The 56681-nt window shown below is 60.6% G+C and carries 56 protein-coding genes (1 of these 56 cut by a window edge); 27 read left to right on the top strand and 29 right to left on the bottom strand.

All coding sequences use genetic code 11. The annotated features are described in order from the left end of the window. On the bottom strand, positions 1-684 hold the 5' end (the start) of the coding sequence (locus AB7M23_RS03210) for a site-specific integrase (protein ID WP_454240200.1). It extends 789 nt beyond the left edge of the window; the window shows 684 of its 1473 coding nt (coding positions 1-684); its start codon is at positions 682-684; its stop codon lies off the left edge, out of view. Positions 685-738: 54 nt separating this feature from the next. Beyond that, a complete protein-coding gene (gene hrpB / locus AB7M23_RS03215; RefSeq protein ID WP_454240201.1) occupies positions 739-3267 on the bottom strand; it encodes an ATP-dependent helicase HrpB in 2529 nt (842 codons plus the stop codon). Between the two features lie 118 nt (positions 3268-3385). Here hrpB and AB7M23_RS03220 point away from each other — a divergent pair, with 118 nt between their 5' ends. Beyond that, positions 3386-3805: a polyribonucleotide nucleotidyltransferase gene (locus tag AB7M23_RS03220; protein ID WP_065761251.1), complete on the top strand. Its 420-nt coding sequence runs from the start codon at positions 3386-3388 to the stop codon at positions 3803-3805. A gap of 28 nt (positions 3806-3833) precedes the next feature. Further along, positions 3834-4709: a cation diffusion facilitator family transporter gene (locus AB7M23_RS03225; RefSeq protein WP_099775888.1), complete on the top strand. Its 876-nt coding sequence runs from the start codon at positions 3834-3836 to the stop codon at positions 4707-4709. Positions 4710-4718: 9 nt separating this feature from the next. Here AB7M23_RS03225 and AB7M23_RS03230 read toward each other — a convergent pair whose 3' ends face one another. Next, entirely contained in the window at positions 4719-5540 is an 822-nt protein-coding gene (locus AB7M23_RS03230; RefSeq protein WP_454240202.1) for a DUF6515 family protein, read from the bottom strand. 439 nt (positions 5541-5979) lie between these two features. Here AB7M23_RS03230 and AB7M23_RS03235 point away from each other — a divergent pair, with 439 nt between their 5' ends. After that, positions 5980-6456 (top strand): Lrp/AsnC family transcriptional regulator, encoded by a 477-nt coding sequence (locus AB7M23_RS03235; protein WP_454240203.1) that lies wholly within the window; start codon positions 5980-5982, stop codon positions 6454-6456. A gap of 56 nt (positions 6457-6512) precedes the next feature. After that, the gene (locus AB7M23_RS03240; RefSeq protein WP_065761247.1) at positions 6513-6716 is read left to right on the top strand and encodes a DUF2788 domain-containing protein; all 204 of its coding nucleotides are present in this window, start codon (positions 6513-6515) and stop codon (positions 6714-6716) included. Here AB7M23_RS03240 and AB7M23_RS03245 read toward each other — a convergent pair. The 4 genes from AB7M23_RS03245 to AB7M23_RS03260 form a co-directional block, all read right to left on the bottom strand. Then, positions 6713-7342 (bottom strand): pseudouridine synthase, encoded by a 630-nt coding sequence (locus AB7M23_RS03245; RefSeq protein ID WP_099775892.1) that lies wholly within the window; start codon positions 7340-7342, stop codon positions 6713-6715. The genes AB7M23_RS03240 and AB7M23_RS03245 overlap by 4 nt on opposite strands. A 6-nt stretch (positions 7343-7348) precedes the next feature. Beyond that, positions 7349-8821, bottom strand: a complete 1473-nt coding sequence (amn, locus tag AB7M23_RS03250) for an AMP nucleosidase (protein ID WP_371918209.1) — start codon at positions 8819-8821, stop codon at positions 7349-7351. Positions 8822-8887: 66 nt separating this feature from the next. After that, complete coding sequence (locus AB7M23_RS03255; protein WP_454240204.1) at positions 8888-10540, bottom strand: acyl-CoA dehydrogenase family protein; 1653 nt, start codon at positions 10538-10540, stop codon at positions 8888-8890. A gap of 79 nt (positions 10541-10619) precedes the next feature. After that, positions 10620-12614: a sensor histidine kinase gene (locus AB7M23_RS03260; RefSeq protein WP_454240205.1), complete on the bottom strand. Its 1995-nt coding sequence runs from the start codon at positions 12612-12614 to the stop codon at positions 10620-10622. 265 nt (positions 12615-12879) lie between these two features. Between AB7M23_RS03260 and AB7M23_RS03265 the strand changes: the two genes are divergently transcribed. The 4 genes from AB7M23_RS03265 to AB7M23_RS03280 all read left to right on the top strand — a co-directional run bounded on the left by AB7M23_RS03265 (position 12880) and on the right by AB7M23_RS03280 (position 16410). After that, the gene (locus tag AB7M23_RS03265; RefSeq protein ID WP_065761254.1) at positions 12880-13677 is read left to right on the top strand and encodes a hydroxymethylpyrimidine/phosphomethylpyrimidine kinase; all 798 of its coding nucleotides are present in this window, start codon (positions 12880-12882) and stop codon (positions 13675-13677) included. A gap of 36 nt (positions 13678-13713) precedes the next feature. Continuing rightward, positions 13714-14340 (top strand): thiamine phosphate synthase, encoded by a 627-nt coding sequence (gene thiE / locus AB7M23_RS03270; protein ID WP_454240206.1) that lies wholly within the window; start codon positions 13714-13716, stop codon positions 14338-14340. Positions 14341-14355: 15 nt separating this feature from the next. Beyond that, positions 14356-15636, top strand: a complete 1281-nt coding sequence (gene hemL / locus AB7M23_RS03275; protein ID WP_330522772.1) for a glutamate-1-semialdehyde 2,1-aminomutase — start codon at positions 14356-14358, stop codon at positions 15634-15636. A 225-nt stretch (positions 15637-15861) separates the two neighbouring features. Further along, complete coding sequence (locus AB7M23_RS03280; RefSeq protein ID WP_065760372.1) at positions 15862-16410, top strand: tetratricopeptide repeat protein; 549 nt, start codon at positions 15862-15864, stop codon at positions 16408-16410. Between the two features lie 19 nt (positions 16411-16429). Here the strand turns inward: AB7M23_RS03280 and AB7M23_RS03285 are convergent, their stop codons facing one another. Beyond that, positions 16430-16756 carry a DUF1820 family protein gene (locus AB7M23_RS03285; RefSeq protein ID WP_065760371.1) on the bottom strand — a complete coding sequence of 109 codons (327 nt, stop codon included), beginning with the start codon at positions 16754-16756 and terminating at the stop codon, positions 16430-16432. Positions 16757-16886: 130 nt separating this feature from the next. Between AB7M23_RS03285 and miaB the strand changes: the two genes are divergently transcribed. The 5 genes from miaB (at position 16887) to lnt (ending at position 22199) form a co-directional block, all read left to right on the top strand. Next, a complete protein-coding gene (miaB, locus tag AB7M23_RS03290) occupies positions 16887-18215 on the top strand; it encodes a tRNA (N6-isopentenyl adenosine(37)-C2)-methylthiotransferase MiaB (protein WP_065760370.1) in 1329 nt (442 codons plus the stop codon). A gap of 124 nt (positions 18216-18339) precedes the next feature. Beyond that, a complete protein-coding gene (locus tag AB7M23_RS03295; RefSeq protein WP_065760369.1) occupies positions 18340-19341 on the top strand; it encodes a PhoH family protein in 1002 nt (333 codons plus the stop codon). Beyond that, on the top strand, positions 19334-19828 hold the full coding sequence (ybeY, locus tag AB7M23_RS03300) for an rRNA maturation RNase YbeY (protein WP_065760368.1): 495 nt from the start codon (positions 19334-19336) through the stop codon (positions 19826-19828). Before AB7M23_RS03295 ends, ybeY begins: the two co-directional genes overlap by 8 nt. Positions 19829-19833: 5 nt before the next feature. Then, positions 19834-20673: an HlyC/CorC family transporter gene (locus AB7M23_RS03305; RefSeq protein WP_065760367.1), complete on the top strand. Its 840-nt coding sequence runs from the start codon at positions 19834-19836 to the stop codon at positions 20671-20673. A gap of 8 nt (positions 20674-20681) precedes the next feature. Then, positions 20682-22199 carry an apolipoprotein N-acyltransferase gene (lnt, locus tag AB7M23_RS03310; RefSeq protein ID WP_454240207.1) on the top strand — a complete coding sequence of 506 codons (1518 nt, stop codon included), beginning with the start codon at positions 20682-20684 and terminating at the stop codon, positions 22197-22199. Here lnt and AB7M23_RS03315 read toward each other — a convergent pair. Then, positions 22196-22957 carry a YdcF family protein gene (locus AB7M23_RS03315; protein WP_114438331.1) on the bottom strand — a complete coding sequence of 254 codons (762 nt, stop codon included), beginning with the start codon at positions 22955-22957 and terminating at the stop codon, positions 22196-22198. The genes lnt and AB7M23_RS03315 overlap by 4 nt on opposite strands. 114 nt (positions 22958-23071) lie before the next feature. After that, positions 23072-23386, bottom strand: coding sequence for a hypothetical protein (locus AB7M23_RS03320; RefSeq protein WP_330522774.1), 315 nt, complete (start codon positions 23384-23386; stop codon positions 23072-23074). Between the two features lie 233 nt (positions 23387-23619). Here AB7M23_RS03320 and leuS point away from each other — a divergent pair, with 233 nt between their 5' ends. From leuS to AB7M23_RS03345, 5 genes are all read left to right on the top strand, one after another. After that, positions 23620-26226 (top strand): leucine--tRNA ligase, encoded by a 2607-nt coding sequence (leuS, locus tag AB7M23_RS03325; protein WP_454240208.1) that lies wholly within the window; start codon positions 23620-23622, stop codon positions 26224-26226. A 73-nt stretch (positions 26227-26299) separates the two neighbouring features. Further along, entirely contained in the window at positions 26300-26905 is a 606-nt protein-coding gene (locus AB7M23_RS03330) for an LPS-assembly lipoprotein LptE (protein ID WP_454240209.1), read from the top strand. Between the two features lie 36 nt (positions 26906-26941). Beyond that, positions 26942-27979, top strand: coding sequence for a DNA polymerase III subunit delta (holA, locus tag AB7M23_RS03335; protein ID WP_065760361.1), 1038 nt, complete (start codon positions 26942-26944; stop codon positions 27977-27979). Between the two features lie 160 nt (positions 27980-28139). Further along, complete coding sequence (gene arfA, locus AB7M23_RS03340; protein ID WP_065760360.1) at positions 28140-28304, top strand: alternative ribosome rescue factor ArfA; 165 nt, start codon at positions 28140-28142, stop codon at positions 28302-28304. Between the two features lie 60 nt (positions 28305-28364). Further along, complete coding sequence (locus AB7M23_RS03345; protein WP_454240210.1) at positions 28365-29690, top strand: lytic murein transglycosylase; 1326 nt, start codon at positions 28365-28367, stop codon at positions 29688-29690. 110 nt (positions 29691-29800) lie between these two features. On the opposite strand, the gene lipA is transcribed toward AB7M23_RS03345, so the two are convergent. The 12 genes from lipA to AB7M23_RS03405 all read right to left on the bottom strand — a co-directional run bounded on the left by lipA (position 29801) and on the right by AB7M23_RS03405 (position 41137). Further along, the gene (gene lipA, locus AB7M23_RS03350) at positions 29801-30835 is read right to left on the bottom strand and encodes a lipoyl synthase (RefSeq protein WP_099775904.1); all 1035 of its coding nucleotides are present in this window, start codon (positions 30833-30835) and stop codon (positions 29801-29803) included. A gap of 2 nt (positions 30836-30837) precedes the next feature. Beyond that, on the bottom strand, positions 30838-31485 hold the full coding sequence (gene lipB, locus AB7M23_RS03355) for a lipoyl(octanoyl) transferase LipB (protein ID WP_099775905.1): 648 nt from the start codon (positions 31483-31485) through the stop codon (positions 30838-30840). Beyond that, the gene (locus AB7M23_RS03360) at positions 31485-31760 is read right to left on the bottom strand and encodes a DUF493 domain-containing protein (RefSeq protein WP_065760356.1); all 276 of its coding nucleotides are present in this window, start codon (positions 31758-31760) and stop codon (positions 31485-31487) included. The genes lipB and AB7M23_RS03360 overlap by 1 nt, the downstream gene beginning before the upstream one ends. A 76-nt stretch (positions 31761-31836) precedes the next feature. Next, on the bottom strand, positions 31837-32997 hold the full coding sequence (locus AB7M23_RS03365) for a D-alanyl-D-alanine carboxypeptidase family protein (RefSeq protein ID WP_099775906.1): 1161 nt from the start codon (positions 32995-32997) through the stop codon (positions 31837-31839). A gap of 169 nt (positions 32998-33166) precedes the next feature. Continuing rightward, positions 33167-34156 (bottom strand): septal ring lytic transglycosylase RlpA family protein, encoded by a 990-nt coding sequence (locus tag AB7M23_RS03370; RefSeq protein ID WP_102051694.1) that lies wholly within the window; start codon positions 34154-34156, stop codon positions 33167-33169. After that, a complete protein-coding gene (gene mltB / locus AB7M23_RS03375) occupies positions 34157-35167 on the bottom strand; it encodes a lytic murein transglycosylase B (protein WP_330522776.1) in 1011 nt (336 codons plus the stop codon). It abuts the gene before it with no gap. 17 nt (positions 35168-35184) lie between these two features. Next, positions 35185-36288, bottom strand: a complete 1104-nt coding sequence (gene rodA / locus AB7M23_RS03380) for a rod shape-determining protein RodA (protein ID WP_177442453.1) — start codon at positions 36286-36288, stop codon at positions 35185-35187. 38 nt (positions 36289-36326) lie between these two features. Further along, a complete protein-coding gene (mrdA, locus tag AB7M23_RS03385; protein WP_099775910.1) occupies positions 36327-38216 on the bottom strand; it encodes a penicillin-binding protein 2 in 1890 nt (629 codons plus the stop codon). Positions 38217-38232: 16 nt separating this feature from the next. Next, positions 38233-38700, bottom strand: coding sequence for a 23S rRNA (pseudouridine(1915)-N(3))-methyltransferase RlmH (rlmH, locus tag AB7M23_RS03390; RefSeq protein ID WP_065760351.1), 468 nt, complete (start codon positions 38698-38700; stop codon positions 38233-38235). 9 nt (positions 38701-38709) lie between these two features. Next, on the bottom strand, positions 38710-39129 hold the full coding sequence (gene rsfS, locus AB7M23_RS03395; protein WP_065760350.1) for a ribosome silencing factor: 420 nt from the start codon (positions 39127-39129) through the stop codon (positions 38710-38712). A gap of 48 nt (positions 39130-39177) precedes the next feature. After that, the gene (gene nadD, locus AB7M23_RS03400; RefSeq protein WP_065760349.1) at positions 39178-39864 is read right to left on the bottom strand and encodes a nicotinate-nucleotide adenylyltransferase; all 687 of its coding nucleotides are present in this window, start codon (positions 39862-39864) and stop codon (positions 39178-39180) included. Position 39865: 1 nt separating this feature from the next. After that, a complete protein-coding gene (locus AB7M23_RS03405) occupies positions 39866-41137 on the bottom strand; it encodes a glutamate-5-semialdehyde dehydrogenase (RefSeq protein ID WP_065760348.1) in 1272 nt (423 codons plus the stop codon). Between the two features lie 156 nt (positions 41138-41293). Here AB7M23_RS03405 and AB7M23_RS03410 point away from each other — a divergent pair, with 156 nt between their 5' ends. Both AB7M23_RS03410 and AB7M23_RS03415 read left to right on the top strand, forming a co-directional pair. Further along, positions 41294-41980: a DNA-3-methyladenine glycosylase gene (locus AB7M23_RS03410; protein ID WP_099775911.1), complete on the top strand. Its 687-nt coding sequence runs from the start codon at positions 41294-41296 to the stop codon at positions 41978-41980. 4 nt (positions 41981-41984) lie between these two features. After that, entirely contained in the window at positions 41985-43301 is a 1317-nt protein-coding gene (locus tag AB7M23_RS03415; RefSeq protein ID WP_099775913.1) for a bifunctional DedA family/phosphatase PAP2 family protein, read from the top strand. Between the two features lie 4 nt (positions 43302-43305). Here the strand turns inward: AB7M23_RS03415 and AB7M23_RS03420 are convergent, their stop codons facing one another. The 3 genes from AB7M23_RS03420 to AB7M23_RS03430 are packed head-to-tail and all read right to left on the bottom strand — an operon-like array spanning position 43306 to position 44981. After that, positions 43306-43896: an LON peptidase substrate-binding domain-containing protein gene (locus AB7M23_RS03420; protein WP_065760346.1), complete on the bottom strand. Its 591-nt coding sequence runs from the start codon at positions 43894-43896 to the stop codon at positions 43306-43308. Between the two features lie 9 nt (positions 43897-43905). Then, on the bottom strand, positions 43906-44616 hold the full coding sequence (locus tag AB7M23_RS03425; protein WP_176717438.1) for an LrgB family protein: 711 nt from the start codon (positions 44614-44616) through the stop codon (positions 43906-43908). 2 nt (positions 44617-44618) lie between these two features. Further along, complete coding sequence (locus tag AB7M23_RS03430) at positions 44619-44981, bottom strand: CidA/LrgA family protein (RefSeq protein WP_065760344.1); 363 nt, start codon at positions 44979-44981, stop codon at positions 44619-44621. A gap of 169 nt (positions 44982-45150) precedes the next feature. Here AB7M23_RS03430 and AB7M23_RS03435 point away from each other — a divergent pair, with 169 nt between their 5' ends. From AB7M23_RS03435 to AB7M23_RS03445, 3 genes are all read left to right on the top strand, one after another. Then, positions 45151-45606 carry a MaoC family dehydratase gene (locus AB7M23_RS03435; protein WP_065760343.1) on the top strand — a complete coding sequence of 152 codons (456 nt, stop codon included), beginning with the start codon at positions 45151-45153 and terminating at the stop codon, positions 45604-45606. 91 nt (positions 45607-45697) lie between these two features. After that, positions 45698-47425 (top strand): C13 family peptidase, encoded by a 1728-nt coding sequence (locus AB7M23_RS03440; RefSeq protein WP_454240211.1) that lies wholly within the window; start codon positions 45698-45700, stop codon positions 47423-47425. A gap of 26 nt (positions 47426-47451) precedes the next feature. After that, positions 47452-48096 carry an oxidoreductase gene (locus AB7M23_RS03445; protein ID WP_330522780.1) on the top strand — a complete coding sequence of 215 codons (645 nt, stop codon included), beginning with the start codon at positions 47452-47454 and terminating at the stop codon, positions 48094-48096. A 39-nt stretch (positions 48097-48135) separates the two neighbouring features. Here AB7M23_RS03445 and AB7M23_RS03450 read toward each other — a convergent pair whose 3' ends face one another. The 4 genes from AB7M23_RS03450 to AB7M23_RS03465 form a co-directional block, all read right to left on the bottom strand. Then, on the bottom strand, positions 48136-48405 hold the full coding sequence (locus AB7M23_RS03450) for a YceK/YidQ family lipoprotein (protein WP_099775916.1): 270 nt from the start codon (positions 48403-48405) through the stop codon (positions 48136-48138). Positions 48406-48425: 20 nt separating this feature from the next. Further along, positions 48426-49055: a flavin prenyltransferase UbiX gene (ubiX, locus tag AB7M23_RS03455; protein WP_065761866.1), complete on the bottom strand. Its 630-nt coding sequence runs from the start codon at positions 49053-49055 to the stop codon at positions 48426-48428. After that, a complete protein-coding gene (gene mpl / locus AB7M23_RS03460; protein WP_065761865.1) occupies positions 49052-50401 on the bottom strand; it encodes a UDP-N-acetylmuramate:L-alanyl-gamma-D-glutamyl-meso-diaminopimelate ligase in 1350 nt (449 codons plus the stop codon). The genes ubiX and mpl overlap by 4 nt, the downstream gene beginning before the upstream one ends. A 62-nt stretch (positions 50402-50463) precedes the next feature. Beyond that, positions 50464-52389 carry a sigma-54-dependent Fis family transcriptional regulator gene (locus tag AB7M23_RS03465; RefSeq protein ID WP_099775918.1) on the bottom strand — a complete coding sequence of 642 codons (1926 nt, stop codon included), beginning with the start codon at positions 52387-52389 and terminating at the stop codon, positions 50464-50466. A 267-nt stretch (positions 52390-52656) separates the two neighbouring features. On the opposite strand from AB7M23_RS03465, the gene exaC reads away from it, so the two are divergent. The 4 genes from exaC to AB7M23_RS03485 all read left to right on the top strand — a co-directional run bounded on the left by exaC (position 52657) and on the right by AB7M23_RS03485 (position 56600). Continuing rightward, complete coding sequence (gene exaC / locus AB7M23_RS03470) at positions 52657-54177, top strand: acetaldehyde dehydrogenase ExaC (RefSeq protein WP_454240212.1); 1521 nt, start codon at positions 52657-52659, stop codon at positions 54175-54177. 279 nt (positions 54178-54456) lie between these two features. Then, positions 54457-54915: a GNAT family N-acetyltransferase gene (locus tag AB7M23_RS03475; RefSeq protein ID WP_065761984.1), complete on the top strand. Its 459-nt coding sequence runs from the start codon at positions 54457-54459 to the stop codon at positions 54913-54915. Between the two features lie 209 nt (positions 54916-55124). Then, entirely contained in the window at positions 55125-55775 is a 651-nt protein-coding gene (locus AB7M23_RS03480; RefSeq protein WP_454240213.1) for a DedA family protein, read from the top strand. 9 nt (positions 55776-55784) lie between these two features. Continuing rightward, positions 55785-56600, top strand: a complete 816-nt coding sequence (locus AB7M23_RS03485) for a M90 family metallopeptidase (RefSeq protein WP_454240214.1) — start codon at positions 55785-55787, stop codon at positions 56598-56600. Positions 56601-56681 lie beyond the last annotated feature (81 nt).

The following is a 56681-nucleotide window of genomic DNA, read 5'->3' on the forward strand; positions in this document are numbered from 1 at the left end:
AAGAGGCCTGAGATCATCGCCATCTTCCCGCACAAACCCCAGCGGTACAGAACTAACCGGCGCCGTGCGCCGCGTTTGACTGCGCTTTTCTGCTTCTACGACCTTGTAGCCTTTAGAACCTTGCACCATGAACCGTACCTGCTTGATCGTATCGACACGCTTGATGTCAAGATCATGCCAATGCTCGGAAACGTATTTGTAAAAGTGATAAACAGCAGCGGTATATTGATTGATCACCTGATTACTGCGATGACCTTCGTTAATTAGGTGATAAAAGTATTTATAGGTAGGGCGATGCGGAGGTCGAGCACCGGAAAAGTCTTTCCAATCTAGATTTTTACCCTCACAAAACAGGAGGTAATCAAGCAGTTTGCTTGCACGACGCCGGATGTCATCAGTACGCCTATTTAGCGGAGTTTTGTCATGCATGAGGCTGAGCAAATAATCGTTCGCTTCGTGCCAGGGATCGCCGTTCGCGTGAAATAAAAACGGGAAATTGAACAAATCCCGATCATGCGAGCCGCCGACTTCATCGAGCTGGAAAATGATTCTAGAGCCATCCCCTTCGAGCCCCAAGGTGGCCGAATCTGTTGGGGCTTCATGGACATATAGATTGGCGAAGGCATCACGCAGATGCGAGATAAGAATGATTCGGCCTTGGTGAAGCGGATTAACATAGGACATGGGTACCTCCCCTTCTCAGAAGGTAGTCAAGCCTACATGTTACGCAATTTCAAATTACTCCTTATCTGTCAACCTATTTTTGTTAAGCGATTCAACCCAAGGGTCTAACTTATGGAATAGCTTGGGGTAACGGCCCTTCAGGTCTTTTTTGACCTCGCTGTATGTGCTGCGCCAGAAGTTGGCCAGATCTTGAGTGACCTGCACCGGTCGACGCGCAGGCGACAGCAGGTGCAGCTTGACCTGTAGGCGGCCCTGAGCAATACGCGGTGTTTCCGCCAGGCCGAACAACTCCTGCAGGCGCACGGCAAGGATCGGTGGATGCTCGCTGTAATCCAGACGAATGCTGGAACCCGACGGCACACTCAGGTGCATCGGAGCCCACTCGTCCAGGCGTTGTGGCAACGGCCAGGGCAACAGGTTGCGGACAATTGAAGAGAGGTCGAGCTGGGCGAAATGGCTCAAGCGCGTGACCTTGCCCATATAAGGCTGCAACCACTGCTCAAGGCCCGCCAACAACGCCGCATCACTCAGGTCCGGCCATTCACTGTCGCCCCCTGTGGCCAGGTCCAACTGACGCAGCAACGCCACCCGGGCCTGCCATTGGCGCAACTCCGGCGTCCACGGCAGCAACTCCAGCCCCTTGCGCCGAACCAGGTCAAGCAATGCGCGGGCACGGGCGTCATCATCCAGGCCGGTCAGCGGCTCGCGCGCCAAAATCAGTTCCCCGACCTTACGCTGGCGCTCGGCACGCAGCACGCCTTCACGCTCATCCCAGTCGAGCACATCGAGGCACTCGACCTGCTCGGCCAGCACCCCATCGAACAGCGCCGGGTCGAACTCGGCCGCCAGGTAGATACGCTCCTCACGCTGGCCCTGACGACTGCCCAGATCAGCAACCACCAACCACGGCGCCTTCATCAGCGCATCGACCTCACCAAACAGGGCCGCTCGCCCATTGGCCAGCCGGTACTCCGCGCCCCCGGCACGGCGCTGCTGTGCAACACGGTCTGGATACGCCAATGCCAGCAACGCGCCAAGCCAGCGAGGATGCTCAGGGTCTGGCACTGCGCTCGATGCTTTTCCTCGCAAGTAACCACGGTACTGCCGGGCCAATTGCCGCGCGCGCTGAACACCACCCTGCCCACCACGGGAAGCACGGGTTTCACCACTGAGCAGGGTCAAACGGCTGTGCAGGTCGGCGCCCGCACCGCGCAGAATGTCGCGCTCCCCCAGCAGGGCCGCAACATCGCAGGCCATCTCGGCCAACCCAAGCGCCTGGCCACGCAATAGCAAATGCGCAATACGTGGATGCGCCGGCAATTCAGCCATTGCCTGGCCATGGGCAGTCAGGCTGAGCAGTTGCCCGGGCTTGAGCGCGCCGAGCCGCAGTAACAGGTCCTGGGCCTGTGCATAGGCCGCCGCTGGGGGTTGATCGAGCCAGCTCAATTGCCCCGGCGTCACACCCCAGCGGGTCAGTTGCAGCGCCAACCCGGCCAGATCGGCCTGGAGTATTTCCGCACTGGCGTATGCCGCCAACTGATCATGTTGCGCTTCGGACCAAAGCCGGTAGCACACGCCTGGTTCAAGACGCCCGGCCCGGCCCGCCCGCTGGGTAGCACTGGCGCGGGAAATTCGCTGGGTGTCCAGACGCGTCATGCCACTGCCAGGGTCGAACCGAGGCACCCGTGCCAACCCTGCATCAATGACCACCCGAACACCGTCGATGGTCAGACTGGTCTCGGCGATGTTGGTGGCCAACACCACCTTGCGCACGCCCGGCGCGGGCGCATCGATGGCTGCACGCTGGGCACTCAGTTCGAGCTCACCGTGTAGCGGGCAGAGCAGGATGTCCTGTCGTCCACCCAACGACGCCTGCAACGAGTCATGCACTCGGCGAATTTCCGCCTGCCCCGGCAGGAACACCAGCAGGCTGCCCGGCTCGTCGGCCAGTGCCTGATGGACCGTATCGACCACGCGCGGCTCGATGAACTCGCCGGGCTGGAACGGCCTGCCCCAACGCACGTCAACCGGGTACATGCGCCCTTCGCTGCTGACCACCGGCGCGTCACCGAGCAACGCCGACAGCCGCTCGCCCTCCAGCGTCGCCGACATCAGCATGATCTTCAGCGGCGGCTCGTCGCGTAGCAGGTCACGCCCATTGAGACTGAGGGCCAAGGCCAGATCCGCATCCAGACTCCGCTCGTGAAACTCGTCGAAGATCAACAAGCCCACGCCATCGAGTGCAGGGTCTTCCTGAAGGCGCCGCGTCAGGATGCCCTCTGTCACGACTTCGATGCGCGTACGCGGGCCGACTTTACTGTCCAGGCGAATGCGATAGCCCACCGTTTCGCCGACCGATTCCCCCAACTCACTGGCCAGTCGCTCCGCTGCGGCACGTGCGGCCAGGCGGCGCGGCTCAAGCATCAGGATCCGCTGCCCGGCCAGCCAAGGCTCGTTCAGCAACGCCAGTGGCACGCGGGTTGTCTTGCCTGCGCCCGGTGGCGCCTCCAGCACCACTTCATGGCGTTGGCCCAGCGCTTGGCGCAGAGCGGGAAGTACGTTGTCGATCGGTAATGAAATCATGGTGGCCCTCAAACAATGGGCCGAGTATAACGGCGAACCTAGGATGCCTTATCATGGTCTGATCAGCAGTTGCAGGTGCACTGCCTGCTCCTTTGTAACCTCAATTGCGGAGATTTCTATGCGTATGCCTTCCCGCCTCATTGGCGGTGCTCTGATCACCTGCTTACTGACCCAACTGACGGCCTGCGGCACCCTGTTCTACCCGGATCGACGCGGCCAGATTTCCGGCAAGATCGACCCGGTGATTGCCGCCATGGATGCCATCGGCATCCTGTTCTTTGTCATCCCCGGCCTGATCGCCTTCGGCATCGACTTTGCCACCGGCGCTATCTACATGCCGGGCGGCAGGCACGCCCAGATATCACCGGAAAAACTGCAACCGGCCCTGGGGCCTGACGGCAAAGTGGACCTGGTAAAACTGCAAGCCATCCTCCAGCAGGAGCTGAACCAGCACCTGCCACTCAATGACCCACGCCTGATCCAGCACAAAGGCAGTGTCGAGCAACTGGCAATGTACGGCCTCAAGCCTGCTGCCTGAAACAACCCTCCACGGACATAGATACCCCATGAGTGAAGCCGCTGAACATGAACGGTTGTTGCGCCTGGCCACCCGCGCGTCGCTTGCGGTGGCCTGTACTCTGGTACTGGCCAAGGCCATAGGCTGGTGGCTTAGCGGGTCAGTCAGCCTGCTGGCAGGCTTGACCGACTCGCTGCTCGATAGCGTGTCGTCCTTTCTCAACCTGCTGGCAGTGCATTACGCCCTGCGTCCTGCCGATGACAATCACCGCTACGGTCACGGCAAGGCGGAAACATTGGCCGGCATGGCTCAGGCGCTGTTCATCGGGGTCAGTGCCGTATTGATCGGCATCCAGGCCTACCATCGGCTGGAAACCCCAGAACCGCTCGGCAACACCAGCGTCGGTATCGGCGTGATGGTGTTGTCGCTGGTGCTGACGGCGGCCTTGCTGATGCTCCAGGCACGCGTCATCCGTATCACCGGCTCCACGGCCATTCGCGTCGACTCGCTGCATTACCGCTCCGACATGCTGCTCAATGGCAGTATTTTGCTGGCGCTGGTGCTGGCCATGTTCGGCTGGCCGCAACTGGATGCCTACTTCGGCCTGGGAATCGCACTGTACATCCTCTGGAGTGCACTGCAGATCGCTCGCGAAAGCACGGCGATCCTGATGGACACGGCATTACCAGAAGACGTCAGCGAGGAAATGCTCGCGCTGGCCTGTTCCGTCAAAGGTGTCGTGGGCGCTCATGACCTGCGTACGCGCATCTCTGGACAGCACTGGTTCGTTCAGTTGCATCTGGAGTTGCCGGGCGACTTGCCGTTGCGCGAAGCCCATTCACTCTGCGAAGAAGCGGCAGCGGCAATCAACGAACGCTTCCCCAGGGCCGAAGTGCTGGTACACGCCGACCCGGCGCCACACTAAGCACAGGAATCAGTTCACGCTGTAGCCACGCCCGCTCAGACACGCGCCCAGCGCACGCCGGTAGTTGTCAGCCACATAGGCAGCCGGCGCGTAGCTGGCCGCTGCCGGATCAAAATCACTCTGCTCCACAGCCCAGCGGTGACACTCGTAGCGGTCCTGCTGGATCTGCTGCGGCGTCTGCCCCTCGGCCGGGTAGGCAATCACGTCATAACCGTTACTCGGTTCAGCCTGAGGCGCCGTATTGGCCTGCGGTGGATTGACCACCACATACTCCTGGCGGTCGTTGAGGTATTGGTAATAAGTACCCGCGACCATAAACAGCAACGCGTTGCCAACCCACACCTCGCGCGCGTAGGGCGGCAAATAGGTCACCCTTGCCCCGTAAGGCGGTGCCACGACCACATAGCGCGGCCCTTGCGGTCGATACCAGTAACCACCTGAGTAGAAGTAATCATGGCCTCGGTAGGGGACTTTCCAGGACTGCTCTGGAAAGCGATCGATCACATGCCCCGGTCGATACTGCGGGCCTTCACCCCAGCCATTGCCATGCCCATCAGGCCGCCCCGGCCAATCCTCATGCGGTCGCTGCCCGGCACCACCCGCCTGCCAGTGCTGGTTGTAGCCATTGCGTCGTGGAATGTCCTGATAGTATCCCTGCCGCGGTTGCTGCGTCTGACGCACTTCATCCGGACGTGACTGGATCGGTAGCGAGGCGGTGGGCTGCTCCTCGCCATTGGACGGCTGTTGGCCATAACGCTCACCCTGCGCCAGGGCGCTCATACTCACACAAAACAGACCAACACCGGCCAGGCGCCAGATGCACGACTTCATGCTGTTCCTCACGGGGTCAAGATGGGGCTGTAGCGAATACAGCAGAACCACAGGCGTGTTCTGCCATCACTCTATCAGGCCTGCCAGGGCGGGTAATCGACCGGTAGATGAAAAATTCAGGGCATAAAAAAGGGAGGCCCTTAGGCCTCCCCTTGATAATTTTGTCCGTGCTCGACGCTTTTGACGCCGGCTCACCTCACGCCGTCTTCTGGACAGTGTGTAGCCCGGGGGCCGAGCACAACCCTGTGGGATTGCTGGCCGCGGCTGTCCTGATTGGGTCAGCCGCCGTGGACTGATGTCCGGGCAGTGATTCTGGAAATAAGAATACGGCGACAGCTGCGGCAGCGGATTGCGAATATTGCTGATCAAAACACTAGTTGCGCAATTTTTAACTAAAGATAGATAATTCAGCGCAATCGAAACAGAAAAGGCCTGATCCATGAGCAAGCTGGACCGCTATGACCTGAGTATTCTTGCCGAATTGCAGCGCGATGCGCGCATCTCCAACCAGGAGCTGGCCGAGCGTATTGGCCTGTCGCCGTCGCCCTGCTCACGGCGGGTCAAACAACTCGAAGATGACGGTTACATCGCCCGCCAGGTTGCCCTGCTCGACCGCAAGATGCTCGGTTTAAGCCTGACCGCTTACGTCCTGATCGGTATGGACCGGCACACACCAGAGCGTTTTGAAACCTTCGAGGCAGCCATCCGCAACCTGCCGCAAGTGCTCGAATGCAACCTGGTCACCGGGATGGACGCTGACTACCAGCTCAAAGTCGTGGTGCCCGACATGGACCACTACCAGAAGCTGCTGCTCGGCCACCTGACGCGTATCGAAGGGGTGACCAGCGTACGCTCAAGCTTCGTACTCAACCAGGTACTGGCCAGCACCGAACTACCGTTGACGCACCTGCGTTAGTCAGGCCATTCGTACAGGCGTATAATGCCGCGCCTCAGCCTGCCTGGAGAAGATCGATGGATCCTGCGGTATTTGAAGAGTGGATGATGACCGGCCTGGTCACCATCTTGATTGGCTTCATGGGTTTTATCGTCTGGGACCTGGCGAAAAAATCCAATGCTGGCAAATTCGGCACGTTCATTCTGTTCTTCGTGCTGGGCCTGGGCATCCTTGCCTTCATCATCAAGAGCGTGGTGATCGGCTACATCGAAGGGGTCTAGAGCTTGGCCGGGACTTCCCGCCAGCAGCCCTGATCAAGCCCATCGAGCGTCCAGTTGCCGATCCTGACCCTGACCAGCCGCAGGGTCGGCAAGCCTACCGCTGCGGTCATGCGCCGCACCTGACGGTTACGCCCCTCCTTGATCACCAGCTCCAGCCAATGGGTCGGCACGCTCTTGCGAAAGCGCACCGGCGGATTGCGCGGCCATAATTCCGGCTCATCCAAGGCGCGTGCCTGTGCTGGCAAGGTCATGCCATCGTTCAACTCAACACCATCACGCAACCGCTGCAATTGCTCATCGCTCGGTTCACCTTCGACCTGTACCCAGTAGGTCTTTGCCAGCTTGTGCTTGGGGTCGGCAATGCGGGCCTGCAACTGACCGTCATTGGTCAACAACAACAGCCCTTCACTGTCACGGTCCAGGCGCCCTGCCGGATAAATTCCGGGGATGTCGATGTAGTCCTTGAGCGTTGCTCGCCCCTCGCCGTCACTGAACTGGGTCAAGACGTCGAAGGGCTTGTTGAACAGGATCAGCCGCGGTTCGGCCGGCGGCGCCTTGGCTTGGCGACGCGGGGCGAACGGCTTGGCCGCAGGGCGGCGCGGCTTGGTACGAGGGGGTAACGGCATGGGGCCTCAGCGGAACGGCGGCTCATCGAAACTGCGCAGTTTACGCGAGTGCAGCGCGTTCAGTTGGTTACGCAGCAGGTCCAGTGCCGCGATGCCAATCTTCAAATGCTGGCTGACCGCTCGATTGTAGAACGCGTTGGCCGAACCAGGCAGCTTGATTTCACTGTGCAACGGTTTGTCCGAGACACACAGCAACGTGCCATAGGGCACCCGCAAGCGATAACCCTGCGCCGCAATCGTACCGCTTTCCATGTCGACTGCCACGGCTCGCGAGAGGTTGATCAGCGGTCGCTCCTGGGCCCAGCGCAGCTCCCAGTTGCGGTCGTCATAGGTCAATACCGTGCCGGTACGCAGGCGTTTTTTCAGCTCATCACCACGCTCACCCGTCACCTGCGCTGCGGCTTCCTGCAGTGCCAGCTGGACTTCAGCCAACGCCGGTATCGGGATGTTAGGCGGTACCACGCGATCAAGAATTCCATCGCGACGCATATAGGCGTGAGCCAGTACGTAGTCACCAATGGTCTGCGACTGCCGCAGGCCGCCACAGTGGCCGATCATCAACCAGCAATGCGGACGCAGTACCGCCAGATGGTCGGTGATGTTCTTGGCGTTGGACGGGCCGACGCCAATGTTGACCAAGGTAATGCCATGCCCATCGGCCGCGATCAGGTGATACGCCGGCATCTGGTAACGGTGCCAGACCACTCCGGCAACCAGCGCCTGGGCTTCACCGTTGTCCATGGCCTTTTCGATGATGACATTGCCCGGCAGGATCATCCGCACAAAACGTGGATCGTCGCGCAAACGCTCCAGGCCATGGCTGATGAACTGGTCGACGTAACGGTGGTAGTTGGTCAGCAGAATCCACGGTTGCACATGACGCCAGTCGCTGCCGGTGTAATGCACCAGACGACGCAATGAGAAGTCCACCCGCGCCGCATCGAACAACGCCAGCGGCAGCGGATCGACGTTGGCCCAGTCATACAGGCCGTCGGCAATACCATCGGTGGCTGCCGACAGGTCGGTACTGGGGAAGACCCGTGCCAGCACGGCGGCGGTAATGCCACTGCCCGCCAACTCATCGCCCTGCTCAACCACATAAGGGTATGGAATGTTCTGCTCGCTGACACCCACTTCCACCGTCACGGTGAAATCTCGCATCAGCGGGCGCAGTTGCTCCAGCAGATAACTGCGAAACGCCGCCGGGTGAGTCACGGTAATGCTGTAGGTGCCGGGTAACTGGACCTTGGCGTAGGCCCGCGTGATGGCTGGCACTTCACCTTGATACTGATAGGTCAGACGTAATTCAGGATATCGGAACTGTGCGCGTTCGGCGGCGCTCGGCTCGGTACGGTCCTTGAGGTAGCGCTTGAGCGCCTGACTCAAGGCCCCGGTTGCCTGCTCATGCAGGGCGGCCAGACGATCAACCGCCTCCTCGGCGGTTTCTACGACAACAAAGGCTTCAACAGTGCGGTTCACAATGTACTTCCTGTCTGACATGCAGGTTTCCATCTTGCCTACATCTGCGCCTAAAGGCACGCCTGTTTAGAGTGGCCAATGCGGCGTCGAACGCTGGACCAACGCAGCGACGTCTAGACCACGTGGCAAGGTCCCGTACACGCGACCATCGCCACTCAGACGACTGGCAATAAATGCATCGCTGACAGCAGCATTACCGGCCTCCAGCAGCAGCTTGGCTTGCAGCCCCAAGGCGATCGCCTCAGTCAGTTGCCGGGCCCGGTACTGGATATCACTGACATCACTGAATGCTTTCTTCAGCGCGACGATGTGCGCCGCCAGACGCGCATCGCCATGGCCATCACCAAGCTCGGCAAACAGGGCATCGAGCACGCCCGGCTCTTTCGACAATGCCCGCAGTACATCCAGACACTGCACGTTACCGGAGCCTTCCCAGGTCGAATTGACCGGCGCCTCGCGGTACAGCCGCGGCAAGATACTGTCCTCGACATAACCGGCACCGCCCATGCATTCGGCCGCTTCGTTGATCATTGCCGGGGCGCGCTTGCAGATCCAGTACTTGCCCACGGCCGTCACCAGGCGAGCAAATCGCACCTGCTGCGGATCATCAGGCTGATCCAGGGCGTGCCCCATGCGCAGGCTGAGGGCCAAGGCGGCCTCGCTTTCCAGGGCCAGGTCGGCAATGACGTTCTGCATCAGTGGCTGCTCGGCCAGCAGGCGCCCACCCACCTGGCGGTGAGCACAGTGATGCGCAGCCTGGGTCAACGCCTGGCGCATCAACGCGCTGGAGCCGACCATGCAATCGAAGCGGGTCATGCCGACCATTTCGATGATGGTTGGCACCCCGCGTCCCTCTTCACCCACCATCCAGGCAAGGGCGCCGCGAAACTCCACCTCACTGGACGCATTCGAGCAGTTACCCAGTTTGTCCTTCAAGCGCTGGATATAGAATTGATTGCGGCTGTCGTCAGGGCGGTGACGCGGCAGCAGAAAACAACTCAACCCCTTATGGGTCTGCGCCAAGGTCAGGAAGGCATCGCACATGGGCGCGGAACAGAACCACTTGTGCCCGACCAGTTCGTAGGCCTGGCCTGGGCCTGCCACACCGACGGGGTAAGCCCGGGTGGTGTTGGCACGCACATCGGTGCCGCCCTGCTTCTCGGTCATGGCCATGCCCAGCGTAACGCCCGCCTTGTGCCGATCTCCGACGTTGCGCGGGTCGTACTCGGTAGCGAGTACCTTGGGCAGCCAATACTGGGCCAGCTCTGGCTGCAACTTGAGGGTCGGCACCGCTGCAAAGGTCATGGTCAACGGGCAACCACTACCGGCCTCGGCCTGGCTGTGCAGATAAGTCATCGAAGCACGTGCGACATGAGCGCCCTCGCCCGGTGAGGTCCAGGGCAGTGAGGGCAAGCCATGTTCGATGGCCGTTCGCATCAGCTCGTGATAAGCAGGATGGAACTCCACCAGATCGATCCGGTTGCCGTAGCGATCATGGCTCTTGAATTGGGGCTTGTGCTGGTTGGCAAGGAACCCGGCGGCCATCAGCGGCCCACCGGCAAGTGCACCGTAGGCGTCGATCCGTGCTTGCGCCCAGCCCGCACCGAAGCGTTGCGACCACTGCTGCAAAGGCAGATCAATGCGGTACAGGTTGGCGCCATCCAATGACGGTGGCTGGTTGGTGACCTCGTGGGTTTCAGCGTACTGGTGCAGGTTCATCGGGGGCTCCTGACAGATTCACGCATGACTGAACCTCAGTGAATCACGCGCCGCCCCCGGGTCAAAGTGACAAAAGCGCCTAACTAACCGGGCTTTGGCCTCGATTAAGGCTCATGTCGGCGATTTGCACGGGGTTGGCCGCCACACACAGGGACAACTCGAAACAACTGCCTTCGCCCGGCTGCGACTCATGGGTCAAACGGGCCCCGATCAATTCGGCCAATTGCCGACAGATCGCCAAACCGATGCCTAACCCGCCGTACTCACGGGTCATCGAACCATCAATCTGGAAAAAACGCTGATACACGGTCGATTGGTCCAGGCACGCAAAACCGATTCCAGTGTCACGGACACTGACGGTCAGGCACAACTGCCCAGAACCTTGTGGCACGCCGTTGATGTGCACGGTCACACCACCACGATGAGTGAACTTGATGCCGTTATCGAGCAAGTAACCCAAACATGAGGCCAGCTTCTGTCGATCACCGATCACGGTATCCGGCAAGCCGGCAGCGATCTCGAGGCGAACGTACAAGCCCTTGTGCAACGCCTGAGCGGTGAACTGCCCACGCAACTCATGCAAGACGCCACGCAGGCTGAAGGGTTCGTTGTGCTGCTGCAGTCGCCCGGCCTGGAGCTCCGTCAGCACCAGGATGTCATTGACCATCCGCATCATGTCCCGCGCCGAGCCGCTGGCCGTTTGTTGGTACTGCGCAAGCTCTGGCTCCATTGGCAGGGTCTGCATCAGTTCCAGGCAACCAATAACACCGTTCATCGGTGTGCGCAGCTCATGCGTCACGGTGGCGAGGAACTCATCCTTGAGCCGATTGCTCTTGGCCAATTGCTGATTGAGCCGCTCAAGGCTCTCCCCGGTTTCGCGCAAGGTTCGCGCCTGCAAATCGCGCATGCTGTTGATTCGGTCGGCAAGCGCCAACGACAGCAGACCGACCTCCAGCGCAGAACCGATCTGGCTGGCATACATCGTCAGGAAGACGTTCGGCAGGTAGCCCAACACCATCAGGGTGTTCACCAAACCACCGAGCAAAAACGCCGACCAGGCAATGATGAAGTAACGCGCAACCCTCAACCCGCGCCACCAGGCGAACACACCGGCGGTAAAAATACTGAGGGTGAACATCAACGCCAGCAAGGTCGCCAGGCGCAGGGCTATGCCGTAGCTGAGGGTCAACGACATCAGTACGACCGCGACCGCACAGGCCATCAAGGCAAGCAACAAACGATCAAGCACTCGGCTGTGTTGCGCCATCTGGAGAAAACTTCGGGCGAACTGACAACCGAACAAACCCGCCGCACCAATGAAGAACGGCGTGGCCGCATTGGCCCACCAGGGGTTTTCCGGCCAGAAGTAAGCCACCCCGGCGCCGTTTACCGAAACCTGATACAAACCAAACGAGGCGATGTAGAGGATGTAATAGAGGTAACTGGTGTCGCGCACACTGATGTAGATGAACAGGTTGTACACCAGCATCCCCAGCAGCACGCCATAGATCAGGCCCAGCACATACAGGCGTGTCGGCTGTGCCTCCAGATAGGCATCGGTAGCCCACAAGGTCAACGGCGCCTGAACCGACCCTTCGCTGTGCAGGCGCAGGTAGACCGTCATCGATTGATCAGGCTTGAACGGCAATTCGAACAAGTAGTTGTTCTGTTTGATCTGACGGCTGTCATAAGGCAACGCATCACCGGTGCGCTGAGCCAACCGGTAGGTGCCGCTGTCGTCGGGGAGATACAGTTCCAGATGATCAAGCGGCGGGTAGGCCAGCTCCAGCAACCAGCTACGCGCACTTGCCTGGGGCATGGCTAGGTAGCGCAGGTCCACCTTGAGCCAGAACACCGATCTTGAATAGCCTGCGTTGAGCACGTCAGCGTCATGGGAGCTGAATCGATCGCTGAAGGCCGCAGCACTCACCTGAGTAATATCGGCATGGCCTTCACGGTCTTCATAGACCTGCATCAAGCGCCCTAACGGCAGGTTGCGAGTGGCGTCGTCAAAGTCGACCGCGCCAGCAAAGGTTGGCAGGCAGCCCAGCAAAAAAATCAGCAAATAGCGCATACAGCCCCAGCATGGTCTGCCCCGGTTGCGTCGCGTTCGCCTCCTTTCCTTTTGAGACGACGAAATCCGGCGGTGCCTGTTATCAGTATTGAGAGCACTCTAGCATAGCTGTCGCGGCTTACTAGCCGCCACTCCAAAATACAAAGAAAAGGCTCTATTTCGGGCATTACAGACAACCAACGCAAAAATACCTGACCCCTTTACCAAAAAATCAACCTGGCAGGGGAAGACCCGCAAAATGCGTTTGGTGTTAAGCTCGCGCACCATGAATACCTACAGCTCCCGCCCCGTTGTCCTCTGTCTCTCCGGCCACGACCCCAGTGGCGGCGCCGGCTTGCAGGCAGATATCGAAGCCCTGATCGCTCAAGGCTGTCACGCTGCACCCACCGTGACCGCCCTGACCGTGCAGGATACCGTCAATGTCAGCGACTTCCGCGTCCTTGATCGTGAGTGGGTGTTGGCCCAAGCCAATGCCGTGCTCAACGACTCGCCGGTAGCAGCCGTCAAGCTGGGCATGCTCGGCTCACTGGAAATGGTTGATACCGTGGTCGAGCTACTGGCCGCCCACCCGCACCTGCCGATGGTCTGTGACCCCGTGCTGCGTGCAGGCGGCGGCGGACGGCTGGGCAAGGATGAAGTGGGTTACGCCATGCGCGAACGCCTGCTGCCGATTGCCACCATCGCCACACCGAACCTGCCGGAAGCACGCATTCTGGCTGAACTCCCGGAAGGGACTGCCGATGAATGTGCGGAAAAGCTCCTGCCATTCTGCAAGTACCTGCTGATTACCGGCGGTCACGGTGACGAGCACGAGATCCATAACCGCCTGTACAGCCGCGATGGCCAGCGCCACACCTGGACCTGCCAGCGCCTGCCTGGCAGCTACCATGGCTCCGGCTGCACCCTGGCCAGTGCCCTCGCCGGCCGCCTGGCGCTGGGCGAACAACTGGAGAGCGCCGTGCGATCCGCGCTGGACTACACCTGGCGAACGCTGCGCGATGCCGAACAATTGGGCAAAGGCCAGTACGTACCGCGCCGTCTGCCCCTGGATTTCTGTTCCTGACGACTGCTTTACGGTCACGGCCACGAGGCTCAAGCAATGAAGTTACGCGGTTTGTACGCCATTACAGATAGCCAGTTACTGGCCGGTCGGTTCTTGTCTCATGTCGAAGCCGCGCTGGATGGCGGCGTGACCCTGTTGCAGTACCGCGACAAAAGTGACGACGCTGCGCAACGTCTGCGCGAAGCCGAAGCCCTGGCCAAACTCTGCGAACGCTACACCACCCAGTTGATCATCAATGACGATGCCGAGTTGGCCGCGCGCCTGGGTGTCGGCGTGCATCTGGGCCAGACCGACGGCCCGCTGACGCCGGCCCGCGCGCTGTTGGGGCAACAGGCGATCATTGGCTCCACCTGCCACGCCCAGCTTGAACTGGCGGAGCAGGCCGCGCGCGAAGGCGCCAGCTATGTGGCCTTTGGTCGTTTCTTCAATTCCGTAACCAAGCCCGGTGCGCCGGCCGCCAGCGTCGAACTGCTGGAACAGGCTCGCCGCCGGGTCAACCTGCCGATTGCCGTGATCGGCGGCATTACCCTGGACAATGCCGCACCGTTGGTCGCCCATGGCGCCGACCTGCTGGCCGTCATCCACGGGCTGTTTGGTGCCGAAAGCGCGCAGGAAGTCACCCGCCGCGCACGCGCCTTCAACGCCCTGTTCGAATCTGTTTGATTGAGAGAGACCCTCATGTCCCGTTCCGAAGCCCTGTTTGCCAATGCCCAGAAGCACATCCCAGGTGGCGTGAACTCGCCAGTCCGCGCATTCCGCAGCGTTGGCGGCACCCCGCTGTTCTTCAAGCACGCCGAAGGCGCCTACGTTACCGATGAAGACGACAAGCGTTATGTCGACTACGTCGGTTCCTGGGGGCCAATGATTCTGGGCCACAGCCACCCAGACGTCCTTGACTCGGTGCGCAAGCAACTGGAGCACGGCCTGTCCTATGGCGCCCCGACCGCGATGGAAACCGAGATGGCCGACCTGGTCTGCTCGATCGTACCGTCGATGGAAATGGTTCGCATGGTCAGCTCCGGTACCGAAGCCACCATGAGCGCCATCCGCCTGGCCCGCGGCTACACCGGCCGCGACAGCATCATCAAGTTCGAGGGCTGCTACCACGGCCACTCCGACAGCCTGCTGGTAAAAGCCGGTTCTGGCCTTCTGAGCCAGGGCGTACCGAGCTCTGCAGGCGTGCCCGCTGCGTTCGCCAAACATACATTGACCCTGCCGTTCAACGACCTTGCTGCCGTAGAGAAGATGCTCAATGAAGTGGGCAACGAGGTCGCCTGTATCATCGTCGAGCCGGTCGCCGGCAACATGAACTGCGTGCCGCCCGCCCCCGGCTTCCTTGAAGGCCTGCGCACACAATGCGACAAGCACGGCGTGGTCCTGATTTTCGACGAAGTCATGACCGGTTTCCGTGTTGCCCTGGGCGGTGCGCAAGCCTATTACGGCGTTACCCCGGACCTGTCGACCTTCGGCAAGATCGTCGGCGGCGGCATGCCTGTCGGCTGCTTCGGTGGCAAGCGCGAAATCATGTCGCAGATCGCGCCGCTGGGCCCGGTGTATCAAGCCGGCACCTTGTCGGGCAACCCACTGGCCATGGCCGCTGGCTTGACCACACTGAAGCTGATCAGCCGGCCTGGGTTCCACGACGAACTGAGCGACTTCACCAGCCGCCTGCTCCAGGGGCTGCAGGAACGTGCCGATGCTGCAGGCGTACCGTTCGTCACCACCCAGGCGGGTGGCATGTTCGGCCTGTACTTCAGCGCTGCCGACGACATCGTGACCTTCGACGACGTCATGTCCAGCGATGCCGAACGCTTCAAGCGCTTCTTCCACCTGATGCTGGAAGGTGGCGTGTACCTGGCACCGAGCGCCTTTGAGGCGGGCTTTACCTCTATTGCCCATGGCGAAGCCGAGTTGAAGATCACTCTGGACGCCGCTGAGCGGGCATTCGCCAAGCTCTAAGCGCCCGCCTGCAACAGACCGTCTTGTCGCCGCTGCGGGGCCGACGCGATGCCAATGAGCACGCGTTGCCCGCAGCGCCAACAAGGCCGGCACATGCAAATAGCGAGCACCAAACACCCCTTCAAGCAGAAAATCGAGTAAAGACTTTGTAAGGTTGGCGCAGGTTATCCCATAATGTGCCACCAGACACATTGGCCGCAGCTTTGCAGAGGTAAGTCGATCCCCATGAACCGCACCGGCCGCGCCCTTGCCCTGGGCTGCCTGTTGCTTCTTCAGCCCCTGCTGGCTACAGCAGGCGGTAACTCGTTGCTGATCCCGGCAACCGGCCGCTGCACCCTCGATTCCCAGCCCGAAGACCTGGCGCAAGCACTCGCTGACTGCCAACAAGCGGCACAGGGCGGGGATGCCCAGGCGCAGTACGAGTTGGGTGAGTTCTACTATGTGGGTAAAAATGCACCGCGCGACCTGAGCAAGGCACTGAGCTACTTCGAACAGGCCTCATTGCAAGGGCATGCTGAAGCACAGTACCGCCTGGGCACCATGTTTTTCCGCGGAGAAGGCGTGGCGGCCAACAATGTGCAAGCCTACATCGTGCTGAAAATGGCCGCAGTCAATGGCGCCGAAGACGCCCTGGACATGGCCGACGAGGTGTCGGCACAAATGCCACGTGACGAGCTGGAGGTCGCTACCCAAGTACTGGGGCAGATCTTCCGCAAGTACCTGCTGGAACTGCAGAGCGCCGAAGGGCGCACCCCCTTCTCGCCACTCCCCTGACGCCGGGGCAGCGTCCTGCTTACTTCTCGGGCATCGGCATTGGGAACGGCATCACGTTACCGCCCCCGCGCGCTTCACTGATCTTGGGTGTCCCCAGCCGCTCGACTTCATCGATACGCACGATCGAATGCATCGGTACGAAGCTGCGAACCACACCCTCGAATTGCGCCTTGAGCTTCTCTTCACTGGGATCGACCACCACTTGGGTGCGCTCTCCGAAGATAAACTCCTCCACTTCGAGAAAGCCCCACAGATCACTTTGGTAGATCTGCTTGGCGTACATCTCGAATACCTGGCCCTGGTTGAGAAAAATCACTTTGTAGATCGGATCGGCACGTTTGGTCATTTTCGGCGGGAACGAAGACAGGTGGTAAAGAGGGCGCAAACTATAGCATAGCCACCTGATCGACAACGCTAGGAACCATCGCTGACGCCCCTTATAATGCGCGGTTCTTTGAATTACCTGATGATCTCCCATGGCCAAGAAGCTTTATATCGAAACCCACGGTTGCCAGATGAACGAGTATGACAGCTCGCGCATGGTCGATCTGTTGGGCGAACATCAAGCCCTGGAGGTCACCGCCCGGGCAGAAGACGCCGATGTCATCCTGCTCAACACCTGTTCGATCCGCGAACGTGCACAAGACCGGGTCTACTCCCAGCTGGGCCGCTGGCGTGAGCTGAAGGAACAGAACCCGGAAATGGTCATTGCCGTCGGCGGCTGCGTCGCCAGCCAGGAAGGCGAGTCCATCCGCAAGCGTGCGCCCTATGTCGACGTGGTGTTCGGCCCGCAAACCCTGCACCGCTTGCCGGAGATGATCGACGCCGCCCGCACTACCCGGCAACCACAGGTAGACGTCTCGTTCCCGGAAATCGAAAAGTTCGACCACCTGCCGGAACCCCGTATCGACGGCCCTACTGCCTACGTTTCAGTCATGGAAGGCTGCAGCAAGTACTGCACCTTCTGCGTGGTGCCTTACACCCGCGGCGAGGAAGTCAGCCGCCCATTCGACGACGTACTGGCCGAGGTCATTCACCTGGCCGAGAACGGCGTACGTGAAATCACCCTGCTGGGGCAGAACGTCAACGGTTACCGTGGCCTGACCCACGATGGGCGCCTGGCCGACCTGGCCGAGCTGATCCGCGTGGTTGCCGCAGTGGACGGCATCGGTCGCATCCGCTACACCACCTCGCACCCTCTGGAGTTCTCCGACAGCCTGATCCAGGCGCACGCTGACGTGCCGCAACTGGTCAAGCACCTGCACCTGCCGGTGCAGTCGGGCTCGGACCGTGTACTGGCCGCGATGAAGCGCAACCACACCGTTCTTGAGTACAAGTCCAAGCTGCGCAAGCTCAAGGCAGCGGTGCCGGACATCTGCATCAGCTCCGACTTCATTGTCGGCTTCCCCGGCGAAACGGAAAAAGACTTCGAACAAACCCTGAAACTGGTCAGCGATGTCGGCTTCGACTTCTCCTACTCGTTCGTCTACAGCCAGCGCCCGGGTACACCGGCCGCCGACCTGCCGGACGACACGCCGGAAGAACTCAAGAAGGAACGCCTGCAGGTACTGCAGCAGCGCCTTGACCATCAAGGTTTTGAAATCAGCCGGCGCATGGTCGGGACCGTTCAGCGCATTCTGGTAACCGATTACTCACGCCGTGACCCTGGGCAGTTGCAAGGGCGCACCGAAAATAACCGTATCGTCAACTTCCGCTGCGACAATCCCAAACTGATTGGGCAGTTTGTCGACGTGCAGATCGACGATGCACGGCCTCACTCGTTGTTCGGCTCGCTGCTACCGTAAAGGCATGGCCGGGCCCTGCACACCGGGCCCGGTAATCCTTGAACGTTTCAGCGCTTTCGCACGTGAGCCTCTGGGGTTATCCTTGAATTCACTCTCATTGCCGTTGGGCGGCTAAAAAACGACCTTGAACGCACCCATAGAACCTCATCGTTTCATCCTCGAGCCCTTTGAGGCTCGCCGGTTCGCCAACCTGTGCGGGCAGTTCGACGAGCATTTGCGCCTCATCGAACAGCGCATGGCCATTGAAATCCGCAACCGCGGCAATCAATTTGAATTGATCGGCGAACCCCAACTCACCTCTTCCGCCGAGCAACTGCTGCGACGCCTGTACCGCGAAACCAAGGCTACCGAGCTTTCGCCGGACATGGTTCACCTGTTCCTGCAGGAGTCGTCGCTGGAAGCCATGGAAAACCCGGCTGCCGCCGAACCGAGCGTGACCCTGCGCACACGCAAGGGCAATATCCGCCCGCGCGGGCTCAACCAGCAGCGCTACGTCAAGGAAATCCTGGCGAACGACATCAACTTCGGCATCGGCCCGGCGGGTACCGGCAAGACCTACCTGGCTGTGGCCTGTGCGGTTGATGCGCTGGAGCGTGAACAGGTGCGGCGCATTCTGCTGGTGCGTCCGGCGGTCGAAGCAGGCGAAAAGCTTGGCTTCCTGCCCGGCGACCTGGCGCAGAAAATCGACCCGTACCTGCGACCGCTGTACGACGCCCTCTACGAAATGCTGGGCTTCGAACATGTGGCCAAGCTGATTGAGCGCCAGGTCATCGAGATCGCGCCATTGGCCTACATGCGCGGCCGTACCTTGAATAACAGCTTCATCATCCTCGACGAAAGCCAGAACACGACCGTCGAGCAGATGAAAATGTTCCTCACTCGGATCGGCTTCGGCTCGACAGCCGTGATCACCGGGGACATCACCCAGGTCGACCTGCCGCGCGGCACCAAATCAGGGCTGGCGCATGTGATCGAGGTTCTTGACGGGGTGCCGGGCATCAGCTTTACCCACTTCAAGCCGAAAGACGTTGTACGCCATCCGCTGGTGCAACGCATCGTCGAGGCCTACGAGCGCTTCGACAGCAAGCAGCAGGACAAGCACGAAGGCAACCGTCACGATGGTTGAACTCGACCTGCAACTGGCTACTGATGCCGCCGCCCCTGATGAAGCCACGTTCCGTCGCTGGTGCGAACTTGCCCTGCGTCAGCGCAGCGCCGACTCCGAGCTGACCATACGCCTGGTTGATGAAGCCGAAGGCCGCGAGCTCAACAACACCTATCGGCACAAGGACTACGCCACCAACGTGCTGTCCTTCCCGGCCGATGTGCCCGATGACATGCTCGACATTCCACTGCTCGGCGACCTGGTCATTTGCGTCGCCGTGGTCGAACGCGAAGCCGCCGAACAAGGCAAGTCGCTGGAGGCACACTGGGCGCACCTGGTCATCCACGGCTGCCTGCACCTGCTGGGCTACGACCACATCGAAGACGATGAGGCCGAAGAGATGGAAGCACTGGAACGAACGTTGCTTGCCGAACTGGGTCACCCTGACCCGTATGCCGACGACGAACACGATTTCCCCGACACCGATACCTGTAAGGATCACGAGTAACCGCCATGAGCGAAGATCGATCGAGCAATGGGCAAAAGTCCTGGCTGGGTAAGCTGACCCAGGCTTTTGCCCATGAGCCGAAAAACCGCCAGGAACTCCTGGAACTGCTGCGCGAAGCCCATCAGAACAAGCTGCTCGACAGCGAAGCCCTGACCATCGTGGAAGGCGCAATCCAGGTCGCAGACCTGCAAGTGCGTGACATCATGGTCCCGCGCTCGCAGATGATCAGCATCAAGGCGACCCAAACACCCCGCGAGTTCCTGCCAGCGGTGATCGACGCTGCGCACTCACGCTACCCGGTCGTGGGCGAGAGCCACGATGACGTCCTCGGCGTACTGCTCGCCAAGGACCTGTTGCCACTGATCCTCAAGGAAAATGGCGACCGCTTCAACATCAAGGACCTGCTGCGCCCGGCCACCTTTGTGCCCGAATCCAAGCGTCTGAACGTGCTGTTGCGTGAATTCCGTGCCAACCACAACCACATGGCCATCGTCATCGATGAGTATGGCGGCGTGGCCGGCCTGGTAACCATCGAAGACGTGCTCGAACAAATCGTCGGCGACATCGAGGATGAGCATGACGTCGAGGAAGACAGCTACATCAAGCCGTTGCCGAGTGGCGACTTCCTGATCAAGGCCTTGACGCCCATCGAGAACTTCAACGAGTTCTTCGACAGCGAGTTCTCCAATGACGAGTTCGACACCGTCGGCGGTTTGGTGATGAGCGCATTCGGGCACTTGCCCAAGCGTAACGAGACAACCGAAATCGGCCCCTACCGTTTCCGGGTTCTCAACGCCGACAGCCGCCGGATACACTTGCTGCGACTGACACCTATCACCCGCTAAGGACAACCATGCGTTGGATCACCCGCCCCGGCTGGCCCGGTAACCTGCTGGCCGTGGCGGCCGGCGCCATCACCACCCTGGCCCTCGCGCCGTTCAACATCTGGCCACTGGCGCTGGTGACCCTGGCGATGTTCTACCTGGGCCTGCGCGACCTTCGCCCACGCCAGGCTCTGGCGCGCGGCTGGTGTTATGGCTTCGGTGTGTTCGGCGCGGGAACCAGCTGGATCTACGTGAGCATCCATACCTACGGCGGCGCCTCGGCACTGCTGGCAGGCCTGCTGATGCTTACCTTCATCGCAGCGATAGCGTTTTTCTTCGCCCTGCCTGCCTGGGTCTGGGCGCGCTGGATTCGACGCAACGAAGCACCGCTGGCCGACGCCCTGGCCTTTGCCGCGCTCTGGCTGGCCCAGGAAGCCTTCCGTGGCTGGTTCCTGACCGGTTTCCCCTGGCTCTACGCAGGCTACAGCCAGCTTGACGGCCCCTTGGCCGGCTTGGCCCCCCTGGGTGGAATGTGGCTGATCTCCTTCAGCTTGGCACTGAGCGCCGCACTGCTGTGCAACCTGAACCGCCTGCGTGAGCGCAAAGCCTTCCTGATCGCCGCACTGGCCGTGTTGCTGGCCCCGTGGGCGATCGGCATGGCACTCAAAGGCCACGCCTGGACCCGCCCGGCGGGCGAGCCACTGAAGGTGGCCGCAATCCAGGGCAACATCGAGCAGTCGCTAAAGTGGGATCCGACCCAGCTGAACGCCCAGTTGGCGCTGTACCGCGACATGACCTTCACGTCCAAACAGGTCGACCTGATCGTTTGGCCGGAGACGGCTGTGCCAGTGCTCAAGGAGTCCGCTCAGGGCTACCTGGACATGATGGGCAGCTTTGCCAGCGACCGACGCTCGGCGCTGATCACCGGCGTACCAATCCGCCAGGTCGTGCATGACCAACGGCGCTACTACAACGGCATTACCGTCACCGGTGAAGGCGACGGCACCTACCTGAAACAGAAACTGGTGCCTTTCGGTGAGTACGTGCCACTGCAAGACCTGCTACGCGGGCTGATCACCTTCTTCGACCTGCCGATGTCGGACTTCGCTCGCGGCCCCTCAGACCAGACACTGTTGCAAGCAAAGGGCTACCAGATCGCGCCCTACATTTGCTACGAAGTGGTGTACCCAGAGTTCGCCGCCAGCCTCGCGGCACGAAGCGACCTGTTGCTCACCATCAGTAACGACACCTGGTTCGGCACCTCGATCGGACCGTTGCAACACCTGCAGATGGCACAAATGCGCGCCCTTGAAGCGGGGCGCTGGATGATCCGTGCAACCAACAACGGCGTCACCGGCCTGATCGACCCCTTCGGCCGGATCACCGCGCAAATCCCGCAATTTGAGCGCGGCATCCTCTACGGCGAAGTGGTTCCGATGCAAAAGCTCACGCCATACCTGAAATGGCGCTCCTGGCCGCTGATCATTCTCAGCACCCTGCTGCTGGGCTGGGCACTGATGGCCGGTCGCATCGCCAGAACAGTCTAGTAAAACAAGCGATAAGCGAGCAGACCAACGGCTTCGTTAAGCAGTTGGCTGCTCTGCCAGAGTGATTTGTTTTCAGGCATCCAGCCGCCAAACGGGCGAGCATGATTGCGCCCCATGTAGCCCACTGGCGCTGGCACCACAGTGAACCCGACGCGCTCAAAGCTCCAGCGCGAACGCTGCATGTGCCATGCCTGGGTCACCAACACCACGCGCTTGTAGCCCTCTGGCAGCAGCAGCTCTGCGCTCATCTGCGCATTCTCCCAGGTCGTACGGCTACGCTCCTCTTTCCAACGCACCGAGACACCAAAATCGCGCGCGAGCGCGTCGGCCATCAACTGGGCCTCACTGGGCGGCGTACCGTAGTGCAAACCGCCACTGATGAGTACAGGCAAACCGGAAGCCTTGGCCAATTGCGCGGCATAGCGCATACGTTCAAGCGCGACAGCACTCGGCTGATCCCTGGCGCCCCAGGCGGGGTCATCGCGCTCTCGGCCCGCGCCCAGCACGACGATGGCATCGGCACGCTCAGCAAGGTCCTCCCACTGGCCATAAGCCAGCGCAGGGTCACGCTCCAGCAGGCGTGCGGCCTGCTCCACAACGACAGGCAAGCTCATCAGCCACAGCCCGCCCAAGCCCAGCGTGAAACATGCACAGGCCGTACGAGGCCAGGTGTTACGCAACCACCATGCCGCGATCAACAGCAGAAACAACACGCCAGGCGGCATGATCAATTGTTTAATGAAATAACGAAACGGCATCGGCACCTCCATGGATGCGCGAAGCCTAAGAAAATCGGCACCTGACAACAATAGCCAGGTGCCGATCATGGAAAATTTAACGGTAAGGTCGTAGGGCCTGAAGGACTCGTACGATTACTTGAAATGCAATGCCCTGGACTTTGTCGTGACTGAAGAACGCGCGCTGTCTTTAAGCCAGACCACTCTGCCGGCAGGTACCTCAGGCTGCTGCAGCGCATCTATATGTGCTCTGTAGCGCTCTGGGTTCGATGCCAGGTAAGCCTTGATCACTTCAAATTCGGCGTAGCTCAATCCACGTAGTTCCAGTTCGGCGGGCATCTCATCGCGCAGTCGAACAGAGGCTCTGGCGACATCCAGTGCCAGCCCCAACCGGTCGATCAAACGCTCGCAAAGCTCGGGCTCTAGTGCTTGTAGCGGCGACTCACCCATCCGTTCACCTCATTTGAGATAAAAATACCGCCCCCAAGAATCAGCTTAGCGGTACTCACAAAAGCAGCGAGACGCCACGACCAACGGCCCGCAGCCAGTCTGAGGATGCAATCAGGGTTTCCCTCGATAGAGACGGGTCATGTATGCTACTGCGTTCATTATATTGACACCGAATTGCCGGGCGCAGCGGTTCTGCCTGGATAAGGTCTCCCATTTCTCAGCGCAAAGTAGCCATGCACGAACTCTATCAGCCCCGCGAAATTGAAGCCGCCGCCCAGTCGTTCTGGGACGAGCAAAAGTCTTTTGAAGTCAGTGAACAACCAGGCAAAGACACCTTCTACTGCCTGTCGATGTTCCCGTACCCAAGCGGCAAGCTACACATGGGTCACGTGCGCAACTACACCATCGGCGACGTCATCGCCCGCTATCAGCGCATGCAGGGCAAGAACGTCCTGCAGCCGATGGGTTGGGACGCCTTTGGCATGCCGGCCGAAAACGCGGCGATGAAAAACAACGTCGCCCCGGCCAAGTGGACCTACGAAAACATCGAGTACATGAAGACCCAGCTCAAGAGCCTGGGCCTGGCCTTCGACTGGTCGCGTGAAGTCACCACCTGCAAGCCGGACTACTACCGCTGGGAGCAGTGGCTGTTCACCCGCCTGTTCGAAAAAGGCGTCATCTATCGCAAGAACGGCACCGTCAACTGGGACCCGGCTGACCAGACCGTACTGGCCAACGAGCAGGTCATCGACGGCCGTGGCTGGCGTTCGGGCGCGCTGATCGAGAAGCGCGAAATCCCGATGTACTACTTCAAGATCACCGATTACGCCGACGAGTTGCTGGAAAGCCTCGACGAACTGCCGGGCTGGCCTGAACAGGTCAAGACCATGCAACGTAACTGGATTGGCAAGTCGCGCGGCATGGAAGTCCAGTTCCCGTTCGACAAGGCCTCGATCGGCCACGACGGTACACTGAAAGTCTTCACCACCCGTCCAGACACCCTGATGGGCGCGACCTACGTCGCCGTTGCCGCCGAGCACCCGCTGGCCACGCAGGCTGCCCAGGGTAACCCGGCGCTGCAAGCCTTTATCGACGAGTGCAAGAGCGGCAGCGTTGCCGAGGCCGACGTTGCCACCCAGGAAAAGAAAGGCATGCCGACGTCGCTGTTCGTCGAGCATCCGCTGACTGGCGAAAAACTGCCCGTGTGGGTCGCCAACTACGTCCTGATGCACTACGGCGACGGCGCGGTCATGGCTGTTCCTGCCCATGACGAGCGCGACTTCGAGTTCGCACACAAGTACAACCTGCCGGTCAAGACCGTAGTTCGCACCCGTGCCGGCGATGTGGTTGGCACCGAGTGGGACGCCGCCTACGGCGAGCACGGCCAACTGATCAATTCTGCTGAATTCGACGGCCTGGACTTCGCTGGCGCGTTCGATGCCATCGAAGCCGCCCTGATCAAGAAAGAACTCGGCAAGTCGCGCACCCAGTTCCGTCTGCGCGACTGGGGTATCAGCCGCCAGCGCTACTGGGGTTGCCCAATCCCGATCATCCACTGCCCATCCTGCGGCGACGTACCGGTACCGGAAGACCAGTTGCCGGTCGTCCTGCCAGAAGACGTGGTGCCGGATGGTGCGGGATCGCCGCTGGCGCGCATGCCTGAGTTCTACAACTGCAGCTGCCCGAAATGCGGCGCCGCAGCCAAGCGCGAAACCGACACCATGGACACCTTCGTCGAGTCGTCCTGGTACTTCGCGCGTTACGCCTCGCCAAACTACGAAGGCGGCATGGTCGACAAACAGGCTGCCAACCACTGGCTGCCGGTTGACCAGTACATCGGCGGCATCGAACACGCCATTCTTCACCTGCTCTATGCACGCTTCTTCCACAAGCTGATGCGTGACGAAGGCCTGGTTAGCTCCAACGAACCGTTCAAGAACCTGCTGACTCAGGGCATGGTCGTCGCAGAGACGTACTACCGCACGGCCAGCAACGGTGGCAAAGACTGGTTCAACCCGGCCGACGTTGAAGTCGAACGCGATGCCAAGGCCAAGATCATTGGCGCCCGCCTGAAAACCGACGGCCTGCCCGTAGAGATCGGCGGCACCGAGAAGATGTCCAAGTCGAAGAACAACGGCGTTGACCCTCAGGCCATGATCGAAGCCTACGGTGCTGACACCTGCCGCCTGTTCATGATGTTCGCCTCGCCGCCCGACATGAGCCTGGAATGGTCCGACTCCGGCGTAGAAGGCTCGAACCGCTTCCTGCGCCGCGTCTGGCGCCTGGCGCAAAGCCACGTCGCACAAGGGCTGCCTGGCGCCCTGGATGTCGCTGAGCTGGACGATGCCCAGAAAGCCGTACGCCGTTCGATCCACTCGGCCATCAAGCAAGCCAGCCAGGATGTGGGCCAGCACCACAAGTTCAACACCGCCATTGCGCAAGTAATGACCCTGATGAACGTGCTGGAGAAGTCACCGCAAGCCACGGCACAAGACCGCGCACTGATTCAGGAAGGCCTGGAAACCGTGACCCTGTTGCTGGCACCGATCACGCCGCACATCAGCCACGAACTGTGGAAGCAGTTGGGCCATGAAGGCGCAGTCATCGACGCTGGCTGGCCAGCCGTGGATGAAAGCGCGCTGGTACAGGACAGCCTGCAACTGGTAATCCAGGTCAACGGAAAACTGCGCGGCCAGATCGAGATGCCGGTTGGCGCCAGCCGTGAAGACATTGAAGCCGCGGCCCGCAGCAATGAAAACGTGCTGCGTTTCACTGAAGGCCTGACCATCCGCAAGGTCATCGTCGTACCGGGCAAGCTGGTCAATATTGTCGCCAGCTGATGGAATGTGGCGCCCTGCTCACCTCAGGGCGCCCGCACAGAATCGGCTTACAAGGTTTCAAGGGAGCAACAACATGATCAAACGCAACCTGCTGGTGATGGGCCTGGCCGTAATGCTCAGCGCCTGCGGCTTCCAACTGCGCGGCACCGGCACCACCGACCTGGCGCTCAAGGAGCTCGATGTCAGTGCTCGCGACGCCTATGGCGATACTGTGACGCAACTGCGCCAGGTTCTGAAAAGCAGCGGCGTGAACGTGCATGCCGGCGCCCCATACAAGCTGTTCCTGGCCCGTGAAGACAATACCCAGCGCGCCGCCAGCTATGCAGGCTCTGCTCGCTCGGTCGAGTATGAACTCACCGACACCCTGAGCTTCGAGATCCGCGGCCAGAACAACACCAGCCTCCTTGCCGACAAGCTGGAAGTACAAAAGATCTATGTGCATGACAGCAACAACCTTACGGGCTCCGACCAGGAAGCCAGCCAGGTTCGCGATGAAATGCGCCGCGAGATGGTCCAGAAGATGGTCCTGCGCTTGCAGTTGATCACCCCGGCCCAACTTGAAACCCTGCAAATGGAAGCCGAGGCGCGCGCCAAGGCCGAGGCTGATGCCCTCGAAGCCGCCCGTCGCGCCCAGGACGAAATGCCGCAGCAATCCCCGCTGGAAATCCCAGCCAACTGAGCCTGAACGGGGCACTTCGGTGCCCCGCACTCCGCGATGAAACTCACACCTGCCCAACTCAACAAGCACCTGCAAGGTTCGCTCGCCCCGGTCTACGTGGTTAGCGGCGATGACCCGCTGCTGTGCCAGGAAGCCGCCGACGCGATTCGCGCGGCAGCTCGCCAGCAAGGCTTCGACGAACGCCAGGTGTTCAGCGCAGATGCCAACTTCGACTGGGGCACGCTGCTTCAAGCGGGCGCCAGCTTGTCGCTGTTCGCTCAACGACGCCTGCTGGAACTGCGCCTGCCTTCAGGCAAGCCCGGTGACAAAGGCGCCGCAGCGCTGATTGAGTACTGCTCCAACCCTGCCGAGGACACCCTGCTGCTGATCAGCCTGCCAAAACTCGACGGCAGCGCGCAAAAAACCAAGTGGGGCAAGGCGCTGGTTGACGGTCAGCACGTCCAGTTCATTCAGATCTGGCCGGTGGACAACAATCAACTGCCGCAATGGATCAGCCAACGCCTGTCTCAAGCCGGCCTGGCAGCCCAACGCGATGCAGTAGAGCTGATTGCAGCGCGCGTGGAGGGCAACCTGCTAGCCGCCGCTCAGGAAATCGAAAAGCTCAAGTTACTGGCCGATGGCAATCAGATCACCGTCGAAACGGTACAGGCCGCCGTGGCCGACAGTGCCCGCTTCGATGTCTTTGGCCTGGTCGACGCCATTCTTAATGGCGAAGCTGCCCATGCCCTGCGCATGCTCGAAGGCTTGCGCGGTGAAGGGGTTGAGCCACCGGTCATTCTCTGGGCATTGGCCCGGGAACTGCGCCTGCTGGCTGGCCTTTCCCAGCAGTACAGCCAGGGCGTACCGCTGGACAAGGCATTCAGCCAGGCCAAACCGCCGGTCTGGGATAAACGCCGGCCGCTGATGAGCAAAGCCTTGCAACGTCATTCGGCGCAACGCTGGAGCCAGCTGCTGCAGGATGCCCAACGCATTGATGCACAGATCAAGGGGCAGGCACAGGGCTCTCCCTGGACCAGCCTGGCACGTCTGTCGCTGCTGATGGCCGGCCAACGTCTGACATTACCTGCCGAATAGCATCACGCCAAACCTGGCGATACCACCCCCGCCAGCGATGTATGCATCGCGCAACAACCCATGCCACAACGAGCAGATAGCCGGTAAGCCCGTAAGATTGCCCACACGAATGCAAGGGCCTATAGTGCGCGCCAACACCCCCATCGCAGGAGCTCCTGTAATGAGCAAGAAACCGGCCAAACCCGGCCCCAACAAAGCCAAGTCCATCATCGCCCAGCCCCTGTTCCGTAGCCGCCAGGAACGCTCAGGCAAGGGCAAAGGCAGCTACCGCCGCGAAGCCTTCCAATCGAGAGATTGGGAGGCTTCTTACTTTTTGGCCGCATGAAGGCAGGAATCCGGCAAGCATGGTATGGTCAACACCTGACTTGAATTACTGGACCTGTGCATGCCCTTTTGCCTTTCCCGCCGTTGGCAACCCCGCCAACTGATCGCTGCCTCCAGCCTCATCCTGCTTGTCGCCTGCGCGGAGAAGCCGACCGCCGCCGATGCGCTGCCGCTAGCGCCGACACAATCCGCTTCTGCTGCACCCCAGCCAACTGCCAGCGCCGATCCGATCGACGATGTGCAACCCCTGCAGAGCTTCGCTCAATGGCAAGCCGGCTTCCGCCAGCAGGCCCTGCAAGCCGGTATCAATCCGGCGACCTTTGACCGCGCGTTTTTTAATATCACCCCTGACATGAGCGTGATCAAGGCCGACCGCAGTCAACCCGAATTCACACGCCCCGTCTGGGAATACCTCGACGGCGCTGTCTCGCCTGTACGTGTTCGCAAAGGCCAGGCCCTGCTCAACCAGAACGCCGAACTGCTGGCACGTATCGAACAACGGTATGGCGTCGACCGCACCACACTGGTGTCCGTCTGGGGCATGGAAAGTAACTTCGGCCAGTTCCAGGGCAGCAAATCGGTGATCCGCTCGCTCGCCACCCTGGCCTACGAAGGCCGTCGCCCGGCCTTCGCACAGGCGCAGCTCCTCGCTGCACTGCAGATCCTGCAGAACGGCGACATCCAGCCCGAGGCCATGCTGGGCTCATGGGCCGGCGCCATGGGTCAGACCCAGTTTATCCCGACGACCTACAACACCCACGCGGTAGACTTCGACGGTGACGGTCGCCGTGACATCTGGAACAGCACCGCCGACGCCCTCGCATCGACCGCCCACTACCTGCAAAGCTCAGGCTGGAAACGCGGCGAGCCTTGGGGTTTTGAAGTTGGCCTGAAACCCGGCTTCGACTACTGGCTGGCGGACGGCTCTCAACGCAAGACGGTCGCAGAATGGCTGCAACTGGGCCTGCAACTTCCCCCTGGAGCGCAAGTACCCGCGGGTAGCGAACAACTGTCTGCAGCTCTGCTGCTGCCTGCCGGCGCTCGCGGCCCGGCCTTCCTGGTACTGGACAACTTCCGCGCCATCCTCAAGTACAACAACTCATCGTCGTACGCCCTGGCCGTCAGCCTGCTGGCCGAGCGTTTCGATGGGTCTGGCTACATCCGTGGTGACTGGCCAAAAGATGATCTGCCGCTGAGCCGTAGTGAGCGCATGGAACTGCAGAACCTGCTCAGTGCCAGCAACTACGACGCCGGCAGCGCCGACGGCATCATCGGAGCCAATACCCGCAAGGCAATTCGTAGCGCACAGCAAGCCCTGGGCTGGCCGGCAGACGGTTACCCGACCCATAAGCTGCTGGAGAGCCTGCGCAACCAGCAGGCACGCTAGCACGCCCAACGGGGCGGTTCAGGCTGCCAGTGGCAGACTTTCCCGTAGCGCACACAAAAATGCCGACACCCTCATGAAGACGGGCGTCGGCATTTTTCGTTCATGTCGAATCAGAGCTTGATCTTGGCCTCATGAGCCTGCTGATCGGCATGGTAGGACGAACGCACCAGCGGGCCGGACGCAACGTTCTTGAAGCCCATCCGATAACCTTCCTCGGCGAACCAGGCGAAGGTATCCGGGTGAACAAAGCGCTGTACCGGCAGGTGGCTGCGCGACGGCTGCAGGTACTGGCCGAGGGTCAGCATGTCGATATCGTGCTCGCGCATGCGCTGCATGACCTCAATGACTTCCTCGTCCGTCTCGCCCAGGCCGAGCATCAGGCCGGACTTGGTCGGAACGTGCGGTACCAGTTGCTTGAACTTTTGCAGCAGGTCCAGCGACCACTCGAAATCAGACCCCGGACGCGCAGCCTTGTATAGGCGCGGTACGGTTTCCAGGTTGTGGTTGAACACGTCTGGCGGCTCTTGCGCGGTGATGGCAAGGGCCACGTCCATACGACCACGGTAGTCCGGAACCAAGGTCTCCAACTGCACGCCTGGAGACAGCGCACGGATCTCGCGCAGGCAGTCGGCGAAGTGCTGAGCACCACCGTCACGCAGGTCGTCACGGTCCACCGAGGTGATGACCACGTACTTCAGGCGCAGGTCGGCGATGGCAACTGCGAGGTTCTTCGGCTCATCGACATCCAATGGTTTGGGGCGGCCATGACCCACGTCGCAGAACGGGCAACGGCGGGTGCAGATATCACCCATGATCATGAACGTGGCGGTGCCACCCGAGAAGCACTCACCCAGGTTCGGGCAGGAGGCCTCTTCACACACGCTGTGCAGCTTGTGCTTGCGCAGCAGTTGCTTGATACGGTCGACTTCCGGCGAAACCGGGATGCGCACGCGGATCCAGTCAGGTTTCTTCGGCAGCTCTTCGGTAGGGATGATCTTCACCGGAATACGCGCAACCTTTTCGGCGCCACGCAACTTTACACCGGCTTCAACTTTCGCCCGGGGGGCCGGCGCAGCCGACGCGTCCACCGCAACGGTCACGTTCGGCGCGCTGCTCTCCAGCGGTTCTTGCACAACAGTAGTCATAATCAGTCGATTCCGCCCGTAAGGGTCGTCTGCTCAGCATAGTCGAGGTGCTTGACCAGCTGCGCACGCAGCCTTGCCCTTACCTCGGAGAGTTCGATCGGGCCTGCCTGGTCGCGCAGCTGGGTCATTGCCAGCCCCGCATACCCACAGGGATTAATACGACGGAATGGCGCAAGGTCCATGTCCACGTTCAAGGCAAGGCCATGGAATGAACAGCCATTGCGAATTCGCAAGCCGAGGGAAGCGATCTTTGCTCCATCGACGTAGACACCCGGGGCGTCCGGCTTGGCGGCAGCTTCAACATCGTAGCCTGCCAACAGATCGATCAGGCAGCGCTCAATGCGGCTTACCAGATCTCGTACGCCGAAACCCAACCGGCGCACATCCAGCAGCAGATACGCTACCAACTGGCCAGGACCATGGTAGGTCACCTGGCCTCCGCGATCGACCTGCACCACCGGAATATCACCCGGCAACAGCAGGTGCTCAGCCTTGCCAGCCTGCCCCTGGGTGAACACCGGAGGGTGTTCAACCAGCCAGACTTCATCGCCGGTCTGCGGCCCACGCGTATCGGTAAACCGACGCATGGCCTGCCAGACAGGTTCATAAGGCAACAGGCCGAGTTCGCGAAAGCCGAGGCTTGCGGGCATCAAAGCACCATATGCACGATGCCAGTAGCACGCAGGGCGCTATTGATATCTCGCAGTTGATCTTCACCGGTCGCTTCGATGTGCAGTTGCACCGTGGTGTACTTGCCATTGCTGCTCTGGCGTTCGGCCAGTGTCTGCAGGTCGATCTTGGCATATTTGCTCAGGATCTCGATCACCGTGTCCTTGAAATTGACCACGGTATCGCCGATTACCTTGATCGGGTAATCGAGGCAGGGGAACTCAATAGTGTGCGACTTGACGTCAGGTACGCTCATGGCAGTAACGGCCTCGTAAGCCGTGGCAACAACAACGCCCTCACCTGAATATGGCGAGGGCGTGCAGGTCACGATATCAGTTGAACAACCCGTAGAAGAATAGCCGAATGCTATCCCACACACGACGGAAGAAACCACCTTCTTCCACGCCGTCCAAGGCAATCAGGTCGGCGCTATGCACCACATTGTCATCCAGTTTGACTTCCACTTTACCGATTACGTCACCTTTGGCGATAGGCGCAGTCAGCTGCGGGTTCATGGTCATGCTGGCAGCCAGCTTCTTCAATTGGCCTTTAGGCAAAGTCATGCTCAGGTCTTCGGCCAAACCGGCCTTGACCTGACTGGTGGCGCCCTTCCAGACCGGCGCCTGTGCCAACTCGGTACCCTTCTGGTAGAAGGTCTGGGTTTCGAAGAAACGGAAGCCGTAGGTCAGCAGCTTTTGCGTTTCGGCTGCACGAGCCTGTTCGCTGTTAGTACCGAAGACCACCGCGATCAGGCGCATGCCGTCGCGTACAGCCGAGGATACCATGCAGTAGCCGGCTTCGTCGGTATGGCCGGTTTTCAGGCCGTCGACGGTCTTGTCACGCCACAGCAGCAGGTTGCGGTTCGGCTGCTTGATGTTGTTCCAGAAGAACTCTTTCTGCGAGTAGATCGCATAGTGAGCCGGGTCTTCGTGGATGATCGCACGGGCCAGCAGGGCCATGTCGTGCGCCGACGAGTAATGCTCTGGGTGCGGCAGGCCGGTCGGGTTCATGAAGTGGCTGTTGCTCATGCCCAGATCGCCAGCCGTCTTGTTCATCATGTCGGCGAACGCATCTTCGCTGCCCGCGATGTGCTCGGCCAGCGCCACGCTGGCGTCGTTGCCCGACTGGATGATGATGCCGTGCAGCAGGTCGCTGACGCTGACCTGGGTACCCACCTTGATGAACATGCGCGAACCACCGGTACGCCAGGCGTTCTCGCTGACGGTCACAGGATCGTTCTCGCCAATCTGCCCGCGACGGATATCCAGGGTCGCGATGTAGGCGGTCATCAGCTTGGTCAGGCTGGCCGGCGGCAGACGCTCGTCGCCATTGTTCTCAACCAGAATGTTGCCGCTGGAGGCTTCCATGAGCACGTAGGACTTGGCTGCCAGTTGTGGCGGCGACGGCATCATCTGCTCCGCCGCGAATGCGGCAGGGGTGATCATCAGCGGGACAAGCAGGCAAAGGCGTTTGGCAAAGGTGGTGATGTTCATCCGTCTCTCGAAATGGCTAATGGGCTCATGCCCGCAAGGGCAAAACGTTTCCAGGCGCGTGGCCTGATGAGCAAAACAGGCATTGTACAGACTGTTTTGCCGCGCCGGTCGTTCGCACTTGAGCACACCGACCGGCGTATTTCACAACAAACTGATCAGGCCCCCTGAGTCAGTCTGCCGTGACAACTTTCGGCTGGCCCAGATTGGCCAGACGCACACTGTCCTGCATTTGCTGGGCTTCGCCCGGGTTGCTGATCGGGCCCATGCGAACCCGGTGCAGGGTCTGCTGATTGCGCACGATCGAACTGATGAACACCGGAGCGCTCACCATGGTGCTGAGCTTGGAACGCAGCAGTTCGGCGGCATCCGGGTTGGCAAATGCGCCGACCTGCAAGTACATGCCAGCGCCGGCCGGAGCCGTGTTGCTGGCGACCTGAACCGGCACCACCGCCGCCGCATGCTGCTGCGGTGGCGGCGTCCACTGCTCGACCGTCCCGGTATTGCTCGACAGCGGCTGGGCCTGCGCTACCTGTGGCTGCTCCAGCACCAGCGGTGCAGGCCGGCCGCGCTGGGCCCACCACTGTTGCGGATCAATACCTTCAACACGCACACGCGCCGTGCCGGTCTCAGCGTAGCCAAGCTTTTTCGCTGCGGCATACGAAAGGTCAATGATCCGGTCGGAGTAGAACGGGCCACGGTCATTGACCCGCAAAATCACACTGCGGTTGTTGTCCAGATTAGTCACCCGCACGTAGCTCGGCAGCGGCAAGGTCTTGTGCGCCGCGCTCATGCCATACAGGTCGTAGACCTCTCCGTTGGCGGTGTTCTGCCCGTGAAACTTGGTGCCGTACCAAGAGGCAGTACCTTGGGCCACGTAGTTGCGCGACTCGCCCATCGGGTAGTAGGTCTTGCCCAACACCGTATAGGGGTTGGCCTTGTACGGGCCATTGTGCACCGTAGGCGTCGCATCGGGGATCTTCGAGACATCGACATCCCACCAGGGCGCGCCGTCCTTGTGAGCACGGTTGATATCCAGGCCGGGCTGCGAGCGGATACCGCCCTGTTGTTGCGGTGAACGACCGGTGGAGCAACTGACCAGCACCAGCCCCAGCGCGGCCACGCCGAGCAGTTGTAACGAAGTAGTGAGCGATACGCGCATTTATTTGGCGCCTCGTGCTTGAACCAGCAGGTCCGAAAGTTGATGTACCGCCATGGCGTACATCACGCTGCGGTTGTAGCGCGTGATCGCATAGAAGTTCTTGAGGCCCAGCCAATACTCAGGGCCGTTGTCGCCTTCAAGCCGAAAAGCGGTGACCGGCAGATCATCGCGCAGCACATCATGGCTTGACCAGCCCAGCGCCCGCAACTCCCCAACCGTACGAACCGGCTCGATTCCAGACGTCAGCCCTTCATCCACCCGTTCACCACGGACCATGGCACGGCTGACCACGCCCTCGCCGGCCACCCAACCGTGGCGCTTGAAATAACTGGCGACACTGCCAATGGCATCGTCCGGGTCGTTCCAGATATTGATATGGCCGTCGCCGTCGAAGTCCACGGCGTAGGCCCGAAAACTGCTCGGCATGAACTGCGGCAGCCCCATGGCGCCAGCATAAGAACCCTTGAGGGTCAGCGGGTCGACCTGTTCTTCACGGGCCAGCAACAGGAACTCACGCAGCTCCTTGCGGAAAAACTCGGCACGCGGTGGATAGTCGAAGCCAAGCGTCGACAAGGCATCAATGACCCGATAGTTGCCTGTATTGCGCCCAAAGAAGGTTTCAACGCCAATGATCGCCACAATGACCTGGGCGGGGACACCGTACTCCTGCTCGGCGCGGGCCAGAGCAGCCTCGTGCTGGCGCCAGAAATCCACGCCGCGGGCGATACGTGCATCGGTCAGGAACATCGGGCGATATTCCTTCCAGGGTTTTACCCGCTCAGCAGGTCGGGAAATGGCATCGAGAATCGACTGTTTGCGCTCGACCTCACGAAATACCCCGATCAACTGCTCACCAGCAAAACCGTAGTCACGGGTCATTTCGCCGACGAACTCGGCCACCTGAGGCGAGCCGTCATAGTCGCCAGCCACAGCCTGTTGCGCCGAGCCGAGCAGGCCGAAAAGGCCAACCCAAGGCGCGCAACGAGCCGCCCAGCCACGCATTGCTTGCATGAAATTCTTCACCTTATTCAAGCTTGTGCGATCCATTTACGGTGCGTATGAATCGACATTAAAACCCCAAACGCTGACAGCAGCGTCACCAACGAAGTTCCACCATAACTAATGAAGGGCAGCGGCACCCCCACCACGGGGAGCAAGCCGCTGACCATACCGATATTGACAAAAACATAGACGAAGAACGTCATGGTCAGGCTGCCCGCCAGCAGTTTGCCGAACAGCGTTTGCGCCTGGGCAGTAATCACCAGGCCGCGTCCGATCAACAACATGTAAATCAGCAACAGCGCGCAGATCCCTACCAACCCGAACTCCTCACCCATGACGGCGATAATGAAGTCCGTATGGCTTTCCGGAAGGAAGTCCAGGTGCGACTGCGTGCCCAGCAGCCAGCCCTTGCCGAACACACCGCCCGATCCAATGGCTGCCTTGGACTGGATAATGTTCCAGCCCGTGCCTAATGGGTCGCTTTCCGGGTCGAGAAAGGTCAGCACGCGCTGCTTCTGGTAGTCGTGCATGACGAAGAACCACATCGCCACCGCCACAGGCACAGCAGCGGCGACCACACTGATAATCCAGCGCCACTTCAGCCCGCCCATGAACAGCACGAATGCACCCGAGGCCAGAATCAGCAGTGCAGTGCCCAGGTCCGGTTGACGGACGATCAAAATGAACGGCACGCCAATCATCACCAGACTGATCGCCACATGCTTCAAGTGCGGCGGTAGCGTGCGCTTGGCCAGGTACCAGGCAATGGTGGCGGGCATGATGATCTTCATGAATTCCGAAGGCTGGAAGCGGATCACCCCCGGGATGTTGATCCAGCGCGTGGCCCCCATGGCGTTGTGCCCCATGACATCCACCACGACCAGCAAGAACACGCCGAAAACGTAGGCCAGTGGTACCCAACGCGCCATGAACCGCGGCTCGAACTGCGCGATGATGAACATTGAGACCAGGCCAATACCGAATGAACTGGCCTGCTTGAGCAACAGGTCCCAGTTCTTCCCGCTGGCCGAATACAGCACGAACAGGCTGCCCGCAGCCAAGGTCAACAAGAGAACGAGCAACGGGCCATCAACGTGGATGCGCTGGAGGAACGTCGCCCGACGGCGCATGACGTCCTCACTGGAAAGCATGCGATCGAAATTGCTTTTCACTGGGCAGGTTCCTGAGCGACAGAAGGTGTGACGTACTCCGGTTTGAGCCGCCCATGTTCATCGAGCAGCCAGGCATCCATGACCTGCCGCACGACTGGCGCGGCAACGCCCGAGCCAGACTCGCCGTTCTCAACCATCACCGATACGACAATCTTCGGATCGTCAGCCGGTGCAAAGCCGACAAACAGTGCGTGGTCACGGTGGCGCTCCTGCAACTTGTTACGGTCGTACTTCTCGCCCTGCTTGATCGCCACCACCTGAGCCGTACCACTCTTGCCTGCAATCCGGTACTGGGCACCAATCGAGGCCTTGCGCGCAGTACCCCGCGCACCTTGCATCACCTGCTCCATGCCGTGGGTGACCTTGTTCCAATCGGACTTGTCACGCAAAACGATGTCTTCCATCGGGTTCTCATCTACCGGTGGCTTACCTTCGATGGTCTTGGCCAGGTGCGGACGGTTCCACTTGCCCTTGTTGGCAATCAACGCGGTGGCCTGAGCCAACTGCAACGGGGTCGCCTGCATGTAACCCTGGCCAATACCGAGAATCAGCGTTTCACCCGGGAACCAGGCCTGACGACGGGTCGCCCGCTTCCACTCACGGGACGGCATCAACCCAGGCGACTCTTCAAACATGTCCAACGCCACTTTTTGGCCAATACCAAAGCGGTTCATGTAGTTGGCCAACCGGTCGATGCCCATCTTGTGCGCCAGGTCGTAAAAGTAGGTGTCGTTGGAGCGCATGATTGCCGTGTCCAGGTCGACCCAGCCATCGCCGGTACGGTTCCAGTTACGGTACTTGTGGTCGTAGTTGGGCAACTGGTAGTAGCCAGGGTCAAACACCCGCGTACCGGCAGTCACCACACCCGTGTCGAGACCGGCAATCGCCACAGCCGGCTTGATCGTCGAGCCCGGCGGGTAAAGACCACGCAGCACACGGTTGAACAGTGGCCGATCAATGGAATCACGCAACTCGGCATAGGCCTTGAAACTGATGCCGGTCACGAACAGGTTCGGGTCGAAGCTCGGCTGGCTAACCATCGCCAACACCTCGCCGGTACGAGGATCAAGGGCCACAATGGCACCTCGGCGCCCGCCCAGCGCAGCTTCTGCGGCCTCCTGCAGCTTGATGTCGAGGCTTAGAACGATATCTTTGCCCGGCACCGGGTCAGTGCGTTTGAGTACACGCAGCACACGGCCCCGGGCATTGGTCTCGACTTCCTCGTAACCCACCTGACCATGCAATTCCGGTTCATAGAATCGTTCGATACCGGTTTTGCCAATGTGGTGGGTACCGCTGTAGTTGACCGGGTCGAGGGTCTTGAGTTCTTTCTCGTTGATCCGCCCGACGTAACCCACCGAATGAGCAAAATGCGGCCCTTGCGGATAGTGCCGGACCAACTGCGCAACCACTTCGACACCCGGCAGGCGGAACTGATTCACCGCAATGCGGGCAATCTGCTCCTCCGTCAGCTCGAACAGGATGGGCACCGGCTCGAAAGGACGACGCCCTTGCTTCATGCGTTTTTCAAACAACGCACGGTCATCGGGGGTCAGTTGCAGCACTTCGACGATTACATCGAGCACCTGACGCCAGTCGCCAGCCCGCTCACGGGTCATGCTCAAGCTGAAGCTTGGTCGGTTATCGGCGATGATTACCCCATTACGGTCGAAGATCAGCCCACGGGTCGGCGGAATCGGCTGTACATGCACCCGATTGTTTTCCGACAGCGTGGAGTGATAGTCGTACTGAATGACCTGCAGGTAGTAGAGGCGAACAATCAGCACGCACACCAGCAAGACGACCGCCACCGCACCGACCACGACGCGGCTACGCACCAGACGGGCGTCTTTTTCGTGATCCTTGAGGCGAATCGGCTGCGACATTACGGAGGCTTACGGCTTATTTGTGGTAAGGGTGCCCGGACAGAACCGTCCAGGCGCGATACAGCTGTTCGCCAATGAGTATCCGTACAAGCGGGTGCGGCAGGGTCAAGGGTGACAGCGACCAGCGCTGTTCACTGCGTGCACAGACTTCCGGCGCCAGCCCCTCGGGGCCACCGACCATGAAGTTGACCGTACGCGAATCCAGCCGCCAGCGGTCCAGCTCGACCGCCAGCTGTTCGGTGCTCCAGGGCTTGCCATGGACCTCCAGCGTGACGATACGTTCCCCCGGCTGGACTTTGGCCAGCATGGCTTCGCCCTCCTGACGGATCAGGCGGGCGACATCGGCATTCTTGCCTCGGGTATTGAGTGGAATTTCCACCAGCTCCAGCGACAGCTCAGAAGGTAGACGCTTGGCATACTCATGCCAGCCGTCTTCAACCCACTTGGGCATGCGCGAGCCAACCGCGATCAGACGCAGACGCACGACGCTTCCTTATTCCTTGTCGCGGAGCTTGTCGAAGTGCTCGTGCGAATGCTCCGGCGAGTGGTGCTTGCCGTCGGCAGCACGGCTCTGCTCAGCGCCCTGCCACAGACGTTCCAGGTCATAGAACTGACGTGCGGCGGCGGTCATCATGTGAACAATGACATCACCCAGGTCCAGCAGAACCCAATCGCTTTCGCCCTTGCCTTCTTCGCCCAGCGGCTGAGCGCCGTGCTTCTTGACGTTCTCGCGAACCTTTTCCAGCATCGCGTTGATCTGACGGTTGGAGGTACCGGTAGCGATGATCATGTAGTCGGTGAGGCTGTGCTTGTCACGCACGTCGATCACCAGGATGTCCTGGGCCTTGACGTCAGCCAGTGCCGCTTGGGTCAGTTCGACCAGTGTTTCGGCGTTGATTGCTTGGTTCTTCATATAAAACTCATTCAGCTCGTAAGTAGGGGCCGCCTCGCGGCGTGCCCTTCAGTTCGGCGTACGGTACAAGCCGTGCGCCTCGATATAGGCCAGTACTGCGTCTGGAACCAGAAAACGCACCGACTTGCCATTGGCCAGCAGCTGTCGGATTTGCGTGGCGGAAACCGCCAGCGGCGTTTGCCAGACGAATGCAATTTGCCCGGCAGGCCCAACCAGGGCCTGTGGATCGCTGACCGAGCGTGCGGCCAGCAGGTTGCGCAACGCATCCGGCGGCTCAACGTCGGCATCCGGGCGTTGCAGCACCAGGATGTGGCAGTGTTTCAGCAACTCATCCCAACGGTGCCAACTGGGCAAGCCACAAAAGGCATCCCAACCCAACAACAGGAACAACTGGTCTTCAGCAGCCAGCTCGGCCCGCATCAGCTCCAGCGTTTCAATGGTGTACGACGGTCTATCACGGGACAACTCCCGGGCATCGACTGTCAGCAACGGCACGCCACGCACCGCCTGTTCGACCATTGCCAAACGGTCGAGCGCCGACACCTGCGGGGTATCGCGGTGCGGCGGTCGAGCATTGGGCATCAGCCGCAACTCATCGAGCCCCAGCACTTCGGCAACCTCCAGCGCACTGCGCAGGTGACCGATATGCACGGGGTCGAAGGTTCCGCCGAGAACGCCAATGCGCCGCTGGGGCGGCACGCTGACAGCAGCGGCGAGTGGGGCATGCTCAACCAAGTCAGAGCGACTCCTGGCCGCGTAACTGGCCGTCGCCGATCACAACATATTTCTCGCAGGTCAACCCTTCCAGGCCAACCGGACCACGGGCATGCAGCTTGTCGGTGGAAATACCGATCTCGGCGCCCAGGCCATACTCGAACCCGTCGGCAAAGCAGGTCGGGGTATTGAGCATGACCGACGCCGAGTCGACCTCGGCAATAAAACGCCGGGCCAGGCCCTGATGCTCGGTCACGATGGAATCGGTATGGTGCGAGCCGTAGTGGTTGATATGTTCAATAGCCTGATCCAGGCCATCGACCACTCGGATCGACAGAATCGCATCCAGGTACTCAGTGTGCCAGTCTTCTTCCGTGGCAGGCAGCGCCTCGATGTACTGACGGGTACGTTCGCAACCACGCAACTCAACGCCTTTTTCCCTGAACAGGGTCGCCATTGCCGGCAGGAACTCCGCCGCAACACGCTGATCGACCAGCAGGGTTTCCATCGCGCCGCAGATGCCATAGCGGTAGGTCTTGGCATTGAAGGCAATACGCCGGGCCTTTTCCAGATCAGCATGCTCGGCCACATACACGTGGCAGATGCCGTCCAGGTGCTTGATCACCGGTACGCGGGCTTCGCGACTGACCCGCTCGATCAGGCCCTTGCCGCCACGGGGCACGATCACGTCGACATACTCCGGCATGCTGATCAGCGCGCCGACCGCAGCACGGTCAGTGACCTCGACCACTTGCACCACCGCCGCAGGCAGGCCGGCTTCAGCCAGGCCACGCTGGATGCAGGCGGCAATCGCGCGGTTGGAATGAATGGCCTCCGAGCCGCCACGCAAGATAGTGGCGTTGCCGGACTTCAGGCACAGGCTCGCAGCATCGATGGTCACGTTAGGCCGCGACTCATAGATGATCCCGACGACACCCAGCGGCACACGCATCTTGCCCACCTGAATGCCCGAAGGGCGGTAGCTCATGTCGCGAATCGCCCCGACCGGGTCTGGCAGGCTGGCGACCTGACGCAAGCCGACGATCATGCTGTCGATACGTGCTGGCGTCAGCGCCAGGCGCTCGAGCATGGCCGGCTCAAGGCCGTTGGCACGGCCAGCAGCCAGGTCCTGCTCGTTGGCAGCGGACAGTTCGGCGCGGGCAGCGTCCAGCGCATTGGCAGCGGCCTGCAGCGCGCGGTTCTTCTGCGCAGTGCTGGCACGGCCAATGACGCGGGCCGCCTCACGGGCAGCGCGACCCAGGCGGGTCATGTAGTCAAGAACGGACTCAGTCATGGGGCTCAGTGTCTTGGCGAAGGGGAAATCGGCTGATTATAACTGTCATGCAGGTGAACGCCCAGCGGTGGCTGGCGGATGGTCGAAATCAACCACCCAAAACGGCCCTGACGATAAGTTGCTATGATCGGCGCCAGCTTCCAACGATGATCGATAATGCCTACGCCGAACGCTTGCCGGCCACTGCCCGATACATTTTTTGACCGTGATGCGCAAACCCTGGCCAAAGCCTTGCTCGGCAAGGTCATCCGTCACCGACAGGGCCCCTACTGGCTCTCGGCGCGCATCATCGAAACCGAAGCCTACTACTGCGCCGAAAAAGGCAGCCACGCCTCGCTGGGCTACACAGAAAAGCGCAAAGCCCTGTTTCTCGAGGGTGGGCACATCTATATGTACTACGCCCGCGGTGGCGACTCGCTGAACTTCAGCGCCCAAGGCCCCGGTAATGCCGTGCTGATCAAATCCGGCTACCCATGGCTAGACGCCTGTTCCGATGCCGACAGCCTGGCGCAAATGCAAGCGAACAATCCTGATACCCGCGGCCAGCCACGCCAACCTGAACGCCTGTGCGCCGGGCAAACCCTGCTGTGCAAGGCACTGGGGCTGAAGGTGCCCGAGTGGGACGCCCAACGCTTTGACCCCGAGCGACTGTTTGTCGACGACTGCAGCATTATTGTGAAACACATTATTCAGACCACTCGCCTGGGCATTCCCCACGGCCGCGATGAGCATCTGCTGTATCGTTTCGTTGATGCCGAATTCGCCCGTTACTGCACCCGCAACCCGTTGCGCCGAGGGCAGGTCGAGGGGCAAGACTACCTTTTACTGACACAAGGAATTTGAACCTATGGGCGCATGGCTCGACAGCCTGACCGGCTGGCTGACCACCCACCCGCAGTGGCTTGGCCTGGCGATTTTTGTGGTCGCCTGCATCGAGTGCCTGGCGATTGCCGGGATCATCGTACCCGGCACCGTGCTGCTGTTCGCTATCGCTGTACTGGCAGGCAGCGGCGCCCTGTCGCTGGGCGAAACGCTGTTACTGGGCTATCTGGGCGGCCTTCTCGGCGATGCAATCTCCTATACCCTGGGCCGGCACTTCCACCAGAACATCCGACGCCTGCCATTACTGCGCACACACCCGCAATGGATCGGCAGCGCTGAAACCTACTTCCAGCGCTATGGTATCGCCAGCCTGCTGGTCGGGCGTTTTATCGGCCCGCTACGCCCAATGCTGCCGATGGTGGCGGGCATGTTCGACATGCCGATTCCGCGCTTTATCATGGTCAGCCTGGTTGCTGGTGCCGGCTGGGCTATCGCCTACCTGCTGCCAGGCTGGGCGACCGGTGCAGCCATGCGCCTGCCATTGCCGGACGGTTTCTGGCCGCAGGCCGGTATCGTGGCGGGTAGCATGGCCGTGCTGATTGCACTGAGCATCAGTGGCAGCCTGCGCAGCCAACGACGTGGTACCCGGCTGATGGCCGGGCTGAGCCTGTTGGCGCTGATTGCGCTGTTTTTCGGCTGGCCGTACCTGACACAGTTGGATCAAGGCTTGATGGCCGTCATTCAGGAAAACCGCAGCCAAGCGATCGATGATATAGCCGTCATGGTCACACGGCTGGGAGACTTCCGAACGCAGCTAATAGCAGGAGGCCTGCTGACCGCGCTTCTGCTACTGGCCCGGCAATGGCGACACGCCCTTTTTGCCGCGACCACCCTGATTGGCACCGCACTGCTCAACGGTACCCTGAAGTGGTTCTTCGCCCGCGCCCGCCCGGACGTGCTGACCGACCCTTTGGGCACTTACAGCATGCCCAGCGGGCATAGTTCTGCGTCGTTTGCGTTCTTTCTGGTGCTTGCGGTGCTGGCCGGGCGCGAACAACCACCACGCATGCGTCTGACCTGGGTCATGCTGGGCTGCCTGCCGGCCCTGGCCATCGCCTGCTCACGCGTTTACCTGGGCGCACATTGGCCCACCGACATCCTCGCTGGAGCACTGCTGGCCTGTTTTGTATGCGCGAGCAGCCTGACACTGATTCAGGACCGCGCACCACTGAACGCCCTGCCACGACGTGCCTGGTGGCTGATCCTGCCAGCCTGTACGGCACTGCTCGCCTTTTTTACCTTGCATGCGTTGCCACAAGCCCTGGCCCGCTACCAGTACTGAGTGGTCAGGCGAACAGCTCACCCTGTAAACGATCAAGCAGTGCCTGGATAGCATCCAGGCGCTGTTGGGGCGCATCAATGGCCAGCAGGTCGAGCTTGTCTTCCTCGACAAACGGCAGCAGGTAGGCCAATTGATTCGCCAACGCCTGCTGCCCGAGAATGGCTCTCGGCATGTTCAGCGCCTCGACCATCGGATGTTCGGCCAACGCAACGAGCAACGCTCGCAGGTCTTCGTCCTGATCACGCAACGGGCGATCCGGCTGTTCGGCCAGCCACTGCACCTGCGCCAGCAGCAACTGATCCTTCTGCACCTCGGCCTGGGTCACGCGAAAACGTCGTGTGCCTTCGACACGGATACCGAGCAGGCCGTTGTCCTGCTGCTGAAAATCGCGAATCAGCGCCTCGCAGCCGATCGAGGCATAGCCCTGCGCAGCCCTACCGACTTCGGCACCGTCCAGAATACAGACCACACCGAAACCACCGCCCTGCTTCATGCAACGGCCAATCATGTCCAGGTAGCGCGCCTCAAAGATCTGCAGATCCAGATAGCAGCCGGGAAACAGCACCGTATTCAGCGGAAACAGCGGTAATGTCATGGCGACTCCTCACGCGACCAGGCTGACCGCCAACGGCAGAAAGACCGCCGTGGCAACGCCCATCAGGCTCATGGCCAGGGCCGCAAAGGCCCCGCACTCCTCACTTTCCTGCAACGCCACTGAAGTACCGACCGCGTGCGCCGTCAAGCCCAGCGCCATGCCACGCGCCTCTGGGCTATGAACACCACAACGGGACAAGAGCGCCGGGCCAAAAATGGCCCCAATCACCCCAGTGATCAATACGAACACGGCCGCCAATGGCGCAACGCCGCCAATCTGCTCGGCCACCAACATGGCAATCGGCGAGGTCACCGACTTCGGCGCCAGGGTCATCAGAATCATGTGTTCGGCGCCAAACCACCACCCCAACAGCAGGCAGGCGCCAGTCGCCACCACGCCTCCGATTACCAGCGTAGTAAAGGTCGGCCAAAACAGCTGGCGAATACGCCGCAGATTCAGGTACAGCGGCACCGCCAGCGCGACGGTCGCAGGCCCCAGAAGAATATTGAGAATTTCGGTACTTTTACGGTATTCGCTGTAGGTCAAGCCACACAGCAGCAGTACGCTGATGACGACCAGCATCGACATCAACACGGGCTGCAGAAAGATCCAGCGCGTCTTCTCATAGGCGGCAAGCACCAGTTGATAGGCCCCCAGCGTGATACCGATACCGAACAAAGGGTGATGAATGACCGCCTCGACGGCGCCGTGCCAATCCAGGTTCATGGCCGCTCCTCATCCCGCGCCTGACGGGCGATGAGCTTCTGCATCAAGACACCTGCGAAGACGATGGAAATAAGTAGCGAAAGCACCAATGCACCGGCAATCGCCCAGAAATCCGCCGCGATATCGGCGGCATAAACCATCACCCCTACTGCCGGCGGCACCAGCAACAACGGTAAATAGCGCAGCAGGCTGCTGGCGGCTTCGCTCAGTGGCGCACCGACCTCACCTCGGACGATCAGGTACGTCAGCAGGAGCAAGAGCCCGATAATTGGCCCCGGCAGTATCGACAGGAACAAGTGATTAATCGCTGTCCCCAACAACTGAAACAACACCAGCCACGTCAAACCACGCAACAGCATAGAAATCTCCCTCAGGCCCGCCGGCCATTATAAGCACCCTACTGGTGTGCCTATACCGAGATATTCGTTCAAGTCATGCTGACTTGACCGGCCCCCTCCGACGTGCTGATCTTAAACGCTTGAACCTACCGTAGTCATAAGAAAACCAACGACAATCAGGAGAGTCTCGATGCCCTATGTACCCGTTACAGCGCTCAAAGACTATGTCGGCAAGGAACTGGGACGTTCCGCATGGCTGAAGATCGACCAAGAACGCATCAACCTGTTCGCCGAAGCCACCGGCGACTTTCAGTTCATCCACGTTGACCCCGAGAAGGCAGCAAAAACGCCATTCGGTACGACCATTGCTCACGGTTTTCTGACCCTGTCACTGATCCCTACGCTGATGCTGGACATTCTGGTGTTGCCTGAAGGCTTGAAAATGGTGGTCAACTACGGCCTGGACAGCGTCCGCTTTATCCAGCCGGTAAAGGTCAACAGCCAGGTAAGGCTCAAGGTTGATCTCACCGAAGCCACCGAAAAGAAACCAGGGCAGTGGTTGCTGAAGGCTACCGCCACCCTGGAAATCGAAGGTGAAGAAAAACCTGCGTACATCGCCGAACCGCTGTCACTCTGCTTCGTATGACGAAACATGGCCGGTAGAAACACGCCGGCGCGGCTGTTTCCACCGGCGCATTCTGCGGCATACTCGGCGGCTAACCCACCCGGACCCCGTTATGCGCCCACTTGCCCCACTCGCCCTGACCCTGCTGCTCACCGCCTGCGGTGACGGCGAACCACTTTCGCCGCCCGATGCCCGCCTGCCCGACGGTGGTCGCTATCGCGGAGAGGTGGTGAATGGCCTGTTGCAGGGCAGTGGACGCATCGACTACCCCAATGGCAGCTGGTACGCCGGAGGCTTCCTGAACGGCCAATGGCACGGCCAGGGTGAATGGCACGGCAGCAACGGCGAAGTCTATGTTGGCCAGTTTGAGCAAGGCCTGTTCCATGGCCAGGGCCGACTGAAGACGGCAGACAGTAGCTACCAAGGTGGCTTCAAGCTTGGACGTCGTGAAGGTGAAGGCACGCTCAAAGAGGCCGGCCAGGCCTATCGAGGCCAGTTCAAAGCCGACCAGTACAGCGGCGCCGGTCACCTGGAGCTGGAAGACGGCAGTCAGTACCAAGGACTGTTCGCCCATGGCAAACCCAACGGCGAAGGGGTGCGCAGCGATGCCAGCGGCAACCAGTTCAGCGGGCGTTTCGTCAACGGCCAACTGGAGGGCAGCGGCACATTCAACAGCGTCGATGGTGATCAGTACATCGGTGAGTTCCGCGACAACCGCCTGGAAGGCCGGGGCCGCTACGAAAACGCCGACGGCGATGTCTGGATCGGCCAGTTTGAAGACGGCTCGCTCAGCGGTAAAGGTGAGCTGTTCGCCAGCGACGGCAGCCACTACAAAGGCGATTTCCGCGACTGGCACTTTTCCGGTTACGGCCGCCTGCAACTGGCAGACGGTAGCGTTTATGTGGGTGGCTTCGAGAACGACACGTATCAAGGCAAAGGCCTGCTGACCCTGCCAAACGGCCAGGTCGAGAGCGGACACTGGATCAACGGCCAACGGGTTCGTGACGATCAGGGGCGACCACTGTCCGACCCACTGGAACTGGCACTGCTCAACCAAGGCAAGCTGCTCGAACAAGCCCTCGACAACGTGCCGCGCTCCACCGCCGAGGTAGAACTCTACAGCCTGGTCCTGGCCGGCGACGGCAAACAGAGCGTGTTCCTGCGGGAGGCCGACTACGTCAGCAGCATGCTCAAGAGCCGATTTGGTGCCGTTGGCCAAATCACCCTGGCCAATCACCGCGATCATTTGACCGACCGCACGATGGCCACCCGGGAAAACCTGACCCGTGCCGTGCGCACCCTCGCCGAACGCACCGGCCCGGAAGACCTGGTATTCATCTACCTGACCAGCCACGGCAGCCAGACCCACGAACTGGTGCTCGATCAGCCGCGCCTGCAACTGGCAGACCTGCCTGCCGGCGAACTGGCCACAGCGCTTGCGCCCCTGAAAGGGCGAGACAAAATTGTTGTCATCTCTGCGTGTTACTCAGGCGGCTTTATCGACTCCCTCAAGGACGACAAGACCCTGATCATGACCGCCGCGCGCTCGGACAGAGTGTCTTTCGGCTGTTCCGAAGAGGCCGACTTCACCTACTTCGGCGATGCCCTGTTTGCCCAGGCACTGAACCAGACCGACGACCTGCAAAACGCCTTCGAACTGGCCCGCACCCAAGTAGCCTTGCGTGAGCACAACGAAGACTTCGACGCCTCGGAACCGCAGATCTGGGCCCCCAAAGGCGTCCTTGCGCACTGGCAGCGTTTGCGTCAGCAGCAGGCCCGCAAAGCCCTGCAGAGTGACGAAAAAACAACTGAACAAGCAAAGAGCGCCCGGAGCCACTAAGCTGACTGTATCAAGGGAGAGACATCATGTACTTGACGCCTCAGCACATCCTGCTTGCCGGAGCCACCGGACTGACCGGTGAACATTTACTGGATCGGCTGCTCAGCGAACCCACCGTCAGCCGCGTTCTTGCCCCTACCCGTCGACCACTGGCCAAACACCCACATCTAGAGAACCCGGTGGGTGACCCTGCGGTTTTTCTGCCCCAACTCAGCGGCCGTGTCGATATCGCCTTCTGCTGCCTGGGCACCACCATCAAACAGGCAGGCTCAGAAACTGCATTCCGCGCGGTCGACCTGGACATGGTTGTTGCTTTCAGCAAGCGCGCCCGCGAAATGGGCGCGCGCCACTTGCTGGTGGTGAGCTCACTCGGCGCAGACCCAAAATCGTCGGTGTTCTACAACCGGGTAAAAGGGGAAATGGAAGAAGCGTTGAAAGCACAAGACTGGCCGCAACTCACCATCGCCCGGCCGTCCCTGCTGCTCGGCGAACGCATCGAACCACGCACCGCTGAGCGCTTGGCAGCACCGCTGGCACGACTGCTACCGGGCAAGTACCACGGGATTGAAGCCTGTGAACTGGCGCGGGCATTGTGGCGCCTGGCGCTGGAAGAGCAGGACGGCATTCGCGTGGTGGAGTCCGATGAACTGCGCAGGCTGGGCAAGAAGTAAGCCCTGCCCGGCCATCGCCGGCACGGCGGCGATGGCCGGTTACAAACCGCCGGTGGCCTGAAAGCTGACACCCAGCACGGTCAACAACGACAGCGGCAACAGCAGCGTGTCGAGCAACGCGCTCGCGGGCAGATCAAGCCCGGGATACGCCGGCGCCTCAGCACCAAAACGGTCCATGGGGCAACACCCGCCCTGCATGGCATACAGATCAAGGCGCGTACCGGAGTATACAATCGGTGCCCCTGGCTTGGCCGCGTCCAGCGTGCGTACGCTGGCGCAACCACTGAGCAGCGCCAGCGCCAGCACCATCACCAGTAAAACTGAACGTTTCAATCCTCACCGCCGACATGGTGCTCACCCCAACGCGGCAACATGTCCTGAGGAATGTTCAGCACATTGAGAATGCGCGCGACGACAAAATCAATCAGGTCGTCAATGGTTTGCGGCTGATGATAGAAACCTGGAGCCGCTGGCAGAATCACCGCGCCCATGTTCGACAGCTTGAGCATGTTCTCCAGGTGAATGGTGGAGAACGGCGCCTCACGCGGTACCAGAATCAACTGCCGACGTTCTTTCAGAGTGACATCCGCCGCCCGCTCGATCAGGTTGTTACAGGCGCCGGTCGCAATGGCCGAAAGCGTGCCCGTGGAGCACGGCACGACCACCATCGCTGCCGGTGCACCGGAACCTGAGGCCACCGGCGACATCCAGTCTTCCTTGCCGTACACACGAATCTGCCCTGCGGCGGCGCCGGTGTACTCGGTCAGAAAGGCCTGCATTGCCTGTGGCTTGGCCGGCAGCAGCACATCGGTTTCCGTCGCCATGACCAACTGCGCAGCCTTGGAGATCAGGAAATGCACCTCTCGGTCTTCGCGCACCAGGCAATCAAGCAGGCGCAGGCCGTACTGCGCCCCCGAGGCCCCGGTCATGGCCAGCGTGATGCGTTCCGGCCCGCTCATCGCAGGGCCTCGGCCAACTTCCCATGCAGGCCACCAAAGCCGCCATTACTCATGATCACGACTTGAGTACCGGGCTTGGCCTGGCTTTTCACCCGGGCAATGATCGCTTCCAGGCTGTCAGCCACCACCGCAGGTACCGGGCACTGGGCTGCCGTGGCCGCCAGATCCCAACCCAGGTTAGGCGGTGCATACCAGATCACCTGATCGGCCTGGCGTACGCTTTCCGGCAGGCCATCGCGGTGCGCGCCCAGCTTCATTGAGTTCGAACGCGGTTCAATCACGGCGATCAGTGGTGCATCGCCAATACGCTTGCGCAGGCCATCCAGCGTGGTGGCGATCGCCGTCGGATGGTGTGCAAAGTCGTCATAAATCGTCACGCCTTGTACTTCAGCGACTTTCTCCATGCGCCGCTTCACGCTTTTGAAGGCGCTCAGCGCGGCGATACCCATCGACGGCACCACACCAACATGGCGAGCAGCAGCCAACGTGGCCAAGGCGTTGGCGACGTTGTGCTGACCGGTCAGTTCCCACTCGACCACCCCTTGCGACTCGCCTTCAAAGCTGACTTCAAAACGCGAACCGTCAGCACTGAGCAGCTTGACCTGCCACTGACCGCCAACACCCGTGGTCTGGACCGGGGTCCAGCAGCCCATCTCAATCACGCGCTGCAAGGCTGGCTCAGTGGTGGGGTGAATGATCAGGCCTTCACTCGGGATCGTGCGCACCAGATGGTGGAACTGCCGCTCGATAGCTGCCAGATCCGGGAAAATATCCGCATGATCGAATTCAAGGTTATTCAGGATGGCAGTACGCGGACGGTAGTGGACGAACTTCGAACGCTTGTCGAAGAAGGCGCTGTCATATTCATCAGCCTCAACCACGAAGAACGGCGTATCGCCCAAGCGCGCCGACACCGAGAAGTTCTGTGGCACGCCGCCGATCAGGAAGCCCGGGCTCATCCCGGCATGCTCCAACACCCAGGCCAGCATGCTGCTGGTGGTGGTTTTGCCATGGGTTCCGGCCACGGCCAGCACCCAACGCCCTTGCAGCACATGATCGGCCAGCCACTGCGGGCCGGATACATAAGGCAGGCCTTTATTCAGCACATACTCCACCGCGGGATTACCACGCGACAGGGCATTGCCGATGACCACCAGGTCCGGTGCCGGATCCAGCTGGCTGGCATCATAGCCTTGGGTCAGCTCAATGCCCTGGGCCTGAAGCTGAGTGCTCATCGGTGGATAGACGTTGGCGTCGGAGCCCGTGACGCGGTGGCCAAGCTCCTTGGCCAACACCGCCAGCGAACCCATGAAAGTGCCGCAAATACCGAGAATGTGAATGTGCATGGTCGACCTCGCAAAACATCGAGGCAGGGTAGCCCAGGGCGGGGAAAATCGCATCCTTTCGTTCAGGCGTCCCGGGCAATACCATGCTTGCGCAGTTTTCGGTACAAGGTATTGCGACTCACGCCCAAGTGCGCCGCCACATGGCTCATGTGCCAGCGTTGCTGCTCCAGCACAGCCAGCAAAGCGCTGCGTTCAGCATCCTCAAGTGGATGTTCAGGCGCCTCGCTGGAAACCGTGGGTATCGCAGCAACTGGCGGCCGACGAATCAATGGCGGCAGGTCGTTGAAGGTAATCTCTTCGCCCTCCGCGAGCGCAACCAATGTGCGCAGGACGTTGCGCAACTGGCGCACGTTGCCGGGCCAGGCGAAATCGAGCAAGGCATGTCGCGCCTTCGCCTCCAGACGGACAACCTGCCCCGCAGCTTCCTCCGCCAGCAGAAAATCAAGCAACTGGGCCTTGTCACTGCGCTCACGCAGAGCTGGCAAGGCCACTTCCAGGCCGTTCAGCCGGTAGTAGAGGTCTTCACGGAAACTGCCGTCCTCGACCCGCTCCAGCAGGTTGCGGTGGGTGGCGCTGATGATGCGGACATCCACGGCCTGGGGTTCACCACCAATCGGCACGACCCTGCGCTCTTCAAGCACACGCAGCAGGCGGGTTTGCAGCGCCAGCGGCATATCACCGATTTCATCCAGCAACAGGGTGCCGCCATCGGCCTGTTGCAGCTTCCCACGCATCCCCTCCTTACGTGCACCGGTGAACGAGCCGCCGCGATAGCCAAACAGCTCACTCTCGATCAGGCTCTCAGGGATCGAGGCACAGTTCAGGGCGACGAACGGCTTTGCCGCACGCTGACTGGCCTGATGCACGGCCTTGGCAAAGGCCTCCTTGCCACACCCGGTCTCGCCATTGAGCAGCAATGGCACATCGCGCTCGAACACCCGCACGGCGCGACGAAAATCGTTCTGCAATGCAGGGTCGACCAGGCAAATCGAACCCGTAATCGGTGCTGGCGGCGGCAACGCCACCGCGGCCAATGACGACGGTTGTGGCGCCCGAACCTGACCGCGCACACTGGCAAACAACTGGCGACCATCACGCGTACGCAACGGCCAACTGGCATTGGCCTGAGCCGTAGCACGCCCCAGCAACTCATCCAGTGAACACTCGAAGAACATCTCCACAGGCTTTCCAAGCAGGCCGCCGCGAACATGCCCAAGCAAGTTCAGGGCGCTCTGGTTGGCCGCGCAGATACGCCCATCCCCCTCAAACGCCAGCAACCCCTCGCTGAACAGGCCCACCGACTCGGCCTGCAAATGAAAGCGCAGTAGCCACTGGTTTTCGAAATGGCGCAGGAAGTAACAGCTCTCGATCATCTTCGCCGAGAGGTTGACCAACGCCATGGTGTGAAACTGACTTTGCCGCGAGACCTCAGGACGTGCCGACGATACGTCAAGCACCGCGAGCAGTTCGCCGTGGGGGTCGAACACCGGGCTGGCAGAGCAGGTCAGGCCGGTATGACGGCCACGAAAATGCTCTTCCTGATGAATAGTGACGGCTTGACGCTCGACCAGGCAGGTACCAATCCCGTTGGTGCCTTCACTGGCCTCGCTCCAGTCGGCGCCGAGCCAGAGCCCGGCACGCTCGAAGATTTTGCGCTCGGTTGGCGCCGTCACACAGTTGAGGATTACCCCACGCGCATCGGTCAGCAGCACCGCATGGCCTGCGCCGGAAAGCTGTTGATGCAGCGTGTTCATCTCGTTGCCGGCAATCTGCAGCACCTGCTGCAGGCGCTCTCGGCTTTCCAGCAGACGCCCATGCTCAAGCACGGTCGGCGCCATCGCCATGGCCGGATCGAGATGATAGTCCTCCAGACAACGCAGCCAGGAACGGGCGATGGATGGATCGCTGCCCGGCCCCTGCAAGTGGGCCTTGCCCTGAGTCACCGTAAGCACTTGCCGAGCGTGCCGGCTCAAATGATTGCTCTGCACTTTTTATTGTTCTCCCCGGAAGCGGTACAACCCAGCATCCTCCAGCCGCTGACGCTTTGCAATGTCAGTACGACCGCTGAGTCACAGGTTGTCCCGCATCTGGCACAAAGTGTCACCCCCACCGTCCCAGAAATGCGACAACCAAGCCCGCGCGCACCCGCAGAATCCCATCAAGCCCTTGATTTACATAGACCTGCCAGCAGTGGCCCGCGCTTTGCTCTACGCTCTATATCCTCCCCAACAAGCACAAAAGCCAGGAGACACACCATGCGTTACGCACACCCAGGTACCGAAGGCGCAATCGTTTCCTTCAAGAGCCGTTACGGGAACTACATCAATGGCGAGTTCGTCGCCCCGGTCAAAGGTGAGTACTTCACCAACACCTCGCCAGTGAACGGCCAACCGATCGCCGAATTCCCGCGCTCCACTGCCGAAGACATCGACAAGGCTCTGGATGCCGCCCATGCCGCCGCCGACGCCTGGGGCAGCACCTCGGTACAAGCCCGTTCGCTGATCCTGCTGAAGATCGCCGACCGTATCGAGCAGAACCTTGAACTGCTGGCCATCACTGAAACCTGGGACAACGGCAAAGCGGTCCGTGAAACCCTGAACGCTGATATTCCGCTGGCAGCTGACCACTTCCGTTACTTCGCCGGTTGCCTGCGCGCCCAGGAAGGCAGCGCCGCCGAGATCGACGGCAACACCGTGGCCTACCACATCCATGAACCGCTGGGCGTGGTCGGACAGATCATCCCGTGGAACTTCCCGATCCTGATGGCGGCCTGGAAACTGGCTCCGGCACTGGCTGCCGGTAACTGCGTCGTGCTCAAACCCGCCGAGCAAACCCCGCTGGGCATTACCGTGCTGATGGAAGTCATTGGTGACCTGCTGCCACCTGGTGTACTCAACGTGGTGCAAGGTTTCGGCCGTGAAGCCGGTGAAGCACTCGCCACCAGCAAGCGCATCGCCAAGATCGCCTTCACCGGCTCCACGCCGGTTGGTTCGCACATCATGAAATGCGCGGCCGAGAACATCATTCCGTCCACTGTTGAGCTGGGCGGCAAGTCGCCGAACATCTTCTTCGAAGACATCATGCAAGCCGAACCGGCCTTCATCGAAAAAGCCGCCGAAGGCCTGGTGCTGGCATTCTTCAACCAGGGCGAGGTCTGCACCTGCCCATCGCGTGCGCTGGTACAAGAGTCGATCTACCCGGCGTTCATGCAAGAAGTGATGAAGAAGATCAAACAGATCAAACGTGGCGACCCACTGGACACCGACACCATGGTCGGCGCCCAGGCCTCTGAGCAGCAATTCGACAAGATCCTGTCCTACCTGGAGATCGCCGAGAAGGAAGGTGCTGAACTGCTGACCGGCGGCAAGGTGGAGAAGCTCGAAGGCAGCCTGGCCACCGGTTATTACATCCAACCGACCCTGCTCAAAGGCAACAACACGATGCGGGTGTTCCAGGAAGAGATCTTCGGCCCCGTGGTAAGCGTCACCACCTTCAAGGACGAAGCGGAAGCCCTGGCCATCGCCAACGACACCGAGTTCGGGCTGGGCGCGGGCGTATGGACTCGCGACATCAACCGTGCTTACCGCATGGGCCGCGGGATCAAGGCCGGTCGCGTGTGGACCAACTGCTACCACCTGTACCCGGCACACGCCGCTTTCGGTGGCTACAAGAAGTCGGGCGTGGGTCGTGAAACCCACAAAATGATGCTTGATCACTACCAACAGACCAAAAACCTGCTGGTGAGCTACGACATCAACCCATTGGGCTTCTTCTAACCCAGTGTACGGTGCGGCCTTCAACAGATTGAAGGCCGCACTGGCTTGACCTCACCGCCCCCTCAACTGCAGCTGCCTTATCGCCCGCCTTGCCGCCCCACGCCGGCGCACAGGCAGGATTCAGACATAACCTCCGCCAGAAACTGAAATTTCCTAATCGACAAGACCCGGGTTCGGGTCCATTTTTGCCAATTGCGCTTTTTTTCCGCTTTAGGCAGCATCGGGGCTACGGCTGCCCTGCGATTCGCCGCCACCCCCAAAGGAACCTGAGGACTGCTTATGCGAATCATCAAAGCAACCCTTGAGCATCTGGATCTGATCGCTCCGCTTTTCGTCAAATACCGCGAGTTCTACGGCCAACCGCCTTACCCCGAATCCTCACGCAAATTTCTCGAAAAACGCCTGAAGCGTGGTGAGTCGGTGATTTACCTGGCACTGGCCAACGATGACGACAGCAAACTGCTTGGTTTCTGCCAGCTGTATCCGAGTTTCTCCTCGCTGTCGCTCAAGCGCGTCTGGATCCTCAACGATATCTATGTGGCCGAAGACTCGCGCCGCCAACTGGTGGCCGACCACCTGATGCGCGCCGCGAAAAAGATGGCCAAGGAGACCAATGCCGTGCGCATGCGGGTTTCCACCAGCACCAACAACGACGTGGCCATGAAAGTCTACGAGTCCATCGGCTTTCGTGAAGACACCGAGTTCAAGAGCTACATCCTCCCCATCCAGTCGGACTGACCTGGCAGCCGGGCGGGCCTTGAGCCTGCCCGGTATGCACCAGCAAAACCCTCCGCTACAAACAGCACAGGAATAATCCGTTTGCGGCCGTATAATACGGCACCACACGTTGAGTGGAGGCCTTCGCACGCCGCTGTGTCGCGCGCGAAACACCCCACTGCCAGTCATCGCAGGCCCGCCAGCACGGGCTTTCACCACAGGTGCCGTACATGGATTTCAACCCGCTGGACATTATCCTGCATCTTGATACCTACCTCGATTTACTGGTCAACAACTACGGCCCCTGGATCTACGCCATTCTGTTCATGGTGATCTTCTGCGAGACAGGCCTTGTGGTGACGCCCTTCCTGCCAGGCGACTCGCTGCTGTTCATCGCAGGCGCAGTAGCCGCTGGCGGCGGCATGGACCCATTGCTGCTTGGCGGCCTGCTGATGGCTGCGGCAATCCTGGGCGACAGCACCAACTATGTGATTGGCAGAACCGCTGGCGAACGACTGTTCCGCAACCCCGACTCGAAGATCTTCCGCCGCGACTACCTGCAACAAACCCACGATTTCTACGACCGCCACGGTGGCAAGACCGTCACCCTGGCGCGCTTTCTGCCGATCCTGCGGACCTTCGCACCGTTCGTCGCCGGTATCGCCAAAATGACCTATAGCCGTTTTCTGGCGTTCAGCGTCGCCGGTTCCGTCCTGTGGGTAGGTGGTCTGGTCACCCTCGGCTACTTCTTTGGTAATGTGCCGTTCATCAAGAAAAACCTGTCGCTGATGATCGTCGCGATCATTCTGGTGTCGATGCTGCCGATGATCATCAGCCTGGTGCGCAACCGCATCAACCGCAACGCCGCCAAGGCCAACTAAGCCCCGCTCATGTGGTTCCTTAGCGCCTGGCGACGCCGCCGTACATTGGCCCGGTACCCACTCGATGCGCAGCTGTGGCAGCGCATCCGTGAACGCCTGCCGCTGCTTGATGGCCTGAGCGAGGCAGAAGATCACTGGCTGCGCGACGCCTGCGTGCTGTTCTTGCGCGAAAAACACCTCACCGCACTGCCCGGCGTCGAACTGGACGCCGAACAGCGCCTGTACCTGGCGGCTCAAGCGCAGTTGCCCCTACTGCACCTGGGTGAACTGAACTGGTACCAGGGCTTCCATGAAATCATCCTCTACCCCGACGACTTCATCAGCCCACAGCGTCACCGCGACGCCAGCGGCGTGGAACATGAGTGGGATGGTGAGCACAGTGGCGAAGCGTGGTTGCAGGGCCCGGTAATCCTGGCCTGGCCGGGCGTTCTGGCCAGTGGTGGCTGGGAAGGCTATAACCTGGTCATCCATGAGTTGGCGCACAAACTCGACATGCTCAACGGTGATGCCAACGGCCTGCCACCGCTGCACAGCGACATGCGCGTCAGCGATTGGGCGTCAGCCATGCAACACGCCTATGACGACCTCAATCGTCAACTTGACCGCCACCCGGATGCCGAAACCGCCATCGACCCCTATGCCGCAGAAAGCCCGGCGGAATTCTTCGCGGTCACCAGCGAATATTTCTTCAGCGCCCCCGACCTGCTGGCTCAAACCTACCCCAAGGTCTACCAGCAACTGCGCGCGTTCTACCGCCAGGACCCGCTGCTGCGTCTACAGCAACTACACAGCCATCATCCCCACTATCGCCACGCCAAGGACTGAGCATGCCAAGCATCCGGGTGGGCGTGGCAAGCGCGTGGGAATGTGCCTATAATCGCGACCAATTTTTGGCCAAACATGGGG

It is taken from the genome of Pseudomonas sp. HLS-6 TE3448, from assembly GCF_053629555.1.

Coding starts and splice junctions, on each gene's coding strand:
- AB7M23_RS03330 (WP_454240209.1), top strand. CDS start 26,300: ATGATCAAACGCAACCTGCTGGTGATGGGCCTGGCCGTAATGCTCAGC.
- mpl (WP_065761865.1), bottom strand. CDS start 50,401: ATGCACATTCACATTCTCGGTATTTGCGGCACTTTCATGGGTTCGCTG.
- AB7M23_RS03370 (WP_102051694.1), bottom strand. CDS start 34,156: ATGCGCGTATCGCTCACTACTTCGTTACAACTGCTCGGCGTGGCCGCG.
- exaC (WP_454240212.1), top strand. CDS start 52,657: ATGCGTTACGCACACCCAGGTACCGAAGGCGCAATCGTTTCCTTCAAG.
- AB7M23_RS03305 (WP_065760367.1), top strand. CDS start 19,834: ATGAGCGAAGATCGATCGAGCAATGGGCAAAAGTCCTGGCTGGGTAAG.
- AB7M23_RS03265 (WP_065761254.1), top strand. CDS start 12,880: ATGAATACCTACAGCTCCCGCCCCGTTGTCCTCTGTCTCTCCGGCCAC.
- AB7M23_RS03230 (WP_454240202.1), bottom strand. CDS start 5,540: ATGAAGTCGTGCATCTGGCGCCTGGCCGGTGTTGGTCTGTTTTGTGTG.
- lipA (WP_099775904.1), bottom strand. CDS start 30,835: ATGACTACTGTTGTGCAAGAACCGCTGGAGAGCAGCGCGCCGAACGTG.
- AB7M23_RS03480 (WP_454240213.1), top strand. CDS start 55,125: ATGGATTTCAACCCGCTGGACATTATCCTGCATCTTGATACCTACCTC.
- ubiX (WP_065761866.1), bottom strand. CDS start 49,055: ATGAGCGGGCCGGAACGCATCACGCTGGCCATGACCGGGGCCTCGGGG.
- lipB (WP_099775905.1), bottom strand. CDS start 31,485: ATGCCCGCAAGCCTCGGCTTTCGCGAACTCGGCCTGTTGCCTTATGAA.
- AB7M23_RS03485 (WP_454240214.1), top strand. CDS start 55,785: ATGTGGTTCCTTAGCGCCTGGCGACGCCGCCGTACATTGGCCCGGTAC.
- AB7M23_RS03435 (WP_065760343.1), top strand. CDS start 45,151: ATGCCCTATGTACCCGTTACAGCGCTCAAAGACTATGTCGGCAAGGAA.
- AB7M23_RS03405 (WP_065760348.1), bottom strand. CDS start 41,137: ATGACTGAGTCCGTTCTTGACTACATGACCCGCCTGGGTCGCGCTGCC.
- rsfS (WP_065760350.1), bottom strand. CDS start 39,129: ATGAAGAACCAAGCAATCAACGCCGAAACACTGGTCGAACTGACCCAA.
- AB7M23_RS03245 (WP_099775892.1), bottom strand. CDS start 7,342: ATGCCGTTACCCCCTCGTACCAAGCCGCGCCGCCCTGCGGCCAAGCCG.
- AB7M23_RS03255 (WP_454240204.1), bottom strand. CDS start 10,540: ATGAACCTGCACCAGTACGCTGAAACCCACGAGGTCACCAACCAGCCA.
- AB7M23_RS03220 (WP_065761251.1), top strand. CDS start 3,386: ATGCGTATGCCTTCCCGCCTCATTGGCGGTGCTCTGATCACCTGCTTA.
- ybeY (WP_065760368.1), top strand. CDS start 19,334: ATGGTTGAACTCGACCTGCAACTGGCTACTGATGCCGCCGCCCCTGAT.
- AB7M23_RS03475 (WP_065761984.1), top strand. CDS start 54,457: ATGCGAATCATCAAAGCAACCCTTGAGCATCTGGATCTGATCGCTCCG.
- AB7M23_RS03285 (WP_065760371.1), bottom strand. CDS start 16,756: ATGACCAAACGTGCCGATCCGATCTACAAAGTGATTTTTCTCAACCAG.
- hemL (WP_330522772.1), top strand. CDS start 14,356: ATGTCCCGTTCCGAAGCCCTGTTTGCCAATGCCCAGAAGCACATCCCA.
- hrpB (WP_454240201.1), bottom strand. CDS start 3,267: ATGATTTCATTACCGATCGACAACGTACTTCCCGCTCTGCGCCAAGCG.
- thiE (WP_454240206.1), top strand. CDS start 13,714: ATGAAGTTACGCGGTTTGTACGCCATTACAGATAGCCAGTTACTGGCC.
- AB7M23_RS03440 (WP_454240211.1), top strand. CDS start 45,698: ATGCGCCCACTTGCCCCACTCGCCCTGACCCTGCTGCTCACCGCCTGC.
- AB7M23_RS03365 (WP_099775906.1), bottom strand. CDS start 32,997: ATGAACATCACCACCTTTGCCAAACGCCTTTGCCTGCTTGTCCCGCTG.
- AB7M23_RS03315 (WP_114438331.1), bottom strand. CDS start 22,957: ATGCCGTTTCGTTATTTCATTAAACAATTGATCATGCCGCCTGGCGTG.
- AB7M23_RS03445 (WP_330522780.1), top strand. CDS start 47,452: ATGTACTTGACGCCTCAGCACATCCTGCTTGCCGGAGCCACCGGACTG.
- rodA (WP_177442453.1), bottom strand. CDS start 36,288: ATGCGCCGTCGGGCGACGTTCCTCCAGCGCATCCACGTTGATGGCCCG.
- AB7M23_RS03415 (WP_099775913.1), top strand. CDS start 41,985: ATGGGCGCATGGCTCGACAGCCTGACCGGCTGGCTGACCACCCACCCG.
- lnt (WP_454240207.1), top strand. CDS start 20,682: ATGCGTTGGATCACCCGCCCCGGCTGGCCCGGTAACCTGCTGGCCGTG.
- holA (WP_065760361.1), top strand. CDS start 26,942: ATGAAACTCACACCTGCCCAACTCAACAAGCACCTGCAAGGTTCGCTC.
- AB7M23_RS03225 (WP_099775888.1), top strand. CDS start 3,834: ATGAGTGAAGCCGCTGAACATGAACGGTTGTTGCGCCTGGCCACCCGC.
- AB7M23_RS03410 (WP_099775911.1), top strand. CDS start 41,294: ATGCCTACGCCGAACGCTTGCCGGCCACTGCCCGATACATTTTTTGAC.
- mrdA (WP_099775910.1), bottom strand. CDS start 38,216: ATGTCGCAGCCGATTCGCCTCAAGGATCACGAAAAAGACGCCCGTCTG.
- AB7M23_RS03235 (WP_454240203.1), top strand. CDS start 5,980: ATGAGCAAGCTGGACCGCTATGACCTGAGTATTCTTGCCGAATTGCAG.
- AB7M23_RS03240 (WP_065761247.1), top strand. CDS start 6,513: ATGGATCCTGCGGTATTTGAAGAGTGGATGATGACCGGCCTGGTCACC.
- AB7M23_RS03260 (WP_454240205.1), bottom strand. CDS start 12,614: ATGCGCTATTTGCTGATTTTTTTGCTGGGCTGCCTGCCAACCTTTGCT.
- AB7M23_RS03420 (WP_065760346.1), bottom strand. CDS start 43,896: ATGACATTACCGCTGTTTCCGCTGAATACGGTGCTGTTTCCCGGCTGC.
- mltB (WP_330522776.1), bottom strand. CDS start 35,167: ATGCAAGCAATGCGTGGCTGGGCGGCTCGTTGCGCGCCTTGGGTTGGC.
- AB7M23_RS03430 (WP_065760344.1), bottom strand. CDS start 44,981: ATGCTGTTGCGTGGTTTGACGTGGCTGGTGTTGTTTCAGTTGTTGGGG.
- AB7M23_RS03280 (WP_065760372.1), top strand. CDS start 15,862: ATGAACCGCACCGGCCGCGCCCTTGCCCTGGGCTGCCTGTTGCTTCTT.
- arfA (WP_065760360.1), top strand. CDS start 28,140: ATGAGCAAGAAACCGGCCAAACCCGGCCCCAACAAAGCCAAGTCCATC.
- AB7M23_RS03320 (WP_330522774.1), bottom strand. CDS start 23,386: ATGGGTGAGTCGCCGCTACAAGCACTAGAGCCCGAGCTTTGCGAGCGT.
- AB7M23_RS03345 (WP_454240210.1), top strand. CDS start 28,365: ATGCCCTTTTGCCTTTCCCGCCGTTGGCAACCCCGCCAACTGATCGCT.
- miaB (WP_065760370.1), top strand. CDS start 16,887: ATGGCCAAGAAGCTTTATATCGAAACCCACGGTTGCCAGATGAACGAG.
- AB7M23_RS03450 (WP_099775916.1), bottom strand. CDS start 48,405: ATGGTGCTGGCGCTGGCGCTGCTCAGTGGTTGCGCCAGCGTACGCACG.
- AB7M23_RS03360 (WP_065760356.1), bottom strand. CDS start 31,760: ATGAGCGTACCTGACGTCAAGTCGCACACTATTGAGTTCCCCTGCCTC.
- leuS (WP_454240208.1), top strand. CDS start 23,620: ATGCACGAACTCTATCAGCCCCGCGAAATTGAAGCCGCCGCCCAGTCG.